The organism is Mesotoga sp. Brook.08.YT.4.2.5.2., assembly GCF_003351125.1.
Classification (GTDB): domain Bacteria; phylum Thermotogota; class Thermotogae; order Petrotogales; family Kosmotogaceae; genus Mesotoga.
In genome coordinates this window covers 1-57671 of the sequence record NZ_JPGZ01000027.1, presented here as the reverse complement: position 1 = coordinate 57671, position 57671 = coordinate 1, and the positions used below count along the sequence as shown (strand labels likewise).

The window sequence follows — 57671 nt, the reverse complement described above, 5'->3', positions numbered from 1 at the left end:
TGATTTCGTAGAGAGCGAAGACAAAGTAACATTTGAGCCGCCGGCAACTACGAACGTTTTTGGGGAAGTTATGGATGAGATTTCTTTTGAAGAACTCATGTTAGTGGTTGGCAAGCTTTCCGAAGATGATCGTTTGCTGATTAAGTTGAGAGACATAGATGACCTGTCGTACGAGGAGATCGCCGATATACTTGAAAAGCCGGTCGGAACGGTGAAAAGCAGGTTACACTATGCAAGAAAGCGACTCAAGGAGATGCTCGAGGAGGTAGGTTACATTGGATGAACTGAGATTTGTCCGCATTTTGGATCGCGAGATCCCTTTAGAGGAAATGAGGGTTGATGAGAAGAAGGAAATTAGGAGTTATGTGAAGGTGATTGGAGCTCTTAAGGAAAGCTGCTCTTACAGACCTTCTGATGAGCTTAAGAAGAGGACTGTTGGCAAGATCAAGAAGCTAAAGAGCAGACCCTACAAGATGCTCGGAACTGTGGCCGCATGTCTAGTTCTTGGTCTGTTTTCAGTATCATTCTTCACTGGCAATACGATTCTAATCAAGAAAAAGGGCGATCTCTATCAACTTGCAAACGTTCTTGGTTACAGTTCGACTCTGAACGAGAGACTCAGGGTTAATTTGACTGTTTTCTCGCATGCTGATTCACAGATGAATGATATTGTGGTCATGGAGAAAGAGATGGAGCGTTCTCTGGGCTTCCTGAATGAATCGTCTGTGAACAATGACTTTGAGATCTCCGGAATCAACACAACTTATTGATCTATACGCGCTCTAAGACACAAAAGGAGTGAAATCGCCGTGAAAAAGCTGTCCGTACTCGTTGTCCTATTGCTTACTGTCGGGCTGGCGGTTGGAAAGGATGCTGTTGAAGAGTTAACGACGCTTGTTAATGCACTCAAGAACTCTTCGTATGAAGTAGACAGATACGTACAAGAGAGCGGAATAGTTACTACTGCGAAGAACGAGCGAGTAATAAAATCTGGTCCGTACAAGCTGGTCACTTCTTACTCGACAACGAAGGGTGAGTTTGGTTGGGTTAGGAATAGCTCGGGCCATTATGCCATTTTCCGAACGCGAAGCGTTGCCTTTGAGCCGATAACAAAGATAAAGGATTTCGAAGACAATTTCGTGGATCTAGTGAATAGCAAATCTTATACGATCAATCTCTTTCTTGATTTGCCAAGCGGCAGAAAGATTACGATTTCCTCGGGTGATCTCTCATTTGATGTTACTTATGACGATAACTATAGACTTCTTAAGCTCGTCAAGTCTTATCCATTTCATTCGATTAGTGCAAGTTATAGAAACTACTCAGAGATGTCTCATGAAGCTCTGACCAAGCTTTCAAATGCTACCGACGGCATGATTATTGTTCGTCCGCCGGTCTATTTTTCTGAAGCTATGCTCGAAAGGCATTTCGCATGGTCTTCAATGGATTTCGCAACTGATGGTAAGACCTATCTGTACACACTTCTCATGTACTCTCCGGAATTCGGACGAATGGTCCTGTACTTCTCTTTCAATTCTGAGCCTGATTACCTTCAGAAGTTCTCTGCTCAGATGGCGGAAGCAAACGGATTCAGCTATGCAATTGAGAAACTTTCGGCCTCTTCAGCGGTTAGTCTTCTTGGGATGGCGGATACTAAAACCCTGAAGGCTCTTCTTGAAGACCTCTATTGATTGAAGCTGCCTTCTAGAAGCAAGTCTTATTGAGGTTTTCATAAATCTTTTTCTAAATTGAATGAATTTTGTTGTATAATCAATCAAACCTTTTTTGGAGGCTATGGAATTATGGACATCAAGGAGACGATAGCTCTTCTCAAGAGCAGGGGCTACAGGATTACTCCTCAGAGAGTTGCGATAATCCGGATTCTCAGAGATCATGAAGGTCATCCGGGAGCTGAGGAAGTTTTTAGATCTGCTTTAGAACTTTATCCAAATATCTCAATGGCTACAGTCTATAACGTAATGGAAGTTCTTGAAAAGGAAGGAATTATTAGGGCTATTGCTGTAACTAAGACTTCCAGGCGATACGATCCTAATCTCAAGCCTCATAGTCACTTCATATGCAATACCTGCGGTAGAGTCTTCGACATCCCAATCAAATACTTTGAAGCTTGCATGAGAAGACTTCCTCCTGAACTGAACGATTTCGAGGTGAAGTCGCTCGAGGTCATCTACAAGGGCTCTTGTTCAGACTGCAAGACAAGATAACGATAACTTCAAACGCTTCTTGGGGGTGCAATAATGAAAGGACTAGACATTAATCTGGAAGAAGTCCTCACTAGAGTGATGAAAATATCTGATTTAAACTCACTTCAGGAAGAGAAATCCAGGCTCGTCGGGAAGCAGGGTTTGATAACCTCGCTTATGAAGAAGTTGAAAGAGATTCCTCCTGAGAAGAGAAGAGAGTTTGGAAAGACGGTCAACGAGTATAAGAATGCGATTGAAGAGGCTCTGAGTACTCGCAGAAACGAACTTGAAGAAACGGCCAGGATAGAACGAGAGAAATCCGAGAGGCTCGATTACACAATTCCGGGCAAGAAGAGGGATATAGGTTCTCTACACTTGATCAGCCAGACAATGGAAGAGGTCCAGAGTATCTGGGTAAGCATGGGTTTCGAGGTAACGACGGGTCCGGAGATTGAGACAACCTACTACAACTTCGAGGCTTTGAACACTCCTGAGTGGCACCCCGCAAGAGACATGCAGGATACTTTCTATCTTGAAGACGGCAGACTCCTCAGAACGCATACTTCTCCCGTTCAGATAAGGACAATGGAGTCAAGAAACCCGCCTCTCGCGATATTCGCGCCTGGGACCTGCTATAGAAAGGACACTCCCGACGCTACTCATCTTCCTATGTTCCATCAGTTTGAGATCCTGTTCGTGGATAAGGGAGTATCGGTCAGCCATTTGAAGGGCTCGCTAGACCATTTTGTCAAGAGGCTCTTTGGCGATAACAGGAAGATCAGATTACGTCCCAGCTTCTTCCCGTTTACGGAGCCGAGCTTTGAAGTCGATGTGAGTTGCGGGATCTGCAACGGAGAAGGCTGCAGAAGTTGTGGAGGCAGTGGATGGCTAGAGATCCTTGGAGCAGGCATGGTACATCCGAACGTATTTAAGAGCGTAGGATACGATCCTGAAGTCTGGAGTGGTTTTGCTGCCGGAACGGGTCTTGAGAGAATTGCGATGCTGAAGTACGATCTTGAAGACATCAGGGACCTTCTTCGGAACGATAGACGCTTCCTTAGGGGTTACAGGAGGGCTGTAATATGAGACTGTATCTCGAATGGCTTGGTGACTTCATTGATATAAGCGACAAATCCCCTGAGGAACTCGGCAATAGCTTATCGCTGAGCGGTACTGAAGTTGCAGGTGTTGAGTATCCCTGGAGTTATGTCGAGGGAGCATTGGTGGGAAGGATTGTTTCAACAGGTATTCACCCTGAGAGTGAAAGGCTTCAAATAACCGAGATTGACATCGGTGCTCGTAAGATAACTGTGGTTACAGCAGACTTGACTGTCAAGAAAGGCGAAACAGTCGCCGTGTTGCCTGAAGGCTCCTCTCTTTCAGGAATGAAGATCGAGAAAAAGGAGTTCCTTGGAGTTGAATCGGAAGGAATGTTTCTTTCTCTTGAGGAGTTAGGTCTGGAGGACAAATCACTTACTATATTGAGACTTGAAGAAGGTCGACCGGGGGATTCCGTGGTTGAACTGCTTGGGCTCGACTCGCCGGTGGTCGAAGTGGAATTGACGGCCAACCGGGGAGACTGTCTCTCTGTCGTTGGATTGGCGAGAGAACTAGGTGCGATCTTTGAAAAGAAGATCACGAGACCTGAAGTGGATGAGTCGATTCAGACCGGAGATGATCCTTTTCTGAAGGTGAAGCTGAACGACAATGGCTGTATCAGATACACGGCCCTTCTGGTGGACCATGTGAAAATCGGCGAGTCTCCTCTCTGGATGAAGAAGAGACTGGTTGCGGCAGGTCTCAGGCCGATAAACAACGTAGTGGATATAACGAATTACGTGATGCTTGAGACCGGTCATCCTGTTCACGCATTCGACGTGGAGAAGATTGGATCAACCGAAATAGTTGTTCGCAAGGCAAGAAACGGAGAAAAGCTGGAACTCCTCGACGGAAAAACCGTGGAGCTTGATAACAATGATATGCTGATCACAAATGGCGAAACCCCTCTAGCCCTTGCGGGAGTTATGGGTGGTGAGGAATCGGGAGTCTATTCAACTACGAAAAGAGTTCTGCTAGAGGTTGCCGTGTTTGATCCCGTGAGAATCCGAAAGACTGCAAGGAAGCTTGGGATCTCTACAGACAGTTCGTACAGATTTGAGAGAGGTATAGACTACGAAGATTCGATTTACGTGATAAGACGACTGGCCGATCTAATGAAGCAGCTCTGTAGCGCAAACGTAGGTTCGAACATCGTCGATGCCGGAAGGGTGCCCGAGCTTCAGCATATAAAGCTAAGAGAGTCGTACGTAAGTGAGAGACTTGGAGGAGCAGTTCCGCCAGAGAAGATCGGCAGAATACTTGAAAGCCTGGAGTTTTCAGTCGAGCGCACAGATGATGGCTGGAAGGTAAAACCACCTGCTTTTCGAGCATACGACACAAAACTGGAAATTGATCTTGTTGAAGAGATCGGCAGAATCTACGGCTACGACAGGATAGTAAACGAACTGCCCAGGATTTTCCCCATCTCGGCTGGCGTACCGGAGTCTTTGAAGAGGCAGAAGAGACTTAAGGATCTGATGGTCGCAAATGGTTTCGACGAGGTTGTCACATACAGTTTCGTAAATCCCGAAGAGATTGCAAAAGTAAACAAAGGAGTCGATTGCATCGCTTTGAGGAACCCGCTGTCGATGGATATGGCTGTCTTGAGGCCATCGCTAGTCTATAATCTCTTAGCTGCGGCATCCTACAATTTCAGAAGACAGAACAGAGATATCAAGCTTTTCGAGATAGCTTCGGTTTTCAATCCACTTGAGAAGCAGTGCGAAACAACTGCGTTAGGTTTTGTGGCTACAGGAAGAGAGAATCCACAGGATTATTCCGACAAGAGGGTAATCGACTTCTTCACTATCAAGGGAATAATCGACGAGTTCTTCTCACTTTACGGTTTAACTCCTGCGTACAAGCCTTCATCAGCCCCTTGGCTCGAAAGAGGGAAAGCAGTCTCTGTAGAGATTGAGGGTGCAAGAGCGGGCTTCCTTGGTGCTGTAGATCCAGCAATAGCCGATTCTCTTTACGAAATCAAAAGCGGTGAAGTGTTTATTGCAGAACTCAACGTAACCTTAATTGAAAGCATGATGAAAGAGTTTTCCGGAGTAAAGAAAATCTCTCCATTCCCAAGAGTCTTCAGAGATCTCTCGTTCCTTGTTCCTTACTCTATAGACTATGGGCAGCTTGAAAAGCTGATAACCAATACTCTAGAAGGAACCTTTTTCAACGAAGTAAGGGTTTCCGACCTGTATGAAGGAAAAGGCATTGAACATGGATACAGGAGCATAACAGTTACTCTAGCTTTTGAATCTTTCGAAAAGACCCTTACCGACGAAGAGATAAACTCTCTAATCGAGTTGGTTTTAAAAGAGACTGAAGAGATTGGTGTGAAGCTGCGTGGATAATCTGCTTCTCAATACCTTCAGCAGGAAAATCAGAGCTTATCTTCCTGAACTATGGAGGAAGGTCTCGAAGGAAGAGTTTTCGGTTGAACGAAAGTCCGGGTACAAGGACATTGTTACCTCGGTTGATCTCGAGATAGAAGAAAATCTCAAGTCGTTTCTTCACAATCTCTTCCCGGATGCTGCGTATCTCGGAGAAGAGTCGGGACCAGATGTTAGATCCTCAACAATGTGGATAGTTGATCCTGTGGACGGCACGACAAACTTCTCGAAGTCAAATCCTCACTATTCGACACAGATTGCTCTGTACACAGAAAATCGTGTCGTATTGGCAGTTACCTATGATCACAACCGGAAGGAGACATTCCATGCAATTGAGGGTCAGGGTGCCTACTTAAACAATAAACGGATTTGGGTTAGCAAAACAAAAGAGCTTCGAGAAGCTACAAGTCATGTTGGCCTTCAGTACTCATCCGAGACGTCTTTTGAGAGAATTACGAGGAGAATTAATCGAGCGATAAAGATATGTAGAGGCGTTCGTATAACGGGAAGCGCGTGTCTTGACTTTGCCTACGTTGCAGCCGGCAGAGCAGATATATTCTGGGAAGAGAAACTCAAGGCATGGGATGTTGCCAGCGGAGTCCTGCTGGTGAAGGAAGCCGGTGGCTTCGTTGGAAGCTGTCTTAAGGAACCTCTTGACCTTCTAGATCCCAATGTTCTCGTTGCCAACAACTCTCCGGAGCTGGTTGAAGAGTTCAGGGAGAGAGTCTTGTATGATTAAGTGAGGCAGACGCCTACTGCGCGCTGCCCCGGGTACGCAATGCGCCGAAAACATCGGCGGACGCAAGGCTGCCTTCGGCAGGAGGCGAGTCCGACTTCGTCGAGAAGTGATGCTGCTGCGCAGGAAGCGATGCCCGGAGAAACGTCCGGGGAAGTGGTGCTGGCGCTTCCGCGCCAGGAGGCAAAAGAAAGAGCCAGTCACCTTCAGTGGCCAGTCCGGCTCCGCCTGGCCAGTCTTTGCTTAGCAAAGGCCAATTCCGCTTCGCGGGCTAAGAACCGCTGAACGCTGAGCGCTGATGAAAAACCACGTTGACCGTCAGCGGTTCGCCGTTCTCCGATAGTATCGGAAGATCGGTTCCGGCGCGTTGCGCCCAAGTTCTTCGTTCCAGAGCTAGGAGCTTTGTTCTTGGTTCAGAAGAAGAGCGAAAGAGACGTTGTCCGTTCGCCGTCCAGGAGCGAGGACCTGTCCTTCGAAAGAGCAGCTGCACGCTTAAGAAAAAAACCGCTGGTCGCTGGAAGAACCGCTTAACGCTGTAAGAGCCGTTCTCCGGGAAGAACATCGCGAGAAGCAATGGGCCAAAGAACATCGGCGGACGCAAGGGTGGCGAAGATCACGCCAGGTCGTAATGCATGCTTCACAGGGAAGGATTCAAAAAAGCAATCAACCTGCAGAGCCTGCCCCAAAATGCTTCTGCTTGAGGTTCCTGGTTATGATCTTCTTGCTCCTGCATTATGATCTTCACCAAGAACGAAGAACAGATACTCGCTCTGGAACGAACAACGGGTTCTCCTCGGAGAACCGTTCAACGGTCAACCAGGTTCTCTCGTTCTTTCCTACCCCCAACCCCGGTCTCTTGCTTTTTCTTACAACTTGCAACTTGGAACTTCCAACTGATGCTTTTCTTGGCAAACGGAGAACCATTCAACGGTCAGCCTGTTTCACTTTGCTCTTTCCTACCGCTGCAACCACCAACCGCGGTTTCTCAAGAATCGCTCAAGGGGTTGACCGCTTCTGTTCACCGAACCGCCCAGACCTAATACCCTATACCCGCTATTGCCGCATGCGAAATTGTTTCAGCATCACGGTCTATGTTTCCAGAGTTCATCCCTCAAACGAGAACCAATGATCTCTATCATGGACTTTCAAATGCCGGATTCTTGCCAGGGTGTGCCAAGGCATCATCGACAAAGTCCGTTGCGTCTGATTGCATAACTTTCATTTGTTTTCTGAATGACCAAGTTCTAGCTCTCGCTCTTGCTTCAGGCCAACCACCATCATCTACCCCTACCCCGCACCAGCTAACTCGTACGACGTTTAAGAGCTCTTTCCGACGCCCTGGGCCGCGCCCGCTACCAAGTACGGAACTTGCGTCACAGCGATATTCTCCTATGTTCCTCGAACATGCACAGGTCTTCTACGTAAAGAACTCCCTTTTCTGCGGCAGCCTTTGCAGCCTTTTCACTCGTTATACCCTTCTGCAGCCAAACAGCCTTTGCTCCCAGCTCTATGGCCTTCAAGGCGACTGATTCCGCCTCCTCAGAGGGTCTAAAGATGTCAACTACTTCAAGCTCTATTCCGTCGGCCACGACTGATTCAAGATCCGGGTATACTTTTAGGCCGCTGTATTCTTCCATGCTCGGATTAACAGGTATCACGCGATACCCCTTTTCAATAAGATATGTAGGAACGTAGTTAGCCGCCTTTTCCGGATTCTTTGAGAAACCCACAACAATAACTCTGTTGAGGGTCTCGAGGATTTTTTTTGCTCTCTCACGGTAATTCAAAGAACAACACCTCCAAGTATTATTAAAGCTATTCCTAGAAGAAGAGAGAACCAGAAGAACCAGTTCCCAAACCTAGTATATAGGGTGGTCGTTACCCTCGGAAGATACTGGAATTCGCCAACAACATACTCGGCCGTCAGTTCCTTCGAAGTGGGCAGTCGCTTTACAATCCTGCCATAGGGATCGATTACCGCTGAAATCCCGGTGTTGGATACCTGAATCACATATCTTCTGTTTTCTATTGCTCTGGCGATGCTTTTTGATAGATGTTGTTGAAGAGCCGTCGATATATTGAACCAACCGTCGTTTGTGGCAATGACGATCACTGTTGCACCGTTGCGAGTGAGATTTCGCGAGACATTGCTGTATAGAGAGTCGAAACAGATTTGTGCTCCTATCCTGTGCTCATCTACGGAAAAGATTGTGAATTGTTGGCCTGGATCGAAGTAGTCGAGGAACTTGAGAAAACTGAAGAGTCCAAATACTCTTGGCCATGGGAGAAACTCAACAAAGGGAGTGAGCTGGACTTTAGCGTAGAATTCATCTGAGAAGCCCTCTCCATCTACAAACCTAACCTGATTGTAGTTGTTATCGTTGTATGTGGGAAATCCCACCAAAATCCTTAAGTTGCGTTCGCTTGCAATCTGTTGAAGCTGCGAGCCGGTTGAATTACTTCTTATATCGCTCATGAAAGTTGCTTCCGGCAAGATTACTACGGAACCTTCGGGAATTTCTCTCAGCGCTCTCGAGACCACTCTCAAGGTCTCGTCGGGAGGCTGGTAATACTTCATGTGCATGGAGATATTTGTTTGAAGCGCGTAAAGTGTGCTTTCATATTTATCGGAAGAATGCGGAATAGGCACAAAACTACTCATCGCGGCATTCGCAAGAGCCACGAAAGCGACAGAAATGACAATCAATAAGGCTCTGTCTCTTGTGCGTTCCATGAAGAGATGAGACAAGTAGTGGTTGACAAAGACTATTATGAAGACAAGGAGTAGCGGTCCACCAACCGCAAGAAGCTGAGCTATTCCCAGCTGTTCGTTTAGAAGAGCGTCAGATAGCCTTCCGTTCGTGAATCCGAGTGGGCCTATCTCCCTGAGATGCTCTGTGACTGTGAAAAACGATGCGGCAAATAGGCTGAGAAGTACAGGATACCTTTCGAAGAACCTTTGATACAACCCGTAGATGAAACCGAAAGCAAGGAAGGGAACTGCGATTACTACACCCATCAGGAAATATACTACTATTCCGATGAAGTTCGGGAATGAGTTCAAGACTTCCGGAACATTCACGGTTAGGACAGGTAGTTCCCAGTAGTGGGTTATGAGCAGATAGACGAAACCCCAGACAAAGGCCTTCAAAGCTCCCTTCAGCGGAGTTACTTCCTTCATGGAGATGAAGAACGGGATAAGTGCAACCCAAATCAAGTAACCCCAAAGCATGCCGGGCATCGAAAGCGCAGTAAGGACTGCTGAAAGGAGAACTAAGGCCACTATCGCTCACCCCTGGTTGCCAGGATTCTCTCTATTGCCTCTGCCACACCACCGTTATCGTTATCTCTTTCAGTCACCAGTTTTGCGTACCGCTTCACCTCGTCCGGTCCATTTGCCATTACCACGGGTAATTCGGCCTTCTTCAGTATCTCAACATCATTGAAATTGTCGCCAATATATGCGACGCTTCTCCAGCTCAGCCCAAGATATTCCAGTATATGTATCAGGCCATTTTCCTTTCCCACACCTGGTCCGAAAAACTCGTAGAAGGCGTGCTCTTCAACATTGTCGTTCTTGATAACGGTTACGTTCTCGAGGTGAGAATTCGATTCATTGAGAAGCTCCTGAATTCTGTCTTCTTTGCCTTCAAGAGCGATTTCAGGAATACCTTCATCCTTGATCCGCATTAGCGGATTATCTTCAAACATCATCCTATATCTGTTGTTACTGTAGTATCCTCTGTATGGAGAATCTGAAGGTTTGGTGGTGGAAATATCCGGAAGTCTGAAGAAATCGAAGAAGACAAGAGCGTTAAGGGATTTCTCCAAAGCCTTTTTGAACAGGAATCTTGCTTTGTCCGCTTCAAGAAGTGATTTTGAAATTACTTCAGTATTCTCTCCGTGACCGTACGTCACTAGAGCGCCATTCTGATAAGAAATGGGTACGTCTATGCCAAGTTGCTCGGCGTATTTGTGGCCCGAAACATAGCTTCTTCCGGTGGATATGGAGACTGCTACACCCATATCCAGAGCTCGTCTTATCGCATACTCGTTTTCAAGTGGGATCTTCTTCTCGCTGTCGAGGAGAGTACCATCCAGATCAATCACAATGAGCCGAATCATCTTTCAACCTCCAACAATCTACTACCTGAAATGTCTCTAATCTGTTGTTTCTGGACTTCACCCACTCAACTTCTATGGGGAAAGCAAACTCCGGAGCCAGTCTCCCGTTTAATACCCATCTTCTTGCCTCTCTGCTATTATAGAGCCCTGGATTGGCCGAAATCTTGAGGACTGAAGGTCCTTCTACCCATCTTACTTCATCAATCACGTCTATCTCCAGAAGTGAGCTCTTGATTCTCTCCCTTATTTCTATTGGGGGAAGTGGACAGACGTTAATTAAAGCGATGTTTCTTGACAGGGGACCGATCACTTTTACGTTAGCAAGAGAGTGAGTGAAATCCTCGAGCTGATCAAGTAGAACTTCATTCGCAATAGCAACCGAGTATCCGTGATAAGCCGGGTTCGCCATAATCTTCAGGAGATGCTTCAGCTTGCAGCCTTCCCTAACGGGCGCTTCTCCAATCTTTGGCACTTCGATACCAAGGTAGCTCAGCGCATTCTCTATCTGTTTCTTTGTCCATTTCCTCAAGGGAGCGTAGAATCCATCCTTGATGACGATCCCTGTCTTTCCCCAGGTGTCTGATTGGTTGGCACCCGTCGCTACAAGACCCAAAACTCCGGATCTTATCGCCGGTAGCTTCGCAAGTCTAGTGCATCTATTGCACGAAGGACCGTCCTTCCAGACCCTTTCTTGAGCTTCGTATCCCGGCGTGAATTCCAGTCTGAGCCTCATTTTGTCTGCAAGGGAAGCTACTATTTCAAGACCTCTGCTATATGAATATGGTCCAAAACATACGTTTACAAGCTTCACCCTTTCCCGTCCAAGAGCCCTCGAAGCCAGCACAGCCACAAGAGTAGAATCCAAACCCCCTGAAAACGCAACTGTAAGCCTGCCGCTTTCAGTGAGATCTCTTATTTCGTCTATAGTCTTGTTTACTAGTAATTCGATTTGCTCACTCATCTGTTCAAGTATAACGCAAAGAAGGCGGCAAGTGCCGCCTTCTTGTTAACCAGAAGCTATCTCAGGAGCTCTCTTTTCTTCTTCACAAGGAAGGATGCTACGTGAATGCCTTTTGTTCCGCGTCCGAATCCGGCATCCATTCCACAGGAAACGGCCAGATCATTTGTAATCTGGGTTCCACCCGAAATGAAGATCAATCTGTCTCGTACGCCCTTTTCTATAGCGAGCTGAGAAATCTTCGTCAAATTGCTTACGTGGACTTCGTTGTGAGTGATAATCGTGGAGATAAGAACTGCTTCGGCACCGGTTTCTATGGCCGCATCAATGAACTTCTCCGGAGGAACACTTGTACCGAGGTAGGTGTACTTGAAGCCGAACTTCTCAATTCCTCCGTGCTTAATATCTAGGATCTCCCTTATTCCAACCGAATGTTCGTCGTTGCCGACCGTCCCGGCCACCACCCTCATTGGATGTCCTTCGACGAAGGAAACGATCTCTTCTTCGGTTAATAGATCAGGCTTCTCAGGTAGTTTTAGTGAGTCTCTCTCTATCTTGAACGGGACCTTTGCTTTTAGCTCAAGATAAGTCCCCTCAATCGGATGGAGGATGGTCTTGCTTATGACTGCTGCTTCTACAAAGCCCATCCTCTTCGCAATCTCAAGAGCTGCGGCCTCGGCATGATCGGGGTCATCGGGGATGGTCAAATCTAGCTGAACCCAACCGTCGCCCCACCATTCAACCTCGGGAGATATCAGACCTTTCTCCCTGTCTTCCAGTTGCTGAGCGATTCTAAGATTAACGTTATCGGATTCATCGAGTTCGTCTATGTACTTTATCTTTGATCTGTCATGCAGGGTGCAACCACCTATGAGTTCATCGGGCGATTTGATTCCCTCAGGGAGATTGTTGTATCCGAAGTGCTCACATACGGGGGCAAAGTATTCAGCATCCCTAGGAACAACGGTGCCGGCACCGATCCCACCGTCTTTCGGTCTCGCAATGCCGTCGCCATTGCGCTCGGGGTACTGTCCGTTATCAACAAAAAAGCCCCTCTCGGCAGCTTCAAAGTATCCGCCTGCTTCCAGTATCTCTTCCATCATTAGGATGGCGCGCATCTTCAGCTCTCTAATCTTTGGCCTCACAACCTCTTCGTTGATCTGGAGTAGGTCTTTGATTCCATCCAGAGCCAAGAGAGCATGTTTTGCGGTTTCGATGCCCCTTATGGAGTTGACATGCCACGGAACATTTCGACCTTCATCGGGAGTTATGGTGGACTGGATGTCTGCTTTGGTTAGTCTCGAAACCAGAGTGTCTAGGACATGAATTCTTGTTGCATCCATCAAGTCTGATTCGATGTATCTGGTATTCATCTGAGCCCTAAATCTGTAATCTTTGAATAGTTCTCTCAGAGTTATTGCGTAGATAAAGTTGAGTTTGAACTCCGGGGCGGGAGAGACAACAGGGGGAACCGTTGAGAGAGCGATCAAATCTTTCTTCATCCCCACCTTTACAGAGAAAGCGCAGTTAATTGCATGCTGTACGAGGAGTTCGGGCATGACTTTCCATGCTCTCTTGGCAGAGGCATTCGCGTTGTGGGCGCCATCTATTTGAAGCATATCAACGCTTGCCATGATTTTCTTGGCAGCTGCCGCATCGACAAAGGATCTCACAGGATTGATTCCTCTGTAAAGAACGTTGTACTGAGGGTCCTGATGAGCGCCGTTGACACCTTCCTCTGCGAAGAGAACAGCGATTTCAGGTCCTGCCACTCCACTAATATAAGAATGGAAGTTTATCGGTCTTGCAACTTCTTCTTCAATGGCGTCCAAAGCTTTTCGAGTAGCTCTAAGCTGTTTTCGTGTGATAGGAATGCCTCCTATCCCTTCGGGTGTTCCTTCGATCAGACCGTCAATATGACTCTGGCCTAGTGTCCTTATAACCATGATATGGTCGGCACCATGCCAGGCAGCCATTCTCATTCTTCTGATGTCATCTTCAAATCTGCCGGAGGCAATCTCGGAGGTAATGACCGGATCGGGTTGCGGATCAATGTTCTCAAAATAGTGCGAGGCCGGTAGTCCTATGCTGTTCTTCAACGGTTCGGAAATCTGATCATATTGGAAACCATCGACTCTCGTTCCTTTGGGCAGTTTCTTTCTCCATGTCCAGCCCTTTCTTCTCGGAGCATAATGCTGCAGATCCTTAAGAATCTCCTCGACCTTCAGCTTTTCGTTAACGGGCAGCACTTTCCCCACCTCCTCTGAAGAAGGTGACAAGTTCTTCCCAGCCCTTTCCTGTTGCAAGATCTTCCACAGCTTTCTCTAAAGGTTGTGATGTCTTCTTGGCGTATGAAAGGACAAGATTCCCGGCACCCTTGCCAAGGAGACCGAATTCAACGGCCTTAGCGACGATAGCCCCGGCCTGAAAACTGTCCAGCCCCATCCGCAAAAGTACTGAACGCTCGATCGAAGGACTCGTGTTTCCTTCTGCTAGTTCTATCAGCGGCTCGACGATCTTGTCCGCAAGCTCCCAGAACCTACTGTCTAGATCCTCGTCTGAAAGGTTCTGCAGGTGCAGGCTTCGCTTTTCAAAATCATCAGTTCTCTGAATCGACATTAGCACTTACCTCCTTAACCAATTCCTTGACTTTAGCTACATCAGTCTTGAGCTCTTCGGATAAGTATTCGTAATCGCTCTCGATCAATGTAACCTCCCGTCTAATCAGTTGTTTTATATAGGATCTCCTTAAGTCTGTCATGTTCACTTCTTTGTATGCAATCTGAGAGTGGCTCTCAGGGATAGATATTGTCTTGCCCGGAGCATCCAGGGCTAAAGGGTCTCCCCTCACAATCTCTATCCCGTTTTCTCTAGCAAAGGTCAATTGTGCGCTGGGTAGCTTACCTGCACCTGTATATTCGGTTTCCTGGACTACTATTGTTTTGTCTTCGGGTAGTTCTCTGGCAAGAGCTATAGCTGCTGTCAGACTCGTGTTACCTGCCGGACCTCGCTGAAGGCCCTCAAGTCTCGCAAGCATTTCAGTAACATAAAATACTTCTCCTTGCGTAACGAGAAGATACCTGTCCATGTATCTCAAGGCTCTTGCAGCATTCCTTGGAACATCTGATCTATCCGGGAGAACAGCAAATGGTATTCCAAATCCAGTATGACCGGTGGTAAAGGATTTCCTGTTGAAGTCTCTATTGCTCGCCATGTGAAGACCGGAAAGATCGACGCTGACTCCAATGACTTGTGTTTCCTTTGCGCCTGCCTTTCTAAGACCTCTGGCCGTTCCCGTGAGATTGCCTCCCCCGGCGTGTGTAGCGAGGACGTAATCAGGATTCATTCCGATCATTCTATTTGACTGTTCCACAATCTCATATCCCAAAGACTCGATGCCCGCAATCGCATAAGGTGTATAGAGGGATGCATTGAAGAACCCAGTTTCCTCAAGAAGAAGGAGGAAGTAGTAGAAGAGCTCCGGACCGACCGTAAGCTGGGCTACTTCTGCTCCGTAAGCTTCACAGGCGCGAGCCTTCTCCAGAATCTCAGGTTGACCTTTCCCTTTGCTGTCATAACACTCCTGAACAACGATGCACTTCAAAGCCCTTTTCATAGATTGAGAGGCAACGGCAGCTCCGTAGTTTCCACTGGTCGCGGCGATTACGCCTTTGTAACCGAGCTCCTTTGCCCTTGCAACACTCACTGATGCACGCCTGTCCTTGAAGCTTCCTGAAGGGTTAGTCGCCTCGTCTTTCAGGAAAATTCTGGCGCCCTTGCCCGGTTCACTGATTGTTCTTACGAGTCTCGTGATATTCTTGAGCTCAATCAGAGGGGTATCCCCAACTCCGGTTTCTGACTGAATTTTTCTGATCTCCTCAATAGGGTACGAAGTATCTCTCATGAGCGCTTCGTAGTCAAAGGCAATCCCTTCGAGTTCGTATTTGTCGTAATCAACTCCAACAGATGCCTTCATTATCTCTTTTCTTCTCGCCATTACTGATTCGTATGATCTATTCTGCATCGCTATCGCCACCAGTAAGCCATCGAGTTAGTTCAATTCCGGCCTCAGAGAGTTCGGGAATATTGTCTCCGAAGTTGTGTTCATGCGTGGGCTCGACGCATTCAAGTTTTCCGTGAACTCTTCTCCCCGAGGCGGTTTCTACAGTGACCATTTCGCCGACTTCGGCCTTCTCTTCAATGAGAAAGCCCCTGATTCTCAGTTCAAGAGGGACGTTCTTCGTGTCCTCGGGAACGGAGGGAGCTCTCTCGCCAATATCGAGGAGGATCTGGTGTATCTGGACCCACTGCCCCTTGATTGCACTCATAGTTACATCTCCCTGATCTCGTCGATCAAGCACCTCGGTACAGGCAACTCACTCATTTCAATCAGTCCGGGAGTCGCCTCAATTACTGCGGGAATCATGTTTGTAGCAAGGGCTATAGTCCCCTTTCCGCCGGGAATCTCGGGTTTTACTGAAAGGTGAATCTCCGGGTCGCCGAAAATATCTATGTAGTCGCCAGTGTCGACCCCTTCGATTTCCGGAAGGATCTGCTGGGGATGAATAAGCTCTATCACTAGTCTGTCACCACAATAACCCCGGCCTATATGTCTGCAGCCGGCCACCATACCGGGCATTACGTGTGCAACATCAGTCTTCCTCTCTGTTCTTGATATGATTGGCTCACGAGTCTCTTCAACTCTATCGATGTTCCACCCTAAAGCATTTCCAATCATTGCGATTGACTGCTGGAAGCCTATGTGTCCTACTATCTCTCCCGACTCAATTCCCTTCTTGAATTCCTCAGGTGAAGTGCCTACTCCTTGGGTTTTCATCACAGTCTTTCCGAAGGGAGAAAGATCGTTGATCCTTCTTGCTTCTATCCTCTCGACCTTTAGACATGCACCTGTCATAGCGATTATCAATAGGTCAAGCACGAACCCTGGATTTATTCCCGTACCAAGAATAGATACTCCATAACGCCAGGCGATGTTCTCGAGGACTTCGGATTCCTCTGGATGCGAAGCGAATGGGAAGGCCATCTCTTCGGCTATCGTAAGAATATCCACGTGGTGTTTTGCAGCCATCTCTATTTTGGGAAGTACTTCTTCTACAAAGGAGTTCGTAGCTATTACAACTATGTCTGGTCTCGTTTCGGCAATTGCCTCGCCCACATCCGAATAGATCAACCTACCTGTCTTCTTGCCGTCGAGATATTCTCCAAGATCCTTTCCGATCTTTTCTGAATCCTTTTCAACGGCTCCAACCAGTCTTAGTTCTTCTTTCTTGGCAACATTACGGGCCACTCCGCTTCCCATTGAGCCAAGGCCCCAAACTAATACTCTGTACGCCATAAAGAAACCTCCTATCCGAATTTGTAATTATCCGATTCAATACTATCATCGGCGAGATGGGGAGGCTATTTGCGCATTATGCGACTATTCGCGATAAAAGACGACTATTCACGACTTCTGTGAGTATGTTTGAGTATGCGTAAGTATGGATCGAGAAGAGGAAGTCTGGCTAGTACTCTATGGCAACTCTTTTTATCTCCTCAAGGGAAGTGACTCCGTCGATCACCTTCTGCACCCCATCGTTGTAAAGCGTTCGCATTCCAGCCTTCACGGCAGCTTGAGCAAGCTCTCTCTCTGAAGCGTTCTGACCAATCATCTGACGAAGATTGTTGTCAACAACTAGGATTTCGCTAATACTGGTTCTACCCCTATAACCCATTCCCCGGCACTCGGGGCAGCCATTTCCAGGAATGTACTCGCTGAAGTCATTTCTATCGGGGTAAAAGGTTGAGGCCATCTTTCTTAGTTCTTCTCTCACTGGTATTTTGACCTTACAGTTGTTACAGAGCTTTCTTACCAATCGCTGCCCCATAACTCCGATCAATGAAGTGCCAAGTAGGAAGGGATCAACCCCCATGTTGACAAGTCGAGCAACCGCGCCTGCAGCACTGTTGGTATGGATTGTCGAGAAAACAAGATGTCCAGTTAGCGATGCCTCAATCGCCAGCTGTGCAGTCTCTCTGTCTCTGATCTCGCCGACCATTATTATGTCAGGGTCCTGACGCAGGAAAGATCGCAGGTATCTCGCAAAAGTCAATCCGATGTCCGTGTTCACCTGGCACTGAGAAATACCTTCAATAGTATATTCAACAGGGTCTTCTGCCGTAAGCACGTTAACCTTCTCCGAGGTTACTTGGTTTAGGACCGCTACCAGAGTAGTGGACTTTCCGCTTCCCGTAGGACCAGATACCAGTATGATACCGTACGGAGCGTTGATTATGCTTTCGAAACGCTCTCTGTTGTGGTCTGAAAGACCGAGATCTTCAAGCTTCTTCTTCGCATTTGATACCCTGAGGATTCTCATAACAACTTTCTCGCCGAAAATCGTTGGCATTGTCGAAACTCTCATGTCGAACTGCTCATTGCCTCTCCTAATATAGAACTTTCCATCCTGAGGCATTCTCTTCTCTGAAATATCCAGCTTACACATGACTTTGATTCTCGACACTACAGAATTATGAGCTTTGCGCGGATAGCTCAGGACCTTTCTCAGAACGCCGTCGACTCTCAGTCTGGCAACGGCCATTTTCTCGTAGGGCTCCAGATGGACGTCACTGGCATCGCTTCTTATGCCGTTGTCCAGAAGTGAGTTTATGAACTTCGCGACGGGAGTATCATCGGTTTCGTCCTGTCTGTCATCTTCAAGATCAATTTCCGTGTGCTGTTCTATGCTGAAAGTATTGTCTATTATCTCGCTGGAGGCAGACTCGTCATACGAAGATTTGTAGAGAGCATCGAACATTGGTGGAGGTACAAGGAGCGTACTAATCTTGTTTCCTGTGAGGAAGGAGAGCTCTCTGTCTATCTGAGGAACCCTAAGAACTTCAGTAGTTACCACCTTAAGGATCCCTTTTTCGTGATCAAACTCTATAGGGATTACACTAAGCCTGTCTGCAACAGGCTTAGGAATCATTCTTAGGACATCGGGAGTAACGATATTAGGCAAATCTTCGAGCACCTTAAGCCCGTATTGCTTTGAGAGTGAATCGTATATGTCGTCCCAGGAGATTACGCCCATACCAACAAGAACTTCACCGAGCGGCTTCCCGACTTTTTTCTGTAGAGTTACGGCCTGCTGGAGAGCATCTTCACTTAGGAGTCCCTGATCTATGAGAAGCTCTCCGAGTCTTTTATAGACTCTCAACGATCACTCCTCCTCGTTTATATCCAGTCCGAATCGGTAAATCGCGGGGATGTCGGAAGCATCACCCATGAGTTCGCCCTCGTCTAGTTCAAGACCCGCTGCAATCAAAGTTATGTCAAGTTCATCATCGTTCATATCCGGGTCGACAATGAGCCCAAGCTTCACGTCTGCGTCTTCGCTGCAGTTCTGTCTCACAATTGCAGCCGCAATATTCATCTCTCTCAAGGTTATGTTCTTCGCCGAAACATTTAGAATTATCCCCGTCGCGTTGTCGATGGGCTTTTCCAACAGTCGGCTTTCAAGAGCTCTTCGAGCTGCTTCTTCTGCACGCCTTTCGCCTGAGCCCACGCCAATTCCCAGCATCGCCGTTCCGGCATTTCTCAAAACCGACTCGACATCGGCAAAGTCCAGGTTAATGTATCCCCGTTTCGTAATCAGTTCCGAGATTCCCTTTATTCCATGATGGAGCGTCTCGTCGGCCTTGGCGAAGGCATCGACTATTGAGGTGTTCGGCGGCAGTTCTTGAAGAAGCTTGTTGTTCGAGATTCTGATGAGAGTATCCACTGAGTTCTTAAGCCTTCTCAAGCCTTCGTTGGCAGTCTTTAATCTCGTATTACCTTCGAAGAAGAAGGGGGTTGTGACCACTGCAACGGTAAGGATTCCCATTTCCCTTGCAATCGAAGCTACTATTGGTGCTGCGCCCGTTCCGGTGCCACCGCCCATTCCTGCAGTGATAAACAGCAGATCGGTGTCTTCAAGAAAGGTCCCGATTTCGTCAACCGATTCCTCTGCCGCTCTCTCACCGACATTTGGGTTACCGCCGGCTCCCAGGCCTCTAGTCAGTTCAGTTCCAAGCTGAATCTTAAGATCGGCCTTATTGCTTTCAAGAACCTGAATATCTGTATTTGCCGCGATGAAGGTGACGCCGTGGATTCCTTCGGATATCATTCTGTTTACGGCGTTACCGCCTGCTCCACCAACACCAATGACTTTTATGGATGGCAATCTGATTTCAGCATTCTTCTTTCCTGTGTCAATCTCAAAGCTCATCATCTTCACCTCCAAAGAAGAGGGATTTTATAAACGATCCAAAATCTTTCTTGGGTCTTTCAACCACGCTTTCTACGGCTTCTCCCTGGACTTCCTCGGGGGAAACAAGATTGCCTAAACAGGAGCTGAATACTGGGTCATTAGCAACATCATGACTGTTCTCAATTCTTTTGTTGAAACTAGTTTCATATGTACCAATTCTTACCGGCATCTTTAGAGACTCAACGCCTACATCCGTAAGACCTCTCAGCTTGGAGCCCCCACCAGTGAAAACGACTCCTCCGGGAATCCTTTCTTCGGAGTATTCCGGATTGTTTATTATGAAGAGCTGGATCTCTTTTCTGATCTTGTTCAGAAGCTCTTTCACCCTCGCATAGATAACTGTGGAGAGTCTTCTTACCGAGACATTCTTTCTAGTTCTTTCATCAAGTCCAAAGTACTCCACAACGTCTTCAGCATCAGGCGGGAACATACTGCAATGGCCGTAATTGACAAGCAATCTCTCGGCTTCATCTACCGATGTACCGAGAACCCTCGCTACATCCAGCACTATGTGTCTTATTCCAAGAGGAATTCTCGAGATGTAAACGGGAAGATTCTCCCTGTAGATTACGGTTTCGGAGAAACTGTGTCCGAGGACAACGCTAACCACACCGTGCTGCTTCTCAGTATCCGTCAATACAGCTTCAGATGCAGAAATAAGCGCTGGAGAGATGAAGAAGTCACCTCTGCCGAAGAGTTCTTCGAAGAGCCTTCTGAAGATCTCGACCGACTTGCCTTCGCTTGAAACAAAAACCATCTCGACATTCAGTTTCTTCGCGTACATCTCAACGGGATTGAAGACGACTTTATCATCATCGAGAATATACTTGCGGATATAGCTTCTGTGTATATTAGTGTTGCCCGTCTTCATCTTCTCCGCCTTGAGACGACTCATAATGCTCAAAATCGTTTGCTCTTTCACCATTACCTGTTTCTCTTCGGAGAGAATTTCTTCTATGTTCTCCGAGAATACTGAATAGTCCCCATCTGTGAAACTGATCTTGAAGTCTGCCTCAACGTCCTTCTTGCCCATCTGACCTGTTAGATCCTCAATCAGCTTCTGAATGGACTGCTTAAGAGCAACCGCATCTTTAACCTCGCCCTTGTCGAGCCCAACAGTCTTGACACTCCCATAAGCCTCAAGAGTCATCTGACCTGTCTGTTCTCTGCTTACCACCACACCCTTAAGGGTGTTCGTGCCAACATCGAGAGAAACTGTATAATCCTTCCCCCTGGCCATCAATGTCACCTCGCTCTCAACAGTTTACCATCACTCAAGAAAATATACTCGCTTCTGTCGGAGGCGTTTTCTAACTGAAGAAGAAGGTCCTTATTTGCTTCCAAGCTTTCCCAGTCAAGTACCTTCACTCTGATCCCTCTTCTGAGTAACAACACATTGTTTTCAAAATCAAAGTAAGATACCAGTGCCAGTACTCTTCTGTCAGCAAGAATGCCCTCTACCGCTCCGGCAAAAATCTCTATGTCTCTTTCGGTGGCTATATAAACTCCATTTTCTTGAAGAAAACTAACGCCGCCGATAATCGGATTACTAACAACCTCCGAAAGATCGGCATAATCAACTATAACAAAATCATCGGAGACCCAGTAATATTTGTCTCTATAACTCACCAAAAACTTTCCCGGTTTCAAAAAGACTCTTCCGCCGGAAACGTCAATGCTTCCCGGTGGGTAAATTATATCAGTTTTCCAGGTTCTTCTAAAGGCCAAAGGAAATTCAACCAGAATCTCACCGAAATTAACGATCCTGGTCAACTGCTGTACCGGTGCCGTGAAGAATGACTCCAGTACGAAATTCGCAATAGAAACCATCCAAATGGCAAAGAGAATTACCACACAAATACCGGCTCTAAGTGAAAGGCTCATACGTCAAGATTGGAAATACTCAATGCATGCCGTTCAATGAACGATCTTCTTTCCTCCACCTCGCTACCCATTAGTATTGTGAAGACTCTGTCCGCTTCCTGAGCATCTTCTATGTTTATCTGTACGAGTTTTCTGTCGCTGGGGTTCATTGTCGTCTCCCACAGCTGTTCGGGATTCATTTCGCCAAGCCCTTTGAATCTCGAGTAATTGAGTTTTCTATCGGAATGCTCCTTAATGAACGTAGTCAATTCCTCATCACTATAGAAATAGTGTTTCTGCCTGTTCAGTTCTATCTTGTAGAGCGGTGCCTGAGCGACATAGACCTTGCCGTTGGTTATTAGTGGTGTCATATATCGATAGAAGAGAGTAAGAAGAAGCGTCGTGATATGTGCACCGTCGACATCGGCATCCGTCATTATTATAATCCTTCCATACCTTAGATTCTTAATCTCGAAGTCTTCGCCCATTCCTGTACCAAGAGCGACTATGATATTGCTTATAGTCTCGCTCTTCAACATTCTGTCGAGTCCGGCCTTTTCAACGTTCAGGATCTTTCCCCTAAGCGGAAGGATCGCCTGAGTCTCTCTCGAACGGGCCATCTTGGCAGAGCCTCCGGCCGAGTCCCCTTCAACTATGAAGATCTCTGTCTCCTCTAGATCTTCCGAGATGCAATCTGCCAGCTTGCCTGGCAGAGTAGTGTTTTCAAGAGCATTCTTTCTTCGAACCATCTCTCGTGCTTTCTTCGCCGCCAATCTCGCACGTGCAGCTTCGAGAGCCTTTGTAAGTATTGCTTTCAGATCCTTCTGATTGTAGTCGAAGTGCTCCTCCAGCTTTTCTTTAACGACTTTCATAACTGCTTCGAATACCTCATCGTTTCCAAGTTTTGCCTTAGTTTGCCCTTCGAACTGCGGCTCTTTCACAAAGACACTCAGTATTGCCGAAAGACCTTCTCTCAGATCTTCGCCCTGCAGATTCTGATCCTTGTCTTTCAGTATATTGTGCTTCCTGCCGAGATCGTTCATCGTCTTTGTGAGCACCGTCTTGAATCCAGTCAGGTGAGTGCCGCCCTCAATTGTCTTGATGTTGTTTACAAATGTGAGAACATCCTCATCATACGACGTGGTATATTGCATCGCGAGCTGTATCTTGACATCGTTATAGGACCCCTCCAGGTAGATGGGATCCTTGTGAACTGACTTCTTGTTCTTGGTGATTGCCTTCACAAATTCAACGATTCCGCCTTCGAAGTGATAGCTTCTCTTTTCGCCGATTCTTCTATCTTCGAAGGAGATCCTTATTCCCCCGTTCAGATAGGCCAATTCCTTGAATCGTGCCTCAAGTATGTCAAAGTCGAAGTCAGTGACTGCGAAAACCATAGGATCGGGTTTGAAGCTGGTTACTGTACCATTTTCCTTTGCTTCGCCAACCATCTCAACGGGCGACAAAGCCTTTCCTCTTTCGTACTTCTGTCTGTATACCTTTCCGTCAACCATTACTTCTACGATCATCCATTCAGACAGAGCATTAACAACAGAAGCCCCCACTCCGTGCAGTCCCCCACTGATTTTGTATGAGTCCTTTGAAAACTTACCTCCGGCGTGGAGAGTTGTCATGACAACTTCCAGTGCACTTGTCCCGGTATCTGGATGGATATCTATTGGAATTCCTCTTCCGTTATCTCTCACTACCACGGAGCCGTCTTCCATGATAACGATGTCTATTTTATCGCAGTATCCTCCCATTGCCTCGTCAATACTGTTGTCGACTATCTCGTAAATGAGGTGATGAAGACCCGACTTTCCGGTTGACCCAATATACATGCCCGGTCTCTTCCTAACCGGATCTAATCCTTTAAGTATCTTTATGTTCTGAGCATTGTATAAATCAGACATTTAACACCTCCATGTCTATCGCCTAATTCTAAATTTAATTCTTCTGATTGCTTCTACTCCTAATGCAGAGTTCAGCTTAGTAAGAAGAGCCTTTTCCCTTAGTCTCATTTCATTGAGCCACATTCCATCATCAACACTTACAATGAGAGTCCCGTCAGTAAAATCCGTAATTGACGAGTGATTTGCTATTGGCTGACCAACGATCTCTTCCCAGTCTTTATTCAACTCAAAGACTTTTATCTTTCTGAACAGCCCCGAGCTTTTCACCAGTTCATCAAATATCTGCCCTATAGTTCGATGGCTCCACTTCATCTAATCCGCTCCAATTGCTGTCTTCTGTCATTATGTATCCCTCAAAATTGTCGAGCAGCAGTCTCGTCATTCCATCTGTAAAGTCCTCAATAAGCACTTTCTCTTCCAGTCTCCTTACTGGAACGATCCCTACGCTCGTATGACTCATGAATATCTCATCGGCACAGAACAACTCCCACGACGGGATAGGTCTCTTTTCAACTGTGATCTCCAGAGATTCACATAGACCGATTACGTTATCACGCGTTATTCCTGGAAGGACTCCCGAGCGGATATCCGGAGTAGCTACCGAACCATCGATGACCAGGAAGACATTCGAGAACGATCCTTCACAGACGTTTCCCTTTTCATTCAGTATAATCATGTCGTAATTGTCTCCGAGCAACTTTCTCGTTCTGATATTCCAGCTAGAGCCCGGCATTTTCAGCTGAGGATTCAGGATATCGCCCGAGGGCTTTGTAAACGGCGAAATGCACACCTTCACTCCGAGTTCATAGATATCCTTCGACACGGAGGGAAGCTTGCTGAAGATGACCGCTGCCCTGCTTTCCTTTCCGTAACTGAGTAGCGATATTCTGATTCTGAAATCCTCTGTCTGTACTGCCTTGTTTCTTTCAAGCCCTTCCATGATTATAGAGTTAAGCTCTTTGCAGCTGAAAGGGACTTCCAGGCCCAAAAGTTTTGCCGACTGCTTGAGCCTCTCAAAGTGCTTTCTGAATGCAAAAGGCAATCCGTTGTACGTTCGAACTACTTCGTAGACCGATTCACTGTTCATTACTCCCGGAACAAGAATACTGACCAGGGAAGAATCTTCATCGCACCACCGATCGGCAATATAGTTCAGCATCGGAACCCTCCTTGTGACTCTCGAAATTCGTTACCGTCGCATCCACAAAGCCGCTTTGTCTTCCGTTGACGATGTGAGGCACATAGTATTCATCGAAACCACGACTCGTAGAAGAGTCGGTTTTCTCTATCAGGACTTTGCTTGTCTGGCCGATATGCGTCTCGAGATACCTCTCTCTCGACTTCGCTCCAGCCTCAATTAGCTGCTGCGCTCTTACCTTCTTCACTCCAGACTCTATCTGATCTTTCATCTCTGCAGCCTCTGTTCCCGGTCTCTTTGAGAACCTAAACACATGAACCTTCAGGAAATTCACTTCTTCAATTATTCGAAGCGTCTGCATATGATCCTCGTCAAGTTCTCCAGGGAATCCCGCTATTAGATCCGTTGTGAACGCGAATCTAGGGTCTACCATTCTGGCGCTCTCAACAGCTCTAAGGTACTCGCTTATTGTGTACTTCCTTTTCATGTATTTCAGGACGTTATCAGAACCACTCTGCAACGACAGGTGCATATGTCTTGCAATTCGCGATGAACCGGCCAGTAGATCGAGGAAGCTCTTATCAATGGTATCGGGGTCGAGTGAACCGAGTCTTATTCTCCAATTCCCGTCTAAACCGTCAAGCTCGTTAAGAAGCTCCGTCAAAGACGAATCTAAGTCGACCCCGTAGTATCCGATGTTGATCCCGGTCAGGACGATTTCTTTGTAGCCTCTTCGGACCAATCCTTCGAATTCCTTCCTAACCATATCTATTGGTTTGCTGATTACGTTGCTTCCTCTTGCCAGCCTGATTCTGCAATACGAGCAGTTATTCAGACAGCCGTCTTCTATGCCGAGAAAAGCCCTCGTTCTTCCTTCAATACTCGAAGTAACGGTGAAAAAGCCTTCTTGAGGAACTCCGTCGGGTCTATCTAGCTGCCTCGCAACGTACTTGTGAATGGCCCTCTTCTCTTTAACTCCTACAACTTCATCTGCACCAAGAACCGTCAGCTCCTCGGGTGAAAGCTCGGAGTAACAGCCTACGATTATGATTTTAGAGTCCGGATTGAGTACCTTCAGCCTCCTGAAAAGCTGTCTGAGCTTTCTCTCTGCTTCGGAGGTCACAGTGCACGAGTTCAATATGAAGAGATCTGCCTGTTCCTGAGAAAAACTGACTTCAAAGTCCTTTAGTCTTTCGGCCATTGCCTGTGACTCATACTGGTTCATCTTACAGCCGAAAGTGTAGATTGAAACTGTTTTTTTCATCTATCTATCTTGCCTTGCGTTGCTGCGTGAATCAAATGAATCCTGTTTACTATGCCCATCAACTTACCGTATTCATCTACAACCGGCATCACTTTGAGACCGTTCTTGATCAGAAGATCTGCCGCATATATCACTGTGTCATCTGGTTTTATAAGTACAGGCGGTTTGACCATATGTTGCGAAACGTGATCGTCCTTTATCTTGCCGAGTCGAATGACGAACTGATGGGTGTCGGGAATGAAAGATGCAGACTGAAGAAGACTGAAGTAACTGGGCAGTGCGCTCTTGATTACATCACTTTCACTCAAGAATCCTACAACCTTGAATTCCTCATCAACAACCGGCAGCCCCGACCTATTCTGCCTCAGGCATAAGACAATGAAATCCTCTATGGTTTCATCTTCGAACATCGCCGAAACGTCTCTTATCATCGCTTCTCTAACCTTCATCTAGATCACTCCAGCTCTCGTATATCGAATGAGTCCATGTGTTCATCAATATCCTCAAGAGAGATACGTTCCTTGCTTATATACTCTGCTTCCGCAACGGCTGCAGCCATTCCTCTTTTTGCAGCCAGGAAGTAATCCTTTTCGTTTTCTATCATAGAGTTGACAACTCCACCCATGAAGGCGTCTCCAGTCCCCAAAAGATGAGATCTATCAATATGGCTCTTAGTTTTGAACAGCCACACACCGTCATTTGTTGCAATTACGTCTCCTTCAACTGCATAAGAGAGAATCGCAAGCCTGGCTCCGCGTTCTAGCATCCTTTTTGCAGCTTTCACATAATCCTTCAGATCTACCATCGTTTCTCCGAAAAGCAGCTTCCTGCTTCTCAAATCCGGGCGAGCCACAGTCACAACTCCTGCTTCTACGGCCATTTCAAAGGCGGGACCGATCCCCTCCACGAACGATACTTTTCCCGAGTTACTTACCTTCTTGCATAAGGACCTGCAGATCTCGTTGTCCACACCTCTCGGGATGCTCCCGGAGATCACAACATGTCTGACCCTGGAGAGTGCCACATCAAATCTACGAACAAACATTCTCAAGTCATCGGGCTTAACGATAGGACCCGAAGAATTGATCTCGGTTATCGTCTCGCCTACGGGGTCAACAATAGCGATATTCTCTCTTGTCTCTTCCTCAACGTGAATAAATGCGGTAGTGATGAGGTCGCTCATCAGACGCATTCTCTCTTCGACAACCTTTCCGATATACCCGCCAAGAAAACCCATGGCGATATTTCTAACTCCAAGGCCGGAGAGAATTACGGAAACGTTTATGCCCTTACCTCCTGGATCCATAACCGAATAACTGGGATTCTTCACCCTGTGAAACTCATTGATCTTGAAATTCTCAACAACTATTTCCCTGTCGAGAGCAGGGTTAAGCGTAACGGTAAGGACGTTCATGGTTCACCTCCAACGGCGAGTACTTATCGGTTGTTCAGAACGAAAATCTCGGGACTTCCTACATATGAAATTTTACCATTTTTCAGGACAATCAACAAATCAGAAATGTCTAGAAGCCTCAGAACAAACCTGGAAGAGATAATCAGAGTCGTGTTGTTTCTGGTATCTATAAGGACGTTCTTCACCTCTGAGCAGGCATCGTCATCAAGGTGATCAAGAATGTTGTCTAAAATGATCACCTCGGGGTGACGTATGAGTGTAGAAAAGACCAGCAGCGAGAGCCTTTTGAAAAGTGGTATCGTCTTGAGAGAGGTCTCTGCTTTGACGGCCAGAAGATCAAGAAGATCCAACTCGTTGAAAAGATCGAGTTCGCTCTCTTCAAAATCCTCGAATTCGAATCGCTTTCCTTTCAGGAATCTGAAGAATTCAATCAAAGTGAAGTTTGACATAGCTTCGAGGAATGTCGTATCCACGTAAGCTACTCTATTCCTTACGCTCTTTCTGTCAAGTTGGTCGATATCCGATCCAAAGAGCTTTATTGATCCCGTATATTGGACATCATCGAAGAGCTCTTCGTTGAGATGAATGAAGCTTCTCAGAATTGCCGACTTACCCGATCCCCTTGCTCCCTGTAGAAGAGCGATATTTCCCTTCGGAACTTCTAGCGAAACATTGTCGAGCATCTTCTTGCCGTCGACGATAAGAGAGAAGCCTTCCAAAGAAAGAGCAGTCTCAATCACGAGACTGCTCCTCTTTAGCGTTCCTATCGTTCAATCGACTAAGAATCTCCCTGTTGGCGAGCAAGTCGCCACTCTTAGCCTTCTTTAATAGTTCGATCTGAGAAAGAATTCTGGGACTTGTTTCAACCGGTCTTGCTTTCTTTTTTTCGGCCAAGTTTTCACGTCCCTTCATACGTGTTTTCCATTATATACACTAGACTTTTCTCTCAAGTGATACATAAATTAAGACACTGTTATTAAATGGCTAAATTAGTCGCGCTTAGACGTATTAAGCATTCCCAACAGCGCCTTGAGCTGTTTACTCCTTGAAGGGTGCCTTAGCTTTCTGAGAGCCTTTACTTCGATCTGTCGAATTCTCTCTCTGGTGACGTTGAAGAACTGACCTACCTCCTCAAGCGTTTTTGTCTTTCCATCCAGAAGACCATATCTCATCTTCAGTACCATCGCCTCTCTAGGTGAAAGCGTGTCGAGAATCTGATCTATCTGTTCCCTGAGAAGCATCTTCATTGCCGCTTCCTCCGGCTGCTCCATGGAGTCGTCGTGAATGAAGTCGCCCATTGTCGATTCTTCGTCACCACTAATTGGTGACTCAAGCGAAACCGTCTCCTTCGATGCAGCCAAGATCTCTTCGATCTTCTCCGGCGTTTTCCCGGTGAGTTTCCCCAGTTCCTCGATAGTTGGATACTCCCCGTAGTCCTGCAGGTGTTCTCGAATGACCTTGTTCAGTTTGTTGATTGTCTCAACCATATGGACTGGAACTCTAATAGTCCTTGCCTGATCGGCGATGGCCCTGGTAATCGCCTGCCTTATCCACCAGGTTGCATATGTGCTGAACTTGTATCCCTTCTTCCAGTCGAATTTCTCTACGGCTTTTATGAGCCCTATGTTTCCCTCCTGAATTAGATCCAGGAAAGTAAGGCCCCGCCCTATGTATCTCTTAGCAATAGAGACAACAAGTCTCAAGTTTGCGGTTATTAGTTCTTCCTTTGCCTTCGGCTCACCCTTTTGAGCACGGCGTGCAAGTTCTCGTTCCCTGCTTGGCGTAAGAAGAGATATCTTGCCTATCTCCTTCAAGTACATTTTTATCGGGTCTTTGAGCGAGATGTTGTCGTACATTTCAGGTGTCGTTTCCAGGATAGATACTAACTCGTCTGTGCCTTCACTCTCTATGTCACCGTCTTCCTCTACTGGTTCCTTTTCAACGATATTGATTTTGTTCTTCTCGAATTCCTCATATATCGATTCAACAAGAGTTGAGTCAAATCCCTCGTAATCAGGAGGAAAAGCGCTATCTATATCTTCGTAAGTTATAAATCCCTTCTTCTTTCCTTGCCTTAGAAGCTTCGCTATTCGCTTGTCTATCTCTTCCTTTGTAATAGGAGCATTGTTTTCGCCATTTTCTTCCGAATCTTCATCTTCAACTGCAATCTTTGCGGCAAGCGATTTGATATTCTCTTCAATCACCTTTGCACTCGTCTTCTTACTCTTTTTCTGCTTTTCCAAATTGATCGCCACCCTTCATCTTTCTATCGAGCAATCTACTGAGCTCGATCCTCCTGACCAACAAAGCTCTTCTCGCCCCCTCGTCCTTTACATTCGGCATCTTCCTGTCGATCTCGGCCATCTCTTCTTCCACTAGTTTCCTGTTTGCATACTCACCTGTCTTTTCGAGTATTCTCTGAGCCGTTTCAAAATCTATGCAACTGGATGCCAAATCGATCAACTCTCTCCCTACAATCTCGTCAACCAGGTCCAGCAACTCCTCAAGCTCCAGACCTCTTTTCATTCCTTTCAGAATCTCCTTCAAATCTCTGCTCTCTGCAATCAGCTCCAGCTGCTTCACAACCTTTGACCTGAGTGAAGGGTGTTGCAGGTAGATTCTTACATGATCTTTCAGTTTAAGAACCAGTCCTCTTCCGATTTCACTTCTTGACTGTCCGCCAAGACCTCCCTTAAGGGCCAACTCGAGTTCGCGCTCAGAGTATCCTGTCTTCTGAGAAAGCGCAGCGATAGTTGATTGAACGGTCGCCAGATTGCCAGAGTTTCTGAAATTGATCACATATGGTTTCAGATACTCAATGAGATGTTTTCGCCCCTGAGGGACCGACAAATCTAGTTTCCTCGCAAAAAACTCCACTCTAAAAGCAGGTCCAGGTATAGCTGCCGCAAGAACTTCTTGAATCGCCTTTGCACCTTCAGAGACAAATAGGTCTGCCGGGTCTTTGTGATTTCGTGAGACAACTACAGCCGTCGAAAAATCGATCTTCTCAGCAATATCTATCGATCTTAGTGTTGCTGCCTGGCCGGCATCATCCGAGTCAAGAAAGAACAGCAAATTCCGCGTGTAATTGCCCAGAATCCGTAGATGTCGCTCCGTTAAAGCCGTTCCTAGCAAACCGACGGCATTGGTAATGCCTGCCTCAAAGAGCGAGATGACGTCAAAATACCCTTCTGCTATCACCGCGTAATTCAGCTGCTTGATTGCCCCTTTTGAGCGTGAAAGGTTGAACAAAAGTCTGTTCTTCTGGAAGTATTTCGATTCAGGAGAATTCGTGTATTTCGGTCCTTGTTCGGAAACCATGATTCTTCCCCCGAATCCAACTACTCTGCCCGATTCGTTGTCAATAGGAATCAGTAGTCTGCCCGAAAACCTATCCCTCAAAGAAGACCCTCTTCCAATCAATATGCCAAACTGAACAAGGGTCTTTTCATCGACCCTACATTTTGACGGCAACGATTGCTGAAAAGTTCTTTCATCTGGGGAGTAACCCAGCTTAAACTCGTCTATTGTGGCGAGCGAAATCTTGCGTCTATCAACAAGATACTCCATTACGGCTGAGTTGCCTTCTTTCAACTCACGACTGTAAACATCTGCTAGACGAGACATTATGGATGTGTATTTGTCGTATTCCGATTCCGTCGAATCGATTTCGACGACAATCCCTGCATGATCTGCAAGCCGCTTCACGGCTTCCGAGAAGGATAGACTCTCAATCTTCTGGTAGAAAGATATTACATCACCCTTCTCTCCACAGCCGAAGCAATGAAAGAAGCCCCTTTGAGGGTGAACATAGAACGAAGGATCGTTGTCACTGTGAAATGGGCATAATCCCCTGTAAGAGCTTCCGGCCTTCTGCAGGTTCACATAGCGACCGATGAATTCGACGATGTTTATGGACTTTTTTATCTCGTCGAGTTCCTCTTTGGTGAACACTGAACCACCACCGGCAAAAAAAGGCCCATACGTTCTATGTACGGGCCGTATTCTTTAAAATGTGTTAACGCTTAGAGAACTGAGGTGCTCTTCTTGCTTTCTTGAGACCGTATTTCTTTCTTTCGACTTCCCTCGAGTCTCTCGTTAAGAGACCGTTCTGCCTGAGAAGCTTCTTGAGATCAGGGTTGAATTTGACAAGTGCTCTGGCAATTCCAAGACTTATCGCTCCAGCCTGACCTCCGAGTCCTCCGCCATTGACTCTTATGAGCATATCAAATCTACCAATCGTGTTCGTCACCACGGAAGGTTTCAAAGCGCTTCTTACCCATGCGTCATTTGCAAGGTATTCCTTGAGGTCTTTGAATTCCTTTCCGTTTATCAGAAGTTTACCGGTACCAGGTCGCAGATGTACTCTGGCGACAGAGGTCTTTCTTCTACCTGTTCCGTAATAATTCACAAAGTCAGCCATGCCTCAACCTCCTCATTTAACCAGTTCAATCAATTCGGGTTTCTGCGCAGCGTGGTCATGCTCCGGGCCAGCATATACTTTCAGCTTCTTTAGCATTTTCTCGCCCAAAGCCTTCTTTGGGAGCATTCTCTTGACTGCGAGCCTAACGACTCTTTCCGGGAACTTGTCCATCATCTGTCTTGCCGTTCGTTCCTTTATGCCTCCCGGATAGCCCGAGTATCTGTAATATATCTTCTGGTCGAGTTTCTTGCCGGTAAGCTTGACTTTGTCGGCATTTACTACAATGACAAAATCGCCGGTGTCGAGATGAGGAGTGTAGTAAGGCTTGTTCTTTCCCATAAGAACCATAGCGATCTGCCCAGCAAGTCTACCGAGTGGAACGTCAGTTGCGTCGACGACGTACCATTTCTTCTCTATTTTGTTGCCATTGTGATCAACGAGGTAACCGAGAGTCTTCTCGATTTCTCCCTTTCTTTTCGTCTGCACCTTGGAATGGGTAACTGCCCATCTGCACAAAGGTGTCTTCTGAGTTTTCATAGATGCAATCCTCCTTAACAGAACAGCTTACTCGCTGTAGACACTGACGTACTTGCGGTTGTTTTTTTCTTCGAAGTGAACCTTGCCGTCTATAAGTGCGAAGAGGGTGTGGTCTCTGCCCAGTCCAACGTTGTTTCCCGGGTGTATCTTTGTTCCCCTCTGCCTTACGATTATCGAGCCTGCCCTAACGGCTGAAGATTCACCTCTCTTAACCCCCAGATAGTTGGGATTACTGTCTCTTCCGTTCGACCTACCGGTGCCTTTCCGGGCCATTTCATTTCACCCCCGTATCGATCTTCTCAATAGAGACTTCTGTGAACCACTGCCTGTGACCGTTTACTCTGTCGAAGTTCTTTCGGGGACTAAACTTTACGACCAGCACCTTCTTGTCTCTACCGTGAGAAACAACCTTGCCTACAACTTTTGCGCCGTCCACATAAGGCTTGCCTACAATCGGTTCCTGTCCGTTGTGGACGAGAATTACTCTGTCGAAGACAATTTCGTCTCCGCTTTCCTTCCCGTTCTGCCTTTCGGTGAAGAGAGTCATACCTTCCTCGACTTTGTACTGTCTTCCCGAGGCTTCAATGATGGCGTACACTAAGAGCCACCTCCTCATGCAATAAAAATGTGCTGAAACGAGGTACCTTTCGGATTTAAGACCTGCTTCACGCACGAAAAAACCGCTCGCGATCAAAATTCTATCATATGTAGTAGGGTGAGGAGAGTGTCTGAGTAACATTATCATTACGAACGAGAAAGAGTTTCAAACTGGTTGAGATCCTTCTGTGGTGCAAGTTTACCATATTGACAGCGCTACAGCCCGTGATATAATCGATTCAGAACGGAGGCGTATCCTAATTGGCTAAGGAGCCGGTCTCGAAAATCGGTGGGGTTGACGCCCCTTGTGGGTTCGAGTCCCACCGCCTCCGCCAGAGGGCGGTCGTGCCCTTATTTTTTGGAGGTGGTAATGTGATCCTCGACAGGATCGAACAGCTTCTGAAGAGCAAGAAGGGTAACCTGAATTACTCTATTCCTAAAGAGTGGCTGCCTGAAGGATATTCAGGGACTGTCAAGCTAAGAGACCGATACATATTCGTTGATCCGTATGAATATGGCTCAAGTATAGTTGAGAGAATTACTGCGTTGGCTGAAAAGGATACAGACTACTCGAGACCTCTCGGAAGAATCAGAAATGAGAGCGGCAACTCCTGGATCAATTCGGCAATCATATACGGCTCATTTGTCAGAACTACAACCGCTTACTCGCACCACGACCCTGAGTTCTTCTCTGATCTGGATTCACAGGAGTATTCCGAATCTGGAACGTTTCTCAAGATGATCTTCATGCTGCCTTTTCTCTCGAAGATGGGCTTCGATACTCTTTACTTTCTGCCGGTTACGAGCTACAGTGATAAATTCAAGAAGGGTGAGCTAGGTTCGCCCTATTCGGTGAAGGACTTCTTTTCAATAGACAAGCGGTATCACGATGTGTTGCTGGAGGATATGGATGTTGAAGAAGAGTTCACGGCGTTTGTTGAAGCGGCTCACGTCATGGGAATGAGGGTTGTCCTAGATTTCATACCCAGGACCTCGGCCCGTGATTCTGCACTCATTCTCAAACACCCGGAGTGGTTTTATTGGATAGACGCATCTAGACTCGACGAGTACAGGCCGCCGAAGATCGAACCGCTTGGATTCGATCAGGCAAAGGTTGAGACTTTGCCCATCATATATTCCAATGAAAACGTAAAGAAGCATCTATCGCTTTTCAGCCACTCGCCAGCGAAGCTCTACCCCGAGAAATGGAGAGACTTCGTAGCTAGCCACGACGGCACTGAAAGCTTTCTCGATGAACTAGTCTCTGAGTTCGGCCTCATAACCCCGCCGGGCTTTTCCGACTGGATAAATGACAACCAGCCCACTTGGGACGATATAACTTTTCTAAGACTCTACAAGGATCATCCAACTGAATCCCGCAAGTTTGTTAGTGAGGATCAACCGCCTTATGTCCTATTCGATGTTGTCAAGTCGTCTTTCTTTCCCGGAAGCGAGCCGATGGCCGATCTATGGGAGAGTATAGAAAACATCATGCCCTTCTATAACGAAAGATTCGGTGTAGATGGAGCTCGACTAGATATGGGGCACGCACTTCCTAGGGAGCTTGAGCTCAGGATTATTCGCAAGGCAAAGGAGAGAGACCCATCCTTTGCAATCATTGCCGAAGAGCTTGTTATGGGTAACGATGAAAAGGCCAGGCAGTCAGGCTACGACTGTATTCTGGGAAACACATGGTGGATGGAACCGAGAATAGATGAAGGAAAGTTCAAAGAGCTTGTGTATAAAGTGCTGCCAAGTCTCAGGCTGCCCACTTTGGCAGGAATAGAGACTCCCGACACGCCGAGGGCAGCTTCCAGGCCTAATGGAAGGAAATTCTCCAGGTTCGCCACAATTCTCAACTACTTCCTGCCTAATGGAATCACCTACATAAATTCGGGACAGGAGGTTTTCGAGATTCAGCCGATGAATCTAGGCCTGGATAACGACGAAGAAGGCCGTTACGTTCTTCCACCCAACGATCCCTTTTACGGAAAGCTCGCGTTCTTCGATCCTTATGTGCTCCACTGGAATGCCGAAGAAGATATGATAGACCTCATTTCTCTCCTTTCTTCATTGAGAAAAAGTAATTTCGATTTGTTGAGCGCTGGCAATCTCAAACTAATGTGGGAAAATGACTTGAAGTCGGCCGGATTGTTCTATTGGAACGGCACCAAAGGGCTGCTTACGGTAGCAAACGGAGATTTTTCTAGCATGAAGGATTTCCACATAGATCTTGGCTATCATACATGGAAGAGTGAACACAAGGTCTCCTGGAGACTCAAAGGGTTCGACGCTCACTCTGAATGGAATGTTGGTGGAGGTTTCCATTTGTCATTGGGTCCGGGCGAAGTAGCGGTAGCAGAGATCAAATGAATAAAGGGCCCCTAAGGGGCCCTTTTTGTCTATAGGTTACTTCTTCGGTTCTACATAAAACCTTACTGCCGTTCTCACTTCACCATCGATTTCAACGTCAGAAAACATTGGAACACATACGAGATCCATCCCGCTAGGAGCTACATACCCTCTTGCAATTGCAATCGCTTTTATTGCCTGATTCACCGCTCCTGCTCCAATTGCCTGAATCTCCGCAAAGCCCTTCTCTCTGAGTACTCCGGCAAGTGCACCAGCGACTGCATTTGGTTTTGAGTGGGTTGCTACCTTAAGGACTTCCATGACTGCTACCTCCTTTGAGACCTGTCATGCTACTGGGAGAGATTTAGGATGGTGCGCCCGGCAGGATTTGAACCCGCAACCATCGGAGCCGAAATCCGATGCTCTATCCGTTGAGCCACGGGCGCATGAAATAAAGAAGGAGTGGGGTGGCTGGCGGGGTTCGAACCCGCGACCGCCTGATCCACAGTCAGGCGCTCTTCCAACTGAGCTACAACCACCACGAACATTGCATGGCGCGCCCGGCAGGACTCGAACCTGCAACCCCCGGATTAGAAGTCCAGTGCTCTATCCATTGAGCCACGGGCGCTGGAGCGGCCGACGGGAGTCGAACCCGCAACATTCGCCTTGGAAGGGCGATACTCTACCAATTGAGCTACAGCCGCACTAATGACCATTGGTCGGGAAGACAGGATTTGAACCTGCGACCTCCTGTGCCCAAGACAGGCGCGCTTCCAACTGCGCTACTCCCCGTTCACGAATCTAAATATATCAGATTTTAAGGATGCCGTCAATAGTACAGAGTCGAAGTAGCGCGAACGGAGGATCGCATCAAAATAATTCACTCCCAGTAACTTGTCAAAGATCTAGGCTAACATTTAGACTGCAGTGGTATTATGTGGTTCAACACAGCACAACTTCAAGAGCCATATACAGGAAATGTAGTAGAATACTTGATGAGGTGGTTATTCGTGGCTGCAATTGTTACATCGAATCTGGTGAAAGAGTATGGTTCGTTCAGAGCGCTTGATGACGTGGCGCTTTCGATAGATCAAGGCGACCTTTTCTGTCTTCTTGGACCAAATGGGGCTGGGAAGTCGACTCTCATTAGAATTCTAACAGGATTGATCAAACCCACTTCCGGCGATGTAAACGTCTCGGGAATGGATCTCAAGACCGAAGCCAAACAGGTAAGAGAGAAGGTCGGTCTCATTTCTGAGAGAGTGATTCTTTACGACCGTCTCTCTCCATTTGAGAATCTGCTCTTCTTTGCTTCAATGCTGAGAATGGATAGAAAGTCGGCCGTTGAGCGAATCCATCTTCTTCTCGAGAAGGTGGGAATGTCTGACTGGAAAGACAAGCCCGTAAGAATCTTTTCGACGGGGATGAAGCAAAGAGTGAACTTCGTGAGGGCACTGCTTCACGAGCCGTCGATACTCTTCATGGACGAGCCCACTCTCGGTTTAGATCCACAGTCAACAAGAACAATCAGGAATATGGTGAAAGAGCTTAACGAATCAGGGGTAACTATCGTGCTTACAACACACATTATGAGTGAAGCAGAGCACATCGCGAAGTCAGTAGGCATCATGCATAAAGGCAAACTTGTCTCTAGCGGAAGAATTGAAGACATCCGATCCTCTCTCAACAAGGATCAAGTTATCGTTACTATAAATGGCACGCCTTCGATTTCGCTGAAAGGAATTGATGGCTATCTTAGTGAAAGTAGATTGAATGGAGTTGTGAAGATCAACTTCCAGCAGGGATGCACTATTGAGGATATTCTTCCCAGGATCCTGCAAATGAAGCTTGAAGTTATAGATATCGAACATAAAAGACCCTCTTTGGAAGACGTCTTTGTAGAGCTTACCGGTGAGAATTCATAGATTTATAAGACTCCAGGGATCAATTGGTGTACCTCCCATGAGCCTGGACTTCTCTGCGGCCCAGCACATTAAATGGCTCTGAAGTGAGTCTTCGAATGTAGTGGATAAGGACCCTGCTTCCCCTTCAAGGTATCTCACAAAACTCTTTACTATTTCACTATCGCCGCCTCCGTGCCTCGAGCCATCGTGGGTAGCAAGATAAGTCTTGTGGTCGCCTGAAAAGAGCTTGACTTCTATACTGTCTCTTTCAAAATCGCCGGTTATCTCGCCATGGCTACCACTGACAAGGATCTTCCTTGTCTTCGCGCTTGTGAATGCATTCATCGAGAAGAAAGCATCGACCCCGTCATCAAACGAGATAAGCACATTCTGGTAATCTGCGACACTGTTATCGCTTCTGAAAACGCATCTTCCGTAACTGCTCGTACGCAGAATCTCTCTGCGACTCTCAAAAGACATGTCGTTTCCGATAGTGTTCACAGGCCAGTCGACATTGTCTGATAAGTATTGCGTAACAGCGGAATATGGACAGGTTTCGTTCAGAGGGCAGTCCAAACATCGTTCAGCTGAGTTCTCGGGTGCGTTCTCCTTTCTGAAATACTTGAGTCCGCCTTTAGATATTACCGAGAGAGCCTTCGAAGAAAGGAGCCAGGTGAGAATATCCATATCGTGACAACTCTTCGAGAGAATAGAGGGACCGGTACGCGTCGAGTCTCTCCAGTTACCCCTTACGTAGGAGTGAGCGAAGTGATAGGAAGCGACCTGCTCGGTGTACTCAACTGCCTGTATCATTCCAACTGAATCAGAATCAAGGAGAGACTTCAGCCGCTTGAAAAAGCTGGAATACCTCAACACATGAGCAACGAATAGCCTGGAGGTATCTGCACCCAAGTCTGCTAAAGATTCTATACCTTCGAGCCCGACAGAGATAGGTTTCTCTAAAAGAACGAAGTAACCTCTTGCAAGCGCTTGTATGGCGGGTTCCACATGTTCTGTTTCCGGAGAAGCAATTATCACACCGTCAGCGAATTTAGGTCTCGAAAGAAGAACCTGCCAATCTGCGACAGAATCCTTGGTGCCTATACTATGCCTCTTTGCAAATCTCTCTCTTCTTAATTGATCGGGTTCGGCCACAGCGACGACCCGAGATCCATCTATAGACCTTAGCGCCTCTCCATATGCAAAGTATCCCCTGTTACCGGCACCTATCATGATCAAATCCACCACAGAAATCTACCACCTTCCCACTTGTAAATTGATTCTAACACTGACTTTCAAAAGCGGGATAGCCTAAGTTGTTCGAGTGTGATATAAAGGGAAAGATAAAAATTGAAAGGAGTGAAGAGTTTGACAGACATAAAGAGAAATGACACTGAGATAGTTCGAGTCTCGAAGAGAGAGTTTAAAGGCCACGAATTCCTGGATCTCAGGATCTACTATCAGGATGATGAAGGCGACTACAAGCCGACGAAAAAGGGAATCACAATTAATCCCAAACTGGTTGATGAACTGATCGACGCTCTAAATAAGGAGAAAGATGCACCGCCCGTAAAAGAGTAGCTTCTTGCTAAATAGGGACTAGATTTAGGCTTTGAAGAGACGTCCTTAGTTGACCGTCCAAGAGAGAAAAAAATCTGTTCTTCGTTCCAGAGCGAGGATCTGTTCCTCGTTCTTGGTCAAGATCATATTGTGAGAGGATGCAGATCCTTACCGGAAGCGCGCTAGGATGATCCAAAGCACGAAAAGGCTATCATCCCGTTGTGCTCCTAGCAAGAGCGGTTCTTGGTTGTTCGTTGTTGGTTGTTGGTAAGAGCATACAAGAAAGGAAGCACCAAATTCGTTTCGCTCTGAAATTTTCCCCTCATGTCATCCCATAGAACCTGCCCTGAAAAGCTTGCCCCAATATGCACCTGTTTGGGGTCTCCCGTTCAGGGCAAACTGGATTTCGATACTCTTTGATTTATGGGGGGCTCTAGCTCTTTGTTCTTGACCAACCGTACCACAAACGATGGTTCTTAGCCCGGTGCAGCCGGAACTGGCCGCACGAAATCGGTTTGATGTTCTTCTAGTTTTTCTCGCCACTGCTTGCAGTGACTGGCCTCGCCAAAGGCGAGTCCGGCTCTCTCTCTTCTCTCGTGAGCAAAGCGAACCTCTCGACAACGCTCTTTCTCGTTTTTTTGTTCAGCCGACGAAGTCGGAACTGGCCTTTGCGAAGCAAAGACTGGCCAGGCGAAGCCTGACTGGCCACGGAAGGTGACTGGCTAGTAAGGTCCCATTTTCTTTCTGCTAATTTTGTCGCCTCCTGCGAAGCAGCATCACTTCCGCCGGCGATCTTACGGCGCATCACTTCCTGCGCAGCAGCATCACTTCCTGGCGAAGCCAGCCATGCATCATGGAACTTGCAACTGAGTATTCACAAAGTGCAAGGAAGCTGATCTGTGGCTTATGAATAGGGGCAAAGTATATAATTACAATATGAGATCACAATGGAGTGTTTGAAATGAATACTTATGCTTTTTTGACGTTTCTTGCAGCGGGTGTATGCTTTGTAATGGCTATACTGTTTTCAAGGCGGAGAGGGATTCTTGAAGCCGGGATTCTAAGCCTCTTGATGTTCTCGATTGCATGGTGGGCATTCTTTTATGCAGTTGAATTGCTCGGGCATGACCTGGAAACAATGAGGCTTCTCAACAAGATCTCATATCCTGGAATAGTATGCACGCCGGTTTTTCTCTTTCTTTTCTCGATGGCAATTCTCGACAAAAGAGAGTGGTTCACCTGGAGAAGGATCTCTTTGCTCTTTGCTGTCCCGGTGGCGGTGCTTGTATCGATGTGGACGAATGAGGTTCACTGGCTCTATTATTCAGTCAGCGAACTGGATCTCAGTGCATCCTTTCCAGTACAGAGACTTGTCCATGGTCCGCTTTTCTGGTTCGGAATCTCTTACAGTTATGTACTGCTTCTTTTGAGCATAATCTTAATTGCTCAGCAATATATTCTTTCGAGAGGGCCTTATAAGGGTCAGCTGAAGATGATTCTGCTTGGGACTTTTTTCCCGGTACTCGTGAATCTAAATTACCTCTTTGGATTTGTCGATTTCGGATATCTCGACATGACTCCGATTGCCTTCACTCTTGCCGGGGTGTTTATGGCGCTAGGTGTTATGAGGTACAGGTTATTTGACATACGACCCGTTGCCAAAGAGACGGTTTTCGAAAGTCTGCCTGACGGTGTGATTATTACTGACGATAGAGGAACAGTCGCCGATATAAATCCTATGGCCTGTTCGATGTTTGGTGTGGAAAGTGAAAGCTCCATCGGACTACATTTCAGTGACGCTTTCAAAGGTATCGAGCCTATTGTGAGCTTTCTTGGTTCCGATCTATCGAAGTCCGATCTAGAGGTGGGAGAGAAGATAGTAGATTCCAGAAAGACGACAATCTTCAGCAAAGGTGGAAAGACAAGAGGTAGCGTCGTTTTGTTGACCGAAATAACGGAGAGGAAGAGAGTCGAAGATGCGTTGCGCCAGAGTGAGGAGAGGCTTGCGCTTGCTGTGAAAGGTGGGAATGTTGGTCTCTGGGACTTCAGAATCAAAGAAGGAGAGCTATCCATAAACGATAGGTACTATCAGATTATGGGTTATTCTACGGGCGAACCGGTTATTGCTTTCCAGAAGTGGAAGGAGCTTGTTCATCCTGAAGATCTTCTGCCTTCACTTGAGGAGATGGACAAATGCTATAGTGGAGAGACAGATCATTTCGAAATAGAATACAGGATGCTTTCAAAGAGTGGTGAGTGGATCTGGGTTCACGATAGGGGAGAAGCTGCAGAGAGAGACAAGAACGGAAGGGCCACCCGTATTCTTGGAACTCACATTGATATTTCTCCCACTAAACAGATTGAAGAGGCTCTCCGCGAGAGCCAGGAGAAGTACAAGAAACTTGCAACTACTGATATGCTTACCGGTGTCATGAATAGATACTCACTCGATGAGCTGTTGAAGACTGAAACGGATCGATCTAAGAGATATGGAATTCCGCTTTCTTTGCTTATGCTTGATCTCGATAATCTCAAGACTATTAACGATAACTCCGGTCACCTGGCCGGCGACGAAGCTCTAAAGGAGATGTGTTCTTTCGTTCAGTCAAATATCAGGAGTTGCGACCATCTGGGAAGATGGGGAGGCGACGAGTTTCTGGTATTGGTTACAAATACGGATCTAGAGGGTGCGATGAAAGTGGCGGAGAAACTACGCTTTGGCCTCAATTCCCTTGAACCGAAAGAATGCGGGAAATTGAGCATAAGCATTGGAGTTTCCACGCTTCTTGATGGCGAGAGCGATTACGACAGATTACTTCGAAGGGTGGATAAGGCCCTTTACGAGTCAAAGAAGAACGGCAAGAACAGAGTTACCTCGCTCATCTAGTTGTGTTTCACAATAGACCTCTTTAAGGATTTGGGTGTATAAGAACCGGAAGGTGATGCATATCGCTTATGTGTTTCTTCAAGAGAGTACCGGGTTTTGTATGTGACCTACCCTTCAGTTCCATCTTCTTCCTTTCACTTCGAAGAAGTCTATCGATTGTAGAGGAACTTATTTCCAAAAGCTTCTGCTTAACTTCTTCCTTCAAAGACAAATGACCATTCTTGATCAGATTCTCTATCGCCTCTTCAATAATCGCTTTGAATCTCTTGCCGCAAGGAAAGTCCAGGATCTCCCATATCTCAACTAGTTTTCTCAATACTTCCAAATCATATTTCTTCTTTCTTCCGCGCCTCTTTGTGAACTTGCTTCTCTTGTTCTTCTTAGAATAACCTCTCCTAAGTTTTAGTGATGCATAGCTCCGGTTGTACTCAGTTAATTCAGTAAATTCGTCAAGGATTCTACTCTTCTCCTTCTTTCCAGCCTTCCTGTACTTCTCTGAGTATTTCTCAATCAATCCAGTCATGTCTATTCTCTTCATCTTCGCCCCTACCTCTTTCAACTTGGCATTCGCGAAGATTATCCCCTTCATCCTTACCTTTCGAGTAGTTTCATTTTTGATGCATCGTTACCCTTTTCAAGTAGATTATTTGTGATGCATATCGAAGAGTTGATTTTGCTCTTGTTATTATGCTAAACTTATTCCAGCGTGACAGAGATGATGAGAAAGTCGTGCCAGTTATGAGGTTGCGGCTTTTTTTATTTTGAGTGATCTTTCCCTGATGTTTGTTAGTCATAGTTTCGTGCAGCAGTTTCTTTCATATTCGGAACAGTGGGGTGATGTATTTGCGGCGCCGAACTCGGGAAGCGCTTACCGGCTGGGCAACTGTCTTACCAGCGTTGGTAGTTCAGGTGATATTCATTTATTTGCCACTTGTGTGGGCTTTCTATGTCTCTTTCTTTAGCTGGAACATGATTAGGCCAATGAGGTATGTAGGATTTCAGAACTATGAAAGACTTTTTTCGTCGGCCGACTTCTGGAACTCCATGAGTGTAACAGGCATCTACATTCTTGGTACGGTCATTCCTTCGGTTATCATTGGGCTCTTACTGGCAGCTCTTCTCAATATTGAATGGATAAAGGGAAGAGGAATCTTCAGGACGCTCTTCTACATTCCGGTTATCACTTCAATGGCCGCTGCTGCAGTAATATGGGGTTGGCTGTATGAGCCGAATTTCGGGTTAATTAACTATTTCCTGTCTTTCTTTGGTATAAAGAACATCAAATGGTTAAGTGATCCGAATTATTCGCTTCTTGCATTGATAATCGTCGGTGTCTGGAAGCGAATAGGTTATAACATGGTTCTCTTCCTCGCCGGGTTGCAGACTATACCAAGAAGCTACTACGAAGCGGCTGAGATAGACGGAGCTACTGCGTGGAGCAAATTCAGGAGGATCACGCTCCCTCTTTTATCGCCGACGACTCTGTTCGTTTTCATTATGCAGTTCATCGCATCGTTCAGGGTGTTCGTCTCCGTTTCTGTTATGACGAGCGGAGGACCGGCGAAGAGCACACAGGTTATTACCTATTATCTGTATGAGAATGCATTCCGTTATCTGAAATTCGGATACGCATCGGCGATTGCTGTTGTTATGTTTGCTATGATGATCATACTCACCCTGTTGCAGTTTAGGCTGAGCAAAAGGAGGGTGCATTATCAATGAGAAGAAAACCTGCCCTGCCGATAAGGCTAATTGTCTACGCAGCGATCGCTTTTGTAGCGGTAATCATCAATCTTCCTTTCTTCTGGATGCTTGTTACCTCGTTCAAAACAGAAGATGCTGCTTTTTCGATTCCGCCAAGCTTTCTGCCGACAATCTTCGACTTGCGGAATTTTGTGAAGGCTTTTGAACTCATTCCACTTGCCAGATATATTGGGAACACGCTCTTTGTAGCTCTTACTGTAATGTTCCTCCAGTTGATCTTTAACTCGCTTGCGGCTTACGGGCTAGCCAGGATAAAGTTCAGAGGAGCCAATATCGTTTTCATGATCTTGATCGGAACTCTAATGGTACCACCTGAAGTTACCATGGTTCCACTTTATGTGTTAGTCAAACAATTCGGTTTCATCGATAAGTACCTGGCGCTCATTGTTCCGTTTATGAGTTCGGCCTTTGGGATATTTCTATTGCGTCAATTCTTCATGGGTATTCCAAGAGAACTTGAAGAGGCAGCAATCATAGATGGAGCAAGCAGAATGAAGATTTTTGTGAGGATTATACTGCCGTTATCCAAGCCGGCTCTCTATACTATGGCTTTATACACATTTCTTGCACACTGGAATGAATATATGTGGCCGTTGATAGTAATTAATGATGCAAAGAAGCAGATGATTCAAGTTGGTATTTCCCAGTTTGTTAGCGGTTGGGAGACTCAGTGGACACTGCGAATGGCGGCCTCCACGACGGCTGTAATTCCGATTATAGTCATGTTCTTCTTTGTTCAAAAGCAATTTGTGGAAGGTATCAGTATTTCGGGGTTGAAAGAGTGACCCAAATTTTGAAAGGGGAGGTTTTTTTTGTGAAAAGAACATTTCTAATCGCACTTCTAGTAGTAGCCGTTGCTGCGATAGGATTCGCTGCACCGGTGAAGGTAACAATGTGGTATGCCCAGACGGGCATATACTCCCAGACACTCCTGGATATTGCAGCGGAGTTCAATGAACTGCATAAGGGAGAGATTGAGGTTGAGGCCGTTTACACGGGAAATTACCAGGATACCATGCAGAAGCTTCTTGCAGCCATGGTAGCTGGTGACGTTCCAAATCTTGCACAGATTGAGCAGGCAAGGATAGGTCAGTTTGTTGACGGAGGTGCATTCCAGGATCTCAATTACTTCATCGAAAGAGATCCAGAATTTGCTGCAACACTCGACGATTTCTGGCCGAGATTCATCCAGGCAAATACCTATGAACAGGGATTGCTTGGGTTCCCGTTGAACTGCAGCACCCCGTTGATGTACATCAACAGGGATCTCTTCAGACAGGCGGGCCTTGATCCAGACAATCCTCCAAAGACCTGGACCGAAGTCTATGCCGCCGCCAAGCAGATAAAGACGTTGGGCGAAAATATCTTCGGTTACAGATTTGGAATCGATGACTGGCTTCTCGAAGCATACATCTGGCAGTTCGGTGGGCAGATCATCTCGGAAGACGGAAGAGAAATGCTTATTTACTCTCCGGAGACAGTAGCGGCATGGAATTTCTTCCAGAAGGGAGTTAGGGAAGGAATATTCATATTCGGAGTTAGCGGCGGAAATGAATTAGACTTGTCTGGAAGAATCGCGATGGTAGTCCGTTCAACCGGTAGTCTCGGTTATCTTATACAGAACGCAAAGTTCGATCTTGGTGCAACTACGATGCCCGGTCAGGTTAAGGAAGTTGTTCCGATCGGTGGAGCCAATGTCTTTATGTTCTCCGCAAGACCTCAGGCAGAGAAGGATGCAGCTTGGGAGTTCCTGAAATTCCTCACTGCTACTGAGAATACGAAGAGATGGTCACTGGCCACGGGTTACATGACCAGCAGAATCTCTGCCTTCGAGTCTCCGGAGATTCAGAAGATCATGACAGACGATCCAAGATTTGCTCTCACTTATCAACAGCTGAGAGACAGCGCTGTTAGGAGACCTTGGTATGGACCATATCCAGAAGTACATGCAATGATAACTTCTGCCTGGGAAGATGCAATGTCTAACCCGACAAAAGACGTTGATGCAATTCTGAAGAATCTACATAAAGAAGCTCAGTACGTACTCGACGACTACTACTTTTGATCCATTGTGAACATGCTGAGGGCAGCGTTGGCTGCCCTCTTTTTTAGAGGTGATGTTATGAAGAAGTTTCTGGTAATTGTTTTCCTCGTTGCCGCCACACTTATCTTTGGTCAAGTTTTCTTTGGAAACATCCACGCACACACTTCGTATTCTGACGGTCAAGGTACTCCAGAAGAAGCCTTCGAACACGCAAGAAATTCCGGTGTTGTTGACATACAGGCAATAACCGACCATGACCACGATCTAAACTACAAATTGCCAGATGGTTCGTGGAAGCTGGATAGGATTATTGAGATGGCAAAGAAGTACACCGTGGAAGGTGAGTTCATCGCCATATCTGGCTTTGAATGGACGTTGACAAGTCGCGGTCATATAACGATCTACAACACGTCGGAATGGATTGATAGAAGCACTACAGACCTTTACGATATTTATCAGTGGATAGTGGATAGACAGGCAACTGCTCAATTCTGCCACCCTGGAAGGAATTACGGTGATTTCTTCGATTTCGAATACTTTCCCGAAGTTGATCTTTATATAAACACTATTGAAGTAGGAAACGGGGCAGGGTCCAATTCGAACAATGTGATTAAGGAAGAGTATTTCGAGAGATATCAGCGAGCACTGAATCGGGGTTGGCACGTGGGAGCCTCTGCCAATCAAGACAATCATCAAAAGCAGTGGGCTACTGTTAATGACGCAAGAACTGCGTTCATTATTGATGAGTTGACTACGGATAAGGTTTACGAAGCTCTCAAGACAAGAAACATCTACGCCACAGAAGATAGAAACGCCTACATAGCATTCGTCACTGAAGGGGCAAAGATGGGCGACATTCTGTACGACATTCATAAGGCAACTCTGCGTGTTGAGTATAGCGATCTCGGGGAACCTGTAAGAAGGGCCGCAGTATACAGCAACAATGGAGTCGTTGAACTTGACGTTTCCGGTGATGAGTGGATCATAGAACTGAACGTTGATAACCCGCTCTCATACAACTGGTACTTCGTAAAGATCGACCAAATCGATGGGAATGAAATCGTCTCTTCGCCAATTTGGTTTCAAAGCAGCACTAACAAATATCTTCTGAATGCGAGAACAATCAGTCCAAAGCCGGTGAAGGGGCTTCCATTTGAAATCGGCTTCGACCTCATCAACTCTCTTCGAGAGGATCAACTGATTTCCGTTGAAGTGAAGAGCGGAGAGAAGACTATTTTGGATAAGGACTATGAAGTCTCTTCTATGACTTGTGCGGAAATAACTGAGACTCTTGAAACGGAAGAAGCGGCCCTAGACTTCTTCGTTGACGGTGAACTTGCATTCAGAATCAACGTTGATTTCGTAAGCTTCTTAACGCACCTGGATACTTCTCACGAGAACTACTTTGTGACTGAATTGAAGCCTTTGACGCAGTTCTTTCTGGAACTCGGGGGTGAAGTGAGACCGGTAATTGGGGAGTTGACGGAGAAAACTACTTTCAGCGGTCAGGTGCTGATTCTTCCCTTGCCTGATTCAGATACTTTCATGAAGGACTTTATGGAGATCTCAGAGAAACAGATCGATTTCATTGTTGATTACGTGGAAAACGGAGGATTGCTGGTCATTGTCCTTGCAAAAAAGGAGATCACTCACTCATCTATAGAGAGCTACAAGTTGCTTTTCGAGAAACTGCCATGGGTGGTTGAACTTGAAAATGGCGGCAGGTCAGTTTCTGGAACGAGTACAGGAAATCTGGAAATCGAGAACGGCGGCGGAGTCGTAATACTTACTTGGGACGAGGCGACTGGAAAGGCCTCAATAGATGAAGGAACAAAAGGGTACATCGAGTTCAAACTGGGTCTGAGATGAAGTGAGGGATTGATTTGTCTATTTTGGAGAGTTTCACACTCGGCGAGAAGGGAAAAAGGATATTCGGAATTGTAGAGTGCCCAGCAACAGGGAAAAGCTTTCCTACGGTCCTTATGTTTCACGGATTTACAGGCGAACACATCGTGTCAACGTTCAAATTCCCTCGATTATCGAGGAGATTGGTCGAGAAGGGGATAGCTACCGTAAGATTCGACTTCAGGGGCTCAGGAGATAGCGAAGGAGAATTCAGCGAGATGTCACCGCTCACAGAGCTGAGGGATGCGGAAGAGGTCTACTCATTCGTCCGGTCACGGGAATGGTGTTCGGACAGACTGGGTGTCGTAGGCTACAGCTTAGGTGGGATGGTCGGCTCACTGTTTGCTGGCAGGCACCCTGAAATAAAAGCCCTTCTTCTCTGGTCTCCCGTCATAATGAACCAGGAGTTCTTCAACCGCAAAGATTACACTTTCGAGTCTGCCGAAGATTATAAGGACGTACTCGGATTGAAACTCGGATCTATCTTCTTCGACGACGGTCGTAGTGTCGACGCTTCGGAAGAATTGAAAAGCTATGACGGAGATCTTCTCATAGTTCACGGATCCGACGATGAATCAGTACCATATCTTCCTGTCAAGAAGTATGCCTTTGACAGAGGATTGAAGCTCCATACGGTTGAGGGAGCGAATCACAAGTATCAGAGAATTGATTGGATAGAAGAACTCTTTTCAGTTTCCTCTGAATTTCTAGCAAAGACACTTTTGTAGCGGGCGTTACTCGCCCGCTTTTCCGATTATCTGGCTCCGAATTTCTTCAAGAGCGTCGTCCACGATTCCTTCTTCTGTCCGGAAGACAAGGTTCTTATCTTGAATCTCGGGAATTACCAATCCCTGCCTAGAAAGTGCCGCAAGGATATCGATCGCCTCATGGGGATGAAGGTCGCATAATTCAAGAATACTGGAGACACTTTGTCTTGACTGCAGAAGAAGATGAAGAAGATCGAGCGATTTCCGTTCAGCCATGGCACCGGCCAGACTGGCACCGCTTCCCGTCTCAAACAGAAGACTCCTCCTGCTTATTCTGTCGACGCCTGCAAGTGAGATAATCGCATTCCTTTCGGGAACATCGATTGTAATCACCGAACCTCCGAGCGACGCCGAGATGTAGAGCCTGATTTTTTCTACTGACAACGACTTGGTTTCGATACCCAGTAGAAATGGAATGAAGCTGCTTCCGAGACTATTCAGGTTCTCATTGACGAGATTTGCTGAACTATGGATGATTTCCTCAAATCCCCGAAAAGAATCCAGCTTGCTCCTGGCATATTCAAGCAATTCGATGAAAGACCCAGCAGTTTCAGCCTGGTGTTGAAGCATCTCCAACGCTTCGTATCTATCTGAGGAAGGAAGATTAGAGATAGAAGAAACGTACCCAAGAGCACGTCTTTCATCTTCCTCGAGAGATTTCACGAAAACATCTGTGGGCTCTCCAGGACTCTCAAAATCATCGCAAAGAAACATAGAAAGGAGTCTTTCGGGCGAAGTCTTTCTGATAATCGCGACAAGATCTGAAGGAGAGGGCGAACCATCCATAAACAGGTAAGGGACTATCCTGAGACCCAGGAACCCCTCCCAGCTGAAGAACTTTCCGAGCCACTCAAGAGATTTGCGAGAGATCGAAAGTCGCGCATTGAAGACCAACTCCGAAAGCTGTTCGTATGACTCACCATCGTTATGGGCCATTTTCTCATGATTATTCACTCTGAATAAAAACAACAGGAGCTCGATGCCGCTTCCTTCAGCAACCGTTATCTCCAACGCTCAACCTCCAGGCAATGCTTGGCCATACTGTTCAGGATCAATTGTCAGCAGGGGCCACGACACGTCTACAAGACTGGTCATCTAACCCTATTCAATTATGCCTTATCTTATTGTATGGAGTCTATTGTCTGCGATTCCTTTCAGAAGAGTTGGAATAATCACCGACGACTAACCCCGTACCACATGAGAACAGGCCTCCGTTGACCGTCCAAGAGCACGGATCCGTCCTCTGATAAGATCAATCGAGAAAGAGCATTGTCGAGACGTTTGCTACGCTCACGAGAAGACGAAAGAAAAGCAAGTCACCTTCGGTGAGGCCAGTTCCGCTTCGCGGGCTAAGAGCCGCTGTGCGCTGTGAAAAGCCAAGAAGCAAAGTAGAGACTGACAGGTTCCTTATGTCCCTTTTCCGCGTGAATCGAGATTCTGACCAAAAGCATGTCAGATGACGGGATGAGGTGTATTCCGAATAACCCAAGACTGTCATCCCGTGATGCCTTTGCACGGGATCTCGAATCTAAGAGCCGCTTTTCGCTGTACTCTTGAGAGAGCCGCTGTGCGCTTAAGAGCGGAGAACCCGCTGATCGCTGGAAGAGCCGCTGTACGCTTAAGAACATGAACCCGCTGATCGCTGTAAAGACAACGTTGAACCCAACAAAAGCTTCCCCGCGAAGCTTCTGAATCCTCCCGCTGAAAGCGGCATCACTTCCCCGGACGTTTCTCCGGGCATCACTTCCTCGCGCCAGCGAGCCTCACTTCCCGACGCAGTCGGTCCCGCCTCCTGCCGAAGGCAGCCTTGCGTCCACCGATGTTCTTCGGCTCAGTATCAAAACGTTTCAAGCTGCGAGAGCTGCTTCTTGAGATAGTAACCGGTGTGACTCTGTCTATATTCCGCAACCTCTTCTGGCGTCCCGCAAACCACTATTTCTCCGCCGTGCGCCCCGCCTTCAGGTCCGAGATCTATTATGTGATCTGCATTCTTCACCACGTCAATGTTGTGCTCAACAACTACCACTGTATTGCCCATTTCGACGAGTCGCTTCAGTACTCGAACAAGCTTGGCAACGTCATCGAAGTGCAATCCGGTAGTAGGTTCATCAAGGATGTAGAAGGTCTTGCCGGTGGATTTCTTCTTCAACTCAGAGGCGAGCTTAATCCTCTGTGCCTCTCCTCCGGAAAGGGTAGTGGCCGGTTGTCCGAGGCGTACATATCCCAGACCTACATCATTCAGAAGTGAGAGAATTCTGTTCAACATTGGGATTCGCTCGAAGAAATCAGAGGCTTCCTCTACGGTCATGTTAAGAACATCAGATATCGTCTTCCCTCTGTAGCGTATCTCCAATGTCTCCTTGTTGTATCTTCTTCCCTTACATACATCGCACTCGACATAGACATCGGGGAGGAATTGCATTTCGATTTTCAACAACCCGTGGCCCTGACAGGCTTCGCATCGCCCGCCTTTCACATTGAAGGAAAAACGTCCCTTGCTGTAGCCTCTCGCTCTTGACTCTTGAGTCTTTGCAAAGAGATCCCTAACATGATCGAAAAGCCCGGAATAAGTTGCGGGGTTCGATCTTGGAGTTCTTCCGATGGGGTTCTGATCTATGACAATGACATTGTCAACTTCTTCCCATCCCTCTAGTTCCGCTAGCTTCTCACCGGTAGAGTTCGATCCTCCAAGAACACTCTTAAGTGATGGATAAACGGTATCCATTACCAGAGAGCTTTTGCCGCTCCCTGAAACACCGGTTACCGTTATGAACTTGCCTAATGGGAATGAAACATCGATGCCCTTGAGATTGTTTTTTGTGGCGTGTTTGACGGTAAGATGCTTTCCGTTTGCGTTAACGGGCACTTCGAATCTGGGAACGGAAAGCTCGCCATTAAGATACTTGCCGGTGAGAGAACGATCAGGCGGATTGCCGAGCAACGCCTGGGTGGTCCCCTGGTAGACTATCTCTCCCCCATGAACGCCCGCTCCAGGCCCTACGTCCACAATATAGTCAGAACTCCTTATGACTTCTTCATCGTGCTCCACAACTATAACAGTGTTTCCTAGATCTCTGAGATTCTTCAGAGTCTTTATAAGCCTGTCGTTGTCTCTAGAGTGCAAGCCGATTGTCGGCTCATCAAGAACATAGGTTACGCCGGTAAGCCCGGAGCCTATTTGAGTCGCGAGTCTGATTCTTTGCGATTCGCCGCCGGAAAGCGTCATAGCGTATCTAGATAGCGTGATGTAATCAAGCCCCACATCAACAAGGAATTTGAGCCGCTTCTCTATCTCTCTGAGGAGTTCCCCAACGATCTCGCGCTGATAATCAGTCAATCTGATCTCTCTCATGAAGTCGTAGATCTCCTGGATTGTCATTTCCGATAGACTGGCAATGTTCAGATTTCCTAGAGTTACGGCGAGAGCCTCGGGTCTCAAACGCTGGCCATTACATTGAGTGCAGCCTTGCTGTACCATGAAGTTGCTCTCCATCCAGTAACGCATGTCTTCAGATTGAGTTTCCTGATATCTTCTATTGAGGTTGTTTATAACTCCTTCATACGGTCTCTTCAGCTCATATGTCAGGCGATCGGAATGATACTTCATGGAGATGTCTCTGCTGGTTCCGAAAAGGATGGCTTCCTTGATGTCCTCTCGTAGATCCTTGAAAGGTTTTGCCGGGTCGTCTCCGAGAGACTCTATTACTCTCACAATCATCTTCAGGTTGAAACTGTCCCTGTTGTTGGACATCGTCTTCACCGCTCCCTTGAGAACGGTGAGGTTTTCATCAACAACAAGATCTTTCGAGAACTCCATCGTATAGCCCAAACCGTGACACTTTGGACAGGCACCGAATGGATTATTGAACGAAAAGATCTTCGGCGAAATTTCCGGCAAGCTTATACCGCAGTCAGGGCACGCGAAATTCTCGCTGAAGACCTTTCTCTCTTCTGAATCAACCAGGCCTACTTCCACAAAGCCATCGCCCTCATGAAGAGCCATTTCAATACTGTCAGCAAGTCTTGAGGCGTTTTCCGCGTCTACCCTAAGTCTATCAACGACGAGGTTTATCGTGTGCCTCTTATTCTTGTCCAGTTTCAACTCTTCCTCAAGATCATATGTCTCACCGTCAATCTCCACCCTGACGAACCCTTTCTTTCTGAGAGCTTCGAGCTCCTTCTTGAACTCTCCCTTCTTCTCGTTTGCTACGGGAGCATATATGGCTATTCTGTCCTCTTCACCGTAATCCTTCAGAACTCCCTCGACAATCTCATCGAGACTTTGCTTCTGAACCTCGCGCCCGCACGATGGGCAGTGAGGAACTCCTACTCTTGCGTAAAGCACCCTGAGATAATCATGTATCTCTGTAACCGTTCCGACTGTAGATCTGGGGTTATGACTGACGGTCTTCTGTTCAATAGCGATAGCCGGAGAAAGGCCTTCGATACTCTCGACATCCGGCTTCTTCATCTCCCCAAGAAATTGTCTTGCATATGTGGAAAGAGATTCAAGATACCTTCTCTGTCCCTCTGCATAGATAGTGTCAAGAGCCAGCGAGGATTTTCCCGAGCCGGAAAGCCCCGTAATGATTGTTAAAGAGTTCTTGGGGATAGCTACGTTTACATTCTTCAGATTGTGTACCCTGGCGCCTCTAACATATATATACCTATCCATCATTACACTCCTGTACAAGCTCTTCTAACTCATGGCAGATTTGTTCTACTTCCAACTGCTCAATACCCTCCACCATTACTCTTACGTACGATTCGGTTCCCGAAGGTCTTAGAACTATCCGCAAATCGTTTCTGGTCTTGAGTTCTTCAAGCCTGTCCTTCAGCCTTGCGTTTTCCATGATTGCCTTTTTGTCGGTAACAGGGACGTTCCGAAGCAGCTGAGGATAAACAGGAAAAGACTGAACGAACTCATCAAGTGTTTCGCCAAGTTCTTCAAGAGAATTCAGTGTTTCGAGAGAAGTTATAAGCCCGTCCCCCGTCGTGCTTCTATCTAGGAAGATGATATGTCCGGATTGCTCTCCGCCAAGGATGACTCCGGTTTTCAGCATTCTTTCCAGAACGTACTTGTCGCCTACTCTGGTTCTATCCAGCAAGATGTCTCTGGAAGTGAGATACTTCTCAAAGCCCAGATTAGACATGACCGTCGCAACGACTCTATTTCCTTTCAGCCTTCCCTGTTCGACCATCTTTCTCGAATTCAGAGCCATCAACATATCGCCGTCAATCAACTTCGAGCCAGGAAGAACGAAGAGACATCTGTCGGCATCGCCGTCGAATAGAACACCTACCTGCCCCAGACTGAGCGATTTTCCTAGGAACTCAGGAAATAGCGAACCACACTGGTCGTTTATGTTCAATCCGTTTGGATCGATCCCTCGTAACTCCGCAACTATACCTAGGCTTTCGTATACCATAGATATTACTGTAGAAATCGAGCCATTTGCGCCGTCAACAACTATCCCGTCCTTGGGAAGTCTTTGATTCTTGTAAAGACTAACCACATAATCGACGTACTCATCTTTGTAATGATCTACTTGCCTCGTCTTGCCCACTCCGGAGTAGACCGTGTAATGATACGGGGTATCGATAATCAGGTTCTCTATCTCAACCTCGTCCTCGTCCGAAATCTTCATTCCTTTGGCCAGTACCTTTATTCCATTATATACAGCGGGGTTGTGAGAAGCGGAAATAACTGCGCCTAGCGTCTGTTCCTTCTTGGTGATATATGCTAGCGCGGGAGTAGGGATAACCCCTGCAAATTCAACGTTCATACCCGCTGAGGCCGCGCCGGCAGCCATTGCGCTTTCTAGAAGGTCACCGGAGTTTCTCGTATCTTTAGCTATGATAAACCTGTTGTACTTTCCAAGGTAGTATCTTCCAATTGCGTTGCCAAGCTTCATGGCAAGTTCGGGCGTAAGCTCTTCGTTAATAACACCCCTTATCCCATCGGTTCCGAATAGCTTCTTCATCAAACCACCCCCAAATATAAACATTTCTATACCTATGGTTTAGTTTACCACAGAATCTCGTTGACAACTTAAAGTATGATCTATATAATTGCACTGTTGGAGAGATGGCCGAGCGGTCGAAGGCGTACGCCTGGAGAGCGTATGACGAGCACAACTCGTCCGTGGGTTCAAATCCCACTCTCTCCGCCAGAAAAACACCCGTCTTTCCGACGGGTTTTTCCTTAGGTAGAGCACTTTCTTCAGAACCTATCTGAAATGGAGGCGAGATGGGAGAACGATCGATAAACATAAGACTGAACAGGGCGCTTGGACAGAACTTTCTCAAATCTGCAAAGATATCCAGGAGAATCGTTGAGTCGGCCTCACTGGATCCTTCTTTGACCATAGTTGAGATTGGTGTTGGATCAGGCTCGCTCACTTCAATCTTACTGGAATTGGGGTATACCGTGATCGGTTTTGAGATCGACACGAGGTTTGTCGAGGGAAACAAAAGACTTGAAGGAGAAAAGTGCACTTTGCGATACGAGGATTTCCTCAAGGCAGATCTATCGTCGCTGCCGGAACCGGCCGCTTATGTCGCCAATATCCCGTACTACATAACCTCTCCGATTATAGAAAGAATCATGTTTGAAGGGCCGGATTTCGTCAAAGCCGTGCTAATGGTCCAGAAAGAATATGCAGACAGACTGATCGCAACACCGCGAACGAAGGAATACGGTATACTGACGGTGAACGTCAATACATTTGCAAGTGTGAGCGAGCTTTTCCAGGTTTCGCGAAAGGAGTTTATCCCTCAGCCGGAAGTCGATTCCATGGTCATTGAGCTTTCGCTCTTGGATGAACCGCCGATTGAAAGAGAAAGAAGAGATGCCTACAGAGGCTTCGTCAGGCAGTGTTTTTCTCAAAGGCGCAAGAAGCTCAAGAACAACCTGAAGGGCCTCGTAGATTCTCCCGAGAGCCTTCTAAATGCTTCCAAAATCGGGCTTGACGTTAGGGCTGAAGAACTGGATGTTGAGGACTTCGTAAGGCTCTTCAGGAACATATATCCCGAAGGTGGCGTGAACCCGAAAGTGGGCGAGTGATGGAAAGAGAGCTTTTCGAGAAGATACTGAATTCACTTATCGAGGGGATTATTGTCGTCGATTCAGACGAGACAATTGCTTTCATAAACGATGAGGCGGTCGATATTCTGGGTGTAGACGGCGAAGAAGCAGTCGGAGCTCCTGTACGGGAGACTATTCCGAACACCAGGCTTCACATAGTGCTGAAGACCGGAAAAACAGAACTGAACAGAATTCAGTATCTTGAAGAGAAGACCATAGTAACATCGAGATTCCCAATCGTTAATGCGAAGGGAGAAGTACACGCTGCTATGGCCGTCTTTCGCGACATAACGAATGTAGAGAGAATGGCCGAAGAGGTAATTAACCACAAAGAAATGGAAGTGCTTCTTACCTCGATCATAGATGCAATATATGACGCGATTTCCGTTGCGGATGAAAAGGGAAAGATTGTTCTTGTCAACAAAGCTTACACCAGGATAACCGGGATGAGCCCGGACTATGTAGTTGGAAAGATGGCCACCGTGGACATAGCAGAGGGTTCATCTCTCCATCTTGAAGTAGCCAGGACGAGAAAACCAATATACAATGCAAGACTCAAGGTAGGGCCAAACAGGAAAGAAGTGGTAGTAAACGTGACGCCGCTCTTTGTTAAGGGACAATTTCAGGGTAGCGTTGGCGTGATTCACGACATATCTGAAATCGAAAGGCTCGCCAGGGAACTGGAGGACACTCGAAGGCTTCTTCGTTACGTGAAGGCCAAGTACACCTTCGACGACATAGCGGGGTCCTCGAAACTAATGCAGGTAGCAATAGACCAGGCGCGAAAAGTATCGACAACAAGGGCGACGGTCTTGCTTAACGGCCAGAGCGGAACGGGAAAGGAGCTCTTTGCTCACGCCATTCATAATTCTAGTGAAAGGAAGGACGCAAGCTTCATAAGTGTCAACTGTGCCGCATTACCTGAAAGCCTTCTTGAATCCGAGCTGTTTGGCTATGTTGAAGGAGCTTTCACAGGTGCCCGCCGTGGTGGTAAGAAAGGTCTGCTTCAAGAGGCAGACAAAGGAACCGTCTTTCTAGATGAAGTCGCGAAAATGAGTCTTTCGGTTCAGTCCAAATTCCTGAAGTTTCTTCAGGACAAAGAGATAAAGCCTGTTGGTGGAAACGAAACGGTCAAGCTGGATGTGAGGGTCATTGCGGCGACAAATGTCAGCCTTGAGAAACTCGTTGCGGAAGGCAACTTTCTCCCCGATCTCTATTATCGCCTGAATGTCGTCCCTATTGTAATCCCCGCCTTGAAGGAACACCCCGAAGACATTCCCGAAGTAGCCAGGCTGATTGTAATGAGGTTAAATCAGGAGTATGGAAGAGTGGTAACAGCCATCGATCCGGCCGTTATCTCTATCTTTAAAAAGCACGATTGGCCGGGAAATGTTAGAGAGTTGGAGAATGTCATCGGCAGAGCCATGATAAGTATGGAGCTGGATGAGAAGGTAATAAAGGTTACTCACATAAAGGGAGTCTTTGAAAATCACGAAAAGCGTAGTCAACTCCCGGAGGGAAAACTCTCCGTGCTAATGGATGGCTATGAAAGAGAGGTCATAAAGGCTGTGCTTGACAAATGCAGCTGGAATAAAACAAAGGCCTCAAACGAACTCGGGATAAGCATAAGGAGTCTATACTATAAGCTTGAAAAACACGGTCTCGCTGACAACCAAACGGACCGATGATATACTTATCATTGGGGGCGAAACGGTTTCGACGGGGTCAATGAACTTGAAGGAGCGAGCCGAGGTCCCGGAGCCGCGTCAAAAAACCGGACAAGCAGAAATGCCAATAACGAATTTGCACTTGCTGCTTAATTAATAAGTAGCCGTCCGAATAGCTTTTTGGTCTGGTGGGCTATGAAGGGCGTCAGAAAATCGGACCTTACCCGTGGATCTGCTCCGAATTCTCGGGGACATATAGGAGCTTGGACAGTCGGACTCTGCCTGTGAAGTCTTGACTGTTGACGATGATCACAGGCTGCGCTCGGAGAGCCTGCAAGGAATTTGGTTTCGGACGCGAGTTCGACTCTCGCCGCCTCCACCAACGCAATACATCGCGTCATTTGATCATTGCACCGGTGCGAGACGATTATGGAAGTTGACTGTTTGCCCCCACACTTTTAAGAGTGTGGGGTTTCTCTTTTAAGCCGATCCTAGTCTAGTGAACTAGATTCAACTTTTACAGAAGGAATCAGAAGACCACTAAACTGAAGTTCCCCGACAGAGAATGAATGAAAGACTTTCTCAGAGAGGAAAAAGACACATGAACGTAGTGAGAGTGTAGACAGTGAATAGTCAATTTGTAATTGACTTTGCTCTTTTCTTTGTGCTATCATTCTGTTATGAATAGCAAACCTAAAGGCCTTTATTTAGCTAAGATTGCGAGTAAGTACAAGGACAGAGAATACTTCACTTATCTTC

Annotated in this window: 50 protein-coding genes, 7 tRNA genes, 1 other RNA gene and 1 pseudogene (1 of these 59 running past the window's edge); 21 read left to right on the top strand and 38 right to left on the bottom strand. The window is 46.8% G+C overall.

The features are described from left to right. From Q502_RS06755 to Q502_RS06725, 7 genes are all read left to right on the top strand, one after another. A protein-coding gene (locus Q502_RS06755; RefSeq protein ID WP_099829507.1) for an RNA polymerase sigma factor crosses the window boundary here: on the top strand, positions 1–283 show its 3' portion. 278 nt of this gene lie to the left of the window's left edge; 283 of the gene's 561 nt are visible here — the last part of the coding sequence; the start codon falls outside the window, past its left edge; its stop codon occupies positions 281–283. Further along, on the top strand, positions 276–770 hold the full coding sequence (locus tag Q502_RS06750) for a hypothetical protein (RefSeq protein WP_099829506.1): 495 nt from the start codon (positions 276–278) through the stop codon (positions 768–770). Before Q502_RS06755 ends, Q502_RS06750 begins: the two co-directional genes overlap by 8 nt. A gap of 39 nt (positions 771–809) precedes the next feature. Then, on the top strand, positions 810–1691 hold the full coding sequence (locus tag Q502_RS06745) for a hypothetical protein (protein ID WP_099829505.1): 882 nt from the start codon (positions 810–812) through the stop codon (positions 1689–1691). A 111-nt stretch (positions 1692–1802) separates the two neighbouring features. After that, on the top strand, positions 1803–2225 hold the full coding sequence (locus Q502_RS06740) for a Fur family transcriptional regulator (RefSeq protein WP_099829504.1): 423 nt from the start codon (positions 1803–1805) through the stop codon (positions 2223–2225). 33 nt (positions 2226–2258) lie between these two features. Further along, entirely contained in the window at positions 2259–3290 is a 1032-nt protein-coding gene (pheS, locus tag Q502_RS06735; RefSeq protein ID WP_099829503.1) for a phenylalanine--tRNA ligase subunit alpha, read from the top strand. Next, positions 3287–5656: a phenylalanine--tRNA ligase subunit beta gene (gene pheT / locus Q502_RS06730; protein WP_099829502.1), complete on the top strand. Its 2370-nt coding sequence runs from the start codon at positions 3287–3289 to the stop codon at positions 5654–5656. The genes pheS and pheT overlap by 4 nt, the downstream gene beginning before the upstream one ends. Further along, positions 5649–6434 carry an inositol monophosphatase family protein gene (locus tag Q502_RS06725; protein ID WP_099829501.1) on the top strand — a complete coding sequence of 262 codons (786 nt, stop codon included), beginning with the start codon at positions 5649–5651 and terminating at the stop codon, positions 6432–6434. The genes pheT and Q502_RS06725 overlap by 8 nt, the downstream gene beginning before the upstream one ends. Before the next feature lie 1370 nt (positions 6435–7804). Here Q502_RS06725 and Q502_RS06715 read toward each other — a convergent pair. The 27 genes from Q502_RS06715 to rplU all read right to left on the bottom strand — a co-directional run bounded on the left by Q502_RS06715 (position 7805) and on the right by rplU (position 32976). Continuing rightward, positions 7805–8218 (bottom strand): CoA-binding protein, encoded by a 414-nt coding sequence (locus Q502_RS06715; protein WP_099829499.1) that lies wholly within the window; start codon positions 8216–8218, stop codon positions 7805–7807. Continuing rightward, the gene (gene lnt, locus Q502_RS06710; protein WP_099829498.1) at positions 8215–9714 is read right to left on the bottom strand and encodes an apolipoprotein N-acyltransferase; all 1500 of its coding nucleotides are present in this window, start codon (positions 9712–9714) and stop codon (positions 8215–8217) included. The genes Q502_RS06715 and lnt overlap by 4 nt, the downstream gene beginning before the upstream one ends. Further along, on the bottom strand, positions 9714–10556 hold the full coding sequence (locus Q502_RS06705; RefSeq protein ID WP_099829497.1) for a Cof-type HAD-IIB family hydrolase: 843 nt from the start codon (positions 10554–10556) through the stop codon (positions 9714–9716). Before Q502_RS06705 ends, lnt begins: the two co-directional genes overlap by 1 nt. Next, complete coding sequence (locus tag Q502_RS06700; protein ID WP_099829496.1) at positions 10534–11517, bottom strand: ExsB family protein; 984 nt, start codon at positions 11515–11517, stop codon at positions 10534–10536. The genes Q502_RS06705 and Q502_RS06700 overlap by 23 nt, the downstream gene beginning before the upstream one ends. Positions 11518–11573: 56 nt before the next feature. Then, positions 11574–13763 (bottom strand): D-ornithine 4,5-aminomutase subunit OraE, encoded by a 2190-nt coding sequence (gene oraE, locus Q502_RS06695; RefSeq protein ID WP_099829495.1) that lies wholly within the window; start codon positions 13761–13763, stop codon positions 11574–11576. Further along, the gene (locus Q502_RS06690) at positions 13750–14133 is read right to left on the bottom strand and encodes an ornithine aminomutase subunit alpha (RefSeq protein WP_099829494.1); all 384 of its coding nucleotides are present in this window, start codon (positions 14131–14133) and stop codon (positions 13750–13752) included. Before Q502_RS06690 ends, oraE begins: the two co-directional genes overlap by 14 nt. Next, positions 14114–15538: a 2-amino-4-oxopentanoate thiolase subunit OrtB gene (ortB, locus tag Q502_RS06685; RefSeq protein ID WP_099829493.1), complete on the bottom strand. Its 1425-nt coding sequence runs from the start codon at positions 15536–15538 to the stop codon at positions 14114–14116. Before ortB ends, Q502_RS06690 begins: the two co-directional genes overlap by 20 nt. After that, positions 15528–15842: a 2-amino-4-oxopentanoate thiolase subunit OrtA gene (gene ortA, locus Q502_RS06680; RefSeq protein ID WP_099829492.1), complete on the bottom strand. Its 315-nt coding sequence runs from the start codon at positions 15840–15842 to the stop codon at positions 15528–15530. The genes ortB and ortA overlap by 11 nt, the downstream gene beginning before the upstream one ends. A 2-nt stretch (positions 15843–15844) precedes the next feature. After that, entirely contained in the window at positions 15845–16870 is a 1026-nt protein-coding gene (gene ord / locus Q502_RS06675; RefSeq protein ID WP_099829491.1) for a 2,4-diaminopentanoate dehydrogenase, read from the bottom strand. Between the two features lie 169 nt (positions 16871–17039). Further along, positions 17040–18734 carry a GspE/PulE family protein gene (locus Q502_RS06670; RefSeq protein WP_099829490.1) on the bottom strand — a complete coding sequence of 565 codons (1695 nt, stop codon included), beginning with the start codon at positions 18732–18734 and terminating at the stop codon, positions 17040–17042. A 3-nt stretch (positions 18735–18737) separates the two neighbouring features. Then, on the bottom strand, positions 18738–19784 hold the full coding sequence (ftsZ, locus tag Q502_RS06665; protein ID WP_243392272.1) for a cell division protein FtsZ: 1047 nt from the start codon (positions 19782–19784) through the stop codon (positions 18738–18740). Beyond that, on the bottom strand, positions 19774–21066 hold the full coding sequence (ftsA, locus tag Q502_RS06660; RefSeq protein WP_099829488.1) for a cell division protein FtsA: 1293 nt from the start codon (positions 21064–21066) through the stop codon (positions 19774–19776). Before ftsA ends, ftsZ begins: the two co-directional genes overlap by 11 nt. 5 nt (positions 21067–21071) lie before the next feature. Next, entirely contained in the window at positions 21072–21680 is a 609-nt protein-coding gene (locus Q502_RS06655) for a DUF4894 domain-containing protein (protein ID WP_243392271.1), read from the bottom strand. A gap of 26 nt (positions 21681–21706) precedes the next feature. Then, a complete protein-coding gene (gene gyrB, locus Q502_RS06650; protein ID WP_099829486.1) occupies positions 21707–23602 on the bottom strand; it encodes a DNA topoisomerase (ATP-hydrolyzing) subunit B in 1896 nt (631 codons plus the stop codon). 15 nt (positions 23603–23617) lie between these two features. After that, on the bottom strand, positions 23618–23914 hold the full coding sequence (locus tag Q502_RS06645) for a DUF721 domain-containing protein (RefSeq protein ID WP_099829485.1): 297 nt from the start codon (positions 23912–23914) through the stop codon (positions 23618–23620). Further along, positions 23877–24761 carry an aminotransferase class IV gene (locus Q502_RS06640; RefSeq protein WP_099829484.1) on the bottom strand — a complete coding sequence of 295 codons (885 nt, stop codon included), beginning with the start codon at positions 24759–24761 and terminating at the stop codon, positions 23877–23879. Before Q502_RS06640 ends, Q502_RS06645 begins: the two co-directional genes overlap by 38 nt. Next, positions 24727–26004 carry a tRNA (N(6)-L-threonylcarbamoyladenosine(37)-C(2))-methylthiotransferase MtaB gene (mtaB, locus tag Q502_RS06635; RefSeq protein ID WP_099829483.1) on the bottom strand — a complete coding sequence of 426 codons (1278 nt, stop codon included), beginning with the start codon at positions 26002–26004 and terminating at the stop codon, positions 24727–24729. The genes Q502_RS06640 and mtaB overlap by 35 nt, the downstream gene beginning before the upstream one ends. Beyond that, on the bottom strand, positions 26001–26453 hold the full coding sequence (locus Q502_RS06630; RefSeq protein ID WP_099829482.1) for an HPP family protein: 453 nt from the start codon (positions 26451–26453) through the stop codon (positions 26001–26003). The genes mtaB and Q502_RS06630 overlap by 4 nt, the downstream gene beginning before the upstream one ends. 5 nt (positions 26454–26458) lie before the next feature. After that, positions 26459–27418, bottom strand: a complete 960-nt coding sequence (locus Q502_RS06625; protein ID WP_099829481.1) for a 1-phosphofructokinase family hexose kinase — start codon at positions 27416–27418, stop codon at positions 26459–26461. Between the two features lie 23 nt (positions 27419–27441). Beyond that, on the bottom strand, positions 27442–28158 hold the full coding sequence (locus Q502_RS06620; protein WP_099829480.1) for an ATP-binding cassette domain-containing protein: 717 nt from the start codon (positions 28156–28158) through the stop codon (positions 27442–27444). Further along, positions 28151–28312 carry a hypothetical protein gene (locus Q502_RS06615; RefSeq protein ID WP_099829479.1) on the bottom strand — a complete coding sequence of 54 codons (162 nt, stop codon included), beginning with the start codon at positions 28310–28312 and terminating at the stop codon, positions 28151–28153. Before Q502_RS06615 ends, Q502_RS06620 begins: the two co-directional genes overlap by 8 nt. 95 nt (positions 28313–28407) lie before the next feature. Then, positions 28408–29622 carry an RNA polymerase sigma factor RpoD gene (rpoD, locus tag Q502_RS06610; RefSeq protein ID WP_374704107.1) on the bottom strand — a complete coding sequence of 405 codons (1215 nt, stop codon included), beginning with the start codon at positions 29620–29622 and terminating at the stop codon, positions 28408–28410. Between the two features lie 16 nt (positions 29623–29638). Further along, positions 29639–31372: a DNA primase gene (dnaG, locus tag Q502_RS06605; RefSeq protein ID WP_099829477.1), complete on the bottom strand. Its 1734-nt coding sequence runs from the start codon at positions 31370–31372 to the stop codon at positions 29639–29641. A gap of 64 nt (positions 31373–31436) precedes the next feature. After that, the gene (rpsI, locus tag Q502_RS06600; RefSeq protein WP_099829476.1) at positions 31437–31841 is read right to left on the bottom strand and encodes a 30S ribosomal protein S9; all 405 of its coding nucleotides are present in this window, start codon (positions 31839–31841) and stop codon (positions 31437–31439) included. A gap of 12 nt (positions 31842–31853) precedes the next feature. After that, the gene (gene rplM / locus Q502_RS06595; protein WP_099829475.1) at positions 31854–32378 is read right to left on the bottom strand and encodes a 50S ribosomal protein L13; all 525 of its coding nucleotides are present in this window, start codon (positions 32376–32378) and stop codon (positions 31854–31856) included. A 27-nt stretch (positions 32379–32405) separates the two neighbouring features. Beyond that, positions 32406–32651 carry a 50S ribosomal protein L27 gene (gene rpmA / locus Q502_RS06590; protein ID WP_099829474.1) on the bottom strand — a complete coding sequence of 82 codons (246 nt, stop codon included), beginning with the start codon at positions 32649–32651 and terminating at the stop codon, positions 32406–32408. Between the two features lies 1 nt (position 32652). After that, positions 32653–32976, bottom strand: coding sequence for a 50S ribosomal protein L21 (gene rplU, locus Q502_RS06585; RefSeq protein WP_099829473.1), 324 nt, complete (start codon positions 32974–32976; stop codon positions 32653–32655). A gap of 245 nt (positions 32977–33221) precedes the next feature. Here rplU and Q502_RS06580 point away from each other — a divergent pair. After that, positions 33222–33310: transfer RNA gene (locus tag Q502_RS06580), tRNA-Ser, on the top strand. Positions 33311–33347: 37 nt separating this feature from the next. Then, a complete protein-coding gene (locus tag Q502_RS06575) occupies positions 33348–35348 on the top strand; it encodes an alpha-amylase family glycosyl hydrolase (RefSeq protein WP_099829472.1) in 2001 nt (666 codons plus the stop codon). A 36-nt stretch (positions 35349–35384) separates the two neighbouring features. Here the strand turns inward: Q502_RS06575 and Q502_RS06570 are convergent, their stop codons facing one another. The 6 genes from Q502_RS06570 to Q502_RS06545 all read right to left on the bottom strand — a co-directional run bounded on the left by Q502_RS06570 (position 35385) and on the right by Q502_RS06545 (position 36119). Next, positions 35385–35648 carry a stage V sporulation protein S gene (locus Q502_RS06570; protein WP_099829471.1) on the bottom strand — a complete coding sequence of 88 codons (264 nt, stop codon included), beginning with the start codon at positions 35646–35648 and terminating at the stop codon, positions 35385–35387. 49 nt (positions 35649–35697) lie between these two features. Next, a tRNA-Arg gene (locus Q502_RS06565) sits at positions 35698–35773 on the bottom strand. A gap of 17 nt (positions 35774–35790) precedes the next feature. Then, positions 35791–35866: transfer RNA gene (locus Q502_RS06560), tRNA-His, on the bottom strand. Between the two features lie 13 nt (positions 35867–35879). After that, positions 35880–35955 (bottom strand) — tRNA-Arg (locus Q502_RS06555). Then, positions 35956–36031 (bottom strand) — tRNA-Gly (locus Q502_RS06550). It lies immediately after the preceding tRNA gene. Positions 36032–36043: 12 nt separating this feature from the next. Further along, a tRNA-Pro gene (locus tag Q502_RS06545) sits at positions 36044–36119 on the bottom strand. A gap of 218 nt (positions 36120–36337) precedes the next feature. Between Q502_RS06545 and Q502_RS06540 the strand changes: the two genes are divergently transcribed. Then, a complete protein-coding gene (locus Q502_RS06540) occupies positions 36338–37252 on the top strand; it encodes an ABC transporter ATP-binding protein (RefSeq protein WP_099829470.1) in 915 nt (304 codons plus the stop codon). Here the strand turns inward: Q502_RS06540 and Q502_RS06535 are convergent. After that, positions 37247–38479, bottom strand: a complete 1233-nt coding sequence (locus tag Q502_RS06535) for a Gfo/Idh/MocA family protein (RefSeq protein WP_099829469.1) — start codon at positions 38477–38479, stop codon at positions 37247–37249. The two genes, Q502_RS06540 and Q502_RS06535, sit on opposite strands and share 6 nt — an antisense overlap. Before the next feature lie 120 nt (positions 38480–38599). Between Q502_RS06535 and Q502_RS06530 the strand changes: the two genes are divergently transcribed. Continuing rightward, positions 38600–38812, top strand: coding sequence for a transcriptional coactivator p15/PC4 family protein (locus Q502_RS06530; RefSeq protein ID WP_099829468.1), 213 nt, complete (start codon positions 38600–38602; stop codon positions 38810–38812). 940 nt (positions 38813–39752) lie between these two features. Next, positions 39753–41678, top strand: coding sequence for a histidine kinase N-terminal 7TM domain-containing protein (locus Q502_RS06520; protein ID WP_243392270.1), 1926 nt, complete (start codon positions 39753–39755; stop codon positions 41676–41678). A 52-nt stretch (positions 41679–41730) separates the two neighbouring features. Here the strand turns inward: Q502_RS06520 and Q502_RS06515 are convergent. Next, positions 41731–42201 (bottom strand): annotated as a pseudogene (locus Q502_RS06515) (ISNCY family transposase); the annotation flags it as partial. Between the two features lie 320 nt (positions 42202–42521). Between Q502_RS06515 and Q502_RS06510 the strand changes: the two are divergent. Genes Q502_RS06510 through Q502_RS06490 form a run of 5 tightly spaced genes read left to right on the top strand, consistent with a single transcriptional unit; the run spans position 42522 to position 48119 of the window. Then, positions 42522–43400: a carbohydrate ABC transporter permease gene (locus tag Q502_RS06510; RefSeq protein WP_181815878.1), complete on the top strand. Its 879-nt coding sequence runs from the start codon at positions 42522–42524 to the stop codon at positions 43398–43400. Continuing rightward, positions 43397–44227: a carbohydrate ABC transporter permease gene (locus Q502_RS06505; RefSeq protein WP_099829463.1), complete on the top strand. Its 831-nt coding sequence runs from the start codon at positions 43397–43399 to the stop codon at positions 44225–44227. Before Q502_RS06510 ends, Q502_RS06505 begins: the two co-directional genes overlap by 4 nt. A gap of 29 nt (positions 44228–44256) precedes the next feature. Next, positions 44257–45507: an ABC transporter substrate-binding protein gene (locus Q502_RS06500; protein ID WP_099829462.1), complete on the top strand. Its 1251-nt coding sequence runs from the start codon at positions 44257–44259 to the stop codon at positions 45505–45507. 57 nt (positions 45508–45564) lie between these two features. Beyond that, on the top strand, positions 45565–47355 hold the full coding sequence (locus Q502_RS06495) for a CehA/McbA family metallohydrolase (protein ID WP_099829461.1): 1791 nt from the start codon (positions 45565–45567) through the stop codon (positions 47353–47355). 14 nt (positions 47356–47369) lie between these two features. Next, positions 47370–48119 carry a S9 family peptidase gene (locus tag Q502_RS06490; RefSeq protein ID WP_099829460.1) on the top strand — a complete coding sequence of 250 codons (750 nt, stop codon included), beginning with the start codon at positions 47370–47372 and terminating at the stop codon, positions 48117–48119. A 6-nt stretch (positions 48120–48125) separates the two neighbouring features. Here Q502_RS06490 and Q502_RS06485 read toward each other — a convergent pair whose 3' ends face one another. The 3 genes from Q502_RS06485 to Q502_RS06475 all read right to left on the bottom strand — a co-directional run bounded on the left by Q502_RS06485 (position 48126) and on the right by Q502_RS06475 (position 54142). Beyond that, on the bottom strand, positions 48126–49169 hold the full coding sequence (locus Q502_RS06485; protein ID WP_099829459.1) for a hypothetical protein: 1044 nt from the start codon (positions 49167–49169) through the stop codon (positions 48126–48128). 826 nt (positions 49170–49995) lie between these two features. Continuing rightward, on the bottom strand, positions 49996–52833 hold the full coding sequence (uvrA, locus tag Q502_RS06480; RefSeq protein ID WP_099829458.1) for an excinuclease ABC subunit UvrA: 2838 nt from the start codon (positions 52831–52833) through the stop codon (positions 49996–49998). After that, positions 52826–54142, bottom strand: coding sequence for a phosphoglucosamine mutase (locus Q502_RS06475; protein ID WP_099829457.1), 1317 nt, complete (start codon positions 54140–54142; stop codon positions 52826–52828). Before Q502_RS06475 ends, uvrA begins: the two co-directional genes overlap by 8 nt. 98 nt (positions 54143–54240) lie before the next feature. On the opposite strand from Q502_RS06475, the gene Q502_RS06470 reads away from it, so the two are divergent. The 4 genes from Q502_RS06470 to ssrA all read left to right on the top strand — a co-directional run bounded on the left by Q502_RS06470 (position 54241) and on the right by ssrA (position 57294). Beyond that, positions 54241–54331, top strand: a tRNA-Ser gene (locus Q502_RS06470). 77 nt (positions 54332–54408) lie between these two features. Continuing rightward, positions 54409–55224 carry a 16S rRNA (adenine(1518)-N(6)/adenine(1519)-N(6))-dimethyltransferase RsmA gene (gene rsmA / locus Q502_RS06465; RefSeq protein ID WP_099829456.1) on the top strand — a complete coding sequence of 272 codons (816 nt, stop codon included), beginning with the start codon at positions 54409–54411 and terminating at the stop codon, positions 55222–55224. Then, positions 55224–56933: a sigma-54-dependent Fis family transcriptional regulator gene (locus tag Q502_RS06460; protein ID WP_099829455.1), complete on the top strand. Its 1710-nt coding sequence runs from the start codon at positions 55224–55226 to the stop codon at positions 56931–56933. Before rsmA ends, Q502_RS06460 begins: the two co-directional genes overlap by 1 nt. A 13-nt stretch (positions 56934–56946) precedes the next feature. Continuing rightward, positions 56947–57294: a transfer-messenger RNA gene (gene ssrA, locus Q502_RS06455) on the top strand. The last annotated feature ends 377 nt before the right edge of the window (positions 57295–57671 follow it).

What these genes read in the sequence shown, in the direction of transcription:
- Q502_RS06740 (WP_099829504.1), top strand. Translation starts at nt 1,803, where the DNA reads ATGGACATCAAGGAGACGATAGCTCTTCTCAAGAGCAGGGGCTACAGG.
- pheS (WP_099829503.1), top strand. Translation starts at nt 2,259, where the DNA reads ATGAAAGGACTAGACATTAATCTGGAAGAAGTCCTCACTAGAGTGATG.
- pheT (WP_099829502.1), top strand. Translation starts at nt 3,287, where the DNA reads ATGAGACTGTATCTCGAATGGCTTGGTGACTTCATTGATATAAGCGAC.
- Q502_RS06705 (WP_099829497.1), bottom strand. Translation starts at nt 10,556, where the DNA reads ATGATTCGGCTCATTGTGATTGATCTGGATGGTACTCTCCTCGACAGC.
- Q502_RS06700 (WP_099829496.1), bottom strand. Translation starts at nt 11,517, where the DNA reads ATGAGTGAGCAAATCGAATTACTAGTAAACAAGACTATAGACGAAATA.
- Q502_RS06690 (WP_099829494.1), bottom strand. Translation starts at nt 14,133, where the DNA reads ATGTCGATTCAGAGAACTGATGATTTTGAAAAGCGAAGCCTGCACCTG.
- ortB (WP_099829493.1), bottom strand. Translation starts at nt 15,538, where the DNA reads ATGCAGAATAGATCATACGAATCAGTAATGGCGAGAAGAAAAGAGATA.
- ortA (WP_099829492.1), bottom strand. Translation starts at nt 15,842, where the DNA reads ATGAGTGCAATCAAGGGGCAGTGGGTCCAGATACACCAGATCCTCCTC.
- ord (WP_099829491.1), bottom strand. Translation starts at nt 16,870, where the DNA reads ATGGCGTACAGAGTATTAGTTTGGGGCCTTGGCTCAATGGGAAGCGGA.
- ftsZ (WP_243392272.1), bottom strand. Translation starts at nt 19,784, where the DNA reads ATGAGCTTTGAGATTGACACAGGAAAGAAGAATGCTGAAATCAGATTG.
- ftsA (WP_099829488.1), bottom strand. Translation starts at nt 21,066, where the DNA reads ATGGCCAGGGGGAAGGATTATACAGTTTCTCTCGATGTTGGCACGAAC.
- gyrB (WP_099829486.1), bottom strand. Translation starts at nt 23,602, where the DNA reads ATGTCTGATTTATACAATGCTCAGAACATAAAGATACTTAAAGGATTA.
- Q502_RS06645 (WP_099829485.1), bottom strand. Translation starts at nt 23,914, where the DNA reads ATGAAGTGGAGCCATCGAACTATAGGGCAGATATTTGATGAACTGGTG.
- Q502_RS06640 (WP_099829484.1), bottom strand. Translation starts at nt 24,761, where the DNA reads ATGCTGAACTATATTGCCGATCGGTGGTGCGATGAAGATTCTTCCCTG.
- mtaB (WP_099829483.1), bottom strand. Translation starts at nt 26,004, where the DNA reads ATGAAAAAAACAGTTTCAATCTACACTTTCGGCTGTAAGATGAACCAG.
- Q502_RS06630 (WP_099829482.1), bottom strand. Translation starts at nt 26,453, where the DNA reads ATGAAGGTTAGAGAAGCGATGATAAGAGACGTTTCGGCGATGTTCGAA.
- Q502_RS06625 (WP_099829481.1), bottom strand. Translation starts at nt 27,418, where the DNA reads ATGAACGTCCTTACCGTTACGCTTAACCCTGCTCTCGACAGGGAAATA.
- rpsI (WP_099829476.1), bottom strand. Translation starts at nt 31,841, where the DNA reads ATGGCTGACTTTGTGAATTATTACGGAACAGGTAGAAGAAAGACCTCT.
- rplM (WP_099829475.1), bottom strand. Translation starts at nt 32,378, where the DNA reads ATGAAAACTCAGAAGACACCTTTGTGCAGATGGGCAGTTACCCATTCC.
- rpmA (WP_099829474.1), bottom strand. Translation starts at nt 32,651, where the DNA reads ATGGCCCGGAAAGGCACCGGTAGGTCGAACGGAAGAGACAGTAATCCC.
- Q502_RS06570 (WP_099829471.1), bottom strand. Translation starts at nt 35,648, where the DNA reads ATGGAAGTCCTTAAGGTAGCAACCCACTCAAAACCAAATGCAGTCGCT.
- Q502_RS06520 (WP_243392270.1), top strand. Translation starts at nt 39,753, where the DNA reads ATGAATACTTATGCTTTTTTGACGTTTCTTGCAGCGGGTGTATGCTTT.
- Q502_RS06505 (WP_099829463.1), top strand. Translation starts at nt 43,397, where the DNA reads ATGAGAAGAAAACCTGCCCTGCCGATAAGGCTAATTGTCTACGCAGCG.
- Q502_RS06495 (WP_099829461.1), top strand. Translation starts at nt 45,565, where the DNA reads ATGAAGAAGTTTCTGGTAATTGTTTTCCTCGTTGCCGCCACACTTATC.
- uvrA (WP_099829458.1), bottom strand. Translation starts at nt 52,833, where the DNA reads ATGGATAGGTATATATATGTTAGAGGCGCCAGGGTACACAATCTGAAG.
- Q502_RS06475 (WP_099829457.1), bottom strand. Translation starts at nt 54,142, where the DNA reads ATGAAGAAGCTATTCGGAACCGATGGGATAAGGGGTGTTATTAACGAA.
- rsmA (WP_099829456.1), top strand. Translation starts at nt 54,409, where the DNA reads ATGGGAGAACGATCGATAAACATAAGACTGAACAGGGCGCTTGGACAG.
- Q502_RS06460 (WP_099829455.1), top strand. Translation starts at nt 55,224, where the DNA reads ATGGAAAGAGAGCTTTTCGAGAAGATACTGAATTCACTTATCGAGGGG.